The following is a 57671-nucleotide window of genomic DNA, read 5'->3' as shown; positions in this document are numbered from 1 at the left end:
GTTGCCGAGATCAGGAGCCTCACTTGCTTAAGGCTAACATCCGTGGGCTTTGCCAGTTGGCTAAAACCGTAGATTTACCCAGCGTTGTGACGGCCAGTATGCCGCAAGGTCCCAACGGTCCAATCATGCCGGATATTCTCGACATCCTGGGCAATGAGGTCATTGAACGTCCGGGAGAAATCAATGCCTGGGATAATCCAGACTTCAAAGCTGCCATTGAAGCCACCGGTAGAAAGAAAATCATCATGGCCGGCATTGTCACCGATGTGTGTTTGATGTTCCCGGCAATCTCTGCTGTGGCAGAAGGATACGACGTTTACGCAGTAGTCGATGCATCCGGCACCTGGAATAAAACCGTTCAGGAAGCCAGCCTTCACCGTATGTCTCAAGCCGGTGTCAAGGTATCCACATGGGCTTCAGTACTGGCGGAAATCATGCACGACTGGAGAAGTGAAAAAGGCTTCGAACTCGGTGGCGTATTAGGGGAGCACACGTCATATAGCTGGGTTTACAACAGCTTCTTAACCGCCTCAGACCAAAGCTAATTCATTGAGCCCGGATGAAAATCCGGGCCTGTTTCAAAGAGATTCATTCCGATGAAAACTGCATCCAGACATATAAACGCCTTCTTAACTTTCTTAGGGTTACTCCCTCTGGTGTATTTTATTCCGCCCGTGTTCGAAAGGTTAATTCCGGACAACCATTTTTTTGTCGTCATGTTGTCCGTTGCTGCCATCGTGATTCTCATGACCTATCTCATAATGCCTCTGTTTCTACGCTCACTTAAGCTTTTTACCTCCAACAGAAAGCAAACTTGAGCAACGGCAAGATCCTTCAACTAGTGCCAATCAACTGATACCAATCAACGATAATAGCCAGGAGCCCAAAGATGAAACGATTTAGCCAAGAACATCGCCATTACATGGCCTTAAAATGTTTCCTTGCCTTATTAGTCACCTTCAGCTCACTGATCACCACATCTGAAGTTCAGGCACAGAAGCTTGTCGCCTCAATAGCAGAACTCCCTGGCCTGGCCGAAAGAAACCAGTCTGGCATCCTGACTGAGTTCGTAAAGCAGCTGAATGAACAGGATGAAGAGTGTGATATCACCTTTATCATTGCCCCTTTCAAACGCTCAATCATGGACGTTAGTTCGGGCTGGGCAGACTTTCAGTTACCCATGTTAAATACCGATGACATTGGATTTGATAATGTCCGTCTTAGTCGATTTAAAATCGATGAAGTCCGCTTTGCTTTATACACACGAGAAGATTCCACGCTAACCGTCAATGACCTGCAAAAGAATCAGTTACCAGGCTCCATAAAGATCGCCACGGACTCAGCTCACACCAAGGTATTTCCGTTTCCGGTTGAAGAATCCTCCTGCCTGACATGTATCGTTAAAAGACTTCATGCAGGATGGATTGATGGTGTTCTGTTTGCTGAAAAGGAGATTGATTCTATCATTCGAGAACTGAAAATCACTGGAATCAAGAAACAACACTTCAGAACCTATGACGGGCATATTGTGCTGCCGAAAGGCAAGAAGGGAGACAAGATTGAAGCCCGACTTGAGAAGCTGATCAGGAAGCTGAGCGACAGAGGGCTGTTAAACAATTTCTTCCATTTCAGGCCCTCCAATGAGAGCGAACTCGCAGAGGGAGAAATGAGTAGTAAATTCAACGATTATTGATGGCAGCTATCAGACCTGAAAATTACGACGAATTATCCACCATCACTATCCCAGTTCCTGATAGCACGGGAAAGCATTGGCTCATAGTCCAACACCAAACTATCCCTGCACCATCTGAGAAAAGTTCTGACGACTTCGATCTGATTGTGGTCACATAGAAATCTGAAGTTCTGATCATTCGCAGTATGATTCTTTACCCTGGCGTATTTATTCAATGCACTAATGGTGTTGTCGAACACGAGACTTCCCTCCTCCTTCATGTGATCTACGCACCATAGCATATAAAGGGGTACGGCCCGGTCGAGCGAAATTTCTGGAATATCCCACATAATATCGGGATGGTTTTCAATATAGACTTCTGACAGTCCCCTTTCAGCAAGCGACGGGAAAGCTTTAATGAGTTCTTCGCGCATTGTTATGGAATCTATAGCGACATCCTCCACCCTGACTGGCATTTCATCAATATGTCCCTCAGATCTCACCAACACTACTCATTTGGTACTGGCTTAACCATCAGTTCCCATATACCACCATGTATGAAACTGAGATGGGACGCCACAGGTAACGAAGACACTATCCTGTATTCCATATTGAGATACAGGCTTCTTGCCAGGCGATTCTCTGATGAAACAATCAGGCTCATTGTGTTAGCCCCATGCTCCCTGGCCTGCATTTCAGCATCCGCCATCAATTTAGTGGCAATCCCCCGGCCACGGTAGTTTTCATGGGTCGCAATGGCATTGATATACCAACTTCCCGGAACTTTTGCTTCCAGTTGAATCAAAGATCTTACTGGCTCAGGGTAATCGGCAAGATCGCCAATATCATAAGGATCATCCAATTTGTAGGAGATCACCATCCCGGCAATATCTTCCTCTATCCTGATGACTTTGGCATTTGTGTAGCTGAATCCGCCTTCCTCCCGTGCGGCACGTTTGGCGCCAACTTGCAGAGGCGTTTCTGATCCCTCAACCATTCCCGACCACAGGAGTTCAGGGAACCCTTCTCCCGCCAGATTAATCAGGTAAGCCAATTCTCCGGCGTCTTCTTTATTGGCTGCTTCTATTTTCATATTCCCCTCCATGCCATTCATTGCTGATTGTGGCCAATCGCCAGGACAGCTCGATCCGGATAGCCTATTCAAATAGATAGATTCATATGTTCCAGATTGTCAATCTTCTCTTCCAATAGAAGGTTTTTATCAACTCATTTCCCCTTCAACTACCCATAAAGGAATACCCCTTCTGCCTCCCGCTGTACTGACGGGATTTGATAAAGATCAAGCCGACTGTTGCCATCGTTTCTCTACAATGATTCCAGTTCATACCAGTTGCTATTAGCGGAGATTGTTATGCCGAATTACCCGAGTGCGGTGGTGCAATCGGGCACTGCAGAGGCCGGCCAGGCGTATCCGACATTGGAGGATACCTATGGCAGGCGCTTTCAGTACCTGCGCCTGTCGGTGACCGAGATCTGCAATTTCCGTTGCAACTACTGCCTGCCGAACGGCTACCAGAACGTCAGTAAACCACTGCCTCTGAATCAGGTGGAAATAGATACCCTGTTGCAGGCTTTCAGTGCTCTGGGAACCCGGAAAGTCAGACTCACCGGGGGAGAGCCGGCAACGAGACGGGATCTGGATACGCTGATAGCCATGGCTAAGTCCCCCCCTGGAATTCAGAAAGTCGCACTCACCACTAACGGCTACAACCTGAAGCAAAAGATCGCATCCTGGAAACAGGCTGGTTTAGACGCCATCAACGTTAGTGTCGATAGCCTGGATGCGGCCCAGTTTTCACGAATTACAGGCCACGACATCCTGCCAAAGGTTCTGGCAGGGATCGATAGGGCCATCGAACTCGGATACTCAAACATCAAGATCAATGCTGTATTGCTACAGCAGTTCAATGTGGACCAGCTGGAACGGTTTGTGGATTGGGTGAAACACATGCCGGTCACTGTTCGTTTTATCGAGCTTATGGAAACCAGTGATAACCGGGTGTTCTTCAGGGAAAACCGTATTACCGGCGAGTCCATTAAAAGTCGACTGATGGAGCAAGGCTGGACGGAGAAACAACGTGACCGGTTTGCCGGGCCTGCCAAAGAGTTCAGCCATCCGGATTACAAAGGGAATATCGGACTGATCATGCCCTACAGCAAAGACTTCTGCGCCACCTGCAACCGCCTGCGGGTTTCGTCTGAGGGGAAGTTACATTTATGCCTGTTCGGTGACAGCCAGGTAGATCTGCGCCCTTACCTGTTACAAGGCGATGTGGTCGGAACAATCAGGGCGATACGGCAAAGCCTGCCGATTAAAAAATCAGGGCACGCACTGCATGATGGCTATACAGGATCGACACGTCATCTTGCATCTATCGGTGGATAGTGACTGAATATGCCCCCAACCATTATGAAACCAGAATTGGATAAACAGCCATGAAAGCCAGTCAAGAATTCCAGCCCCTGAAAATTGCGGTCCTGACAGTATCCGACACCCGCAACCGGGATACTGACACCTCAGGAAAGTACCTTTGTGAAGCCTTGCAGGATGCCGGTCATCTTTTTGCCGACCGGTTGCTGGTGAAAGACGATATCTACCAGATCCGGGCCATGGTATCCGCGTGGATCGCCGATCCGGAAGTTCAGGTGATCCTGGTAACCGGAGGCACCGGTTTTACTGCCAGGGACAGTACACCTGAAGCACTGATTCCACTATTCGATAAAACCATGGATGGCTTTGGCGAACTGTTTCGTCAACTATCCTATGACGATATCGGCACTTCCACGATTCAATCCCGCGCCGTAGGAGGACTAGCCAACAACACGGCCATATTCTGCCTGCCCGGCTCCACAGGTGCCTGCAAACTGGCCTGGGATGAAATACTGCAAAAGCAGCTTGATAGCCGACAGGGCCCCTGCAATCTGGCAGGTCTACTGTTTATGAAATAAAGCTCAGGGCAGCTTTCAAATAGCGGCCAAACCAAATTTGAAATAGCGATTTTCCAACGGGTGACGAAAGTTGTGCCGGGAACGGGCGGTGGTCCAACACGAGCGTTGCAGGAAACCTTAACACGCTCTAGAGTTATCACCTCTATCCATCCCTCATCAAGGAGAGTTCTGCATGGCAACCATCACCCTCAAAGGTAACCCTGTCCAGACTATCGGAGAACTGCCGGAAGTCGGCAGCAAGGCTCCGGACTTCAGCCTCGTCAAAAGTGATCTGTCCGAGGTTCATCTATCTCAATACGCTGGTTCCAGGTTGGTATTGAACATCTTTCCCAGTGTCGACACCCCGACATGTGCCACCTCGGTAAGAAAGTTCAATGAGAAAGCTTCTGCCATGAACAACACCAAAGTGCTGTGCGTATCAGCAGATCTTCCATTCGCTTTCGGACGTTTCTGTGGAGCGGAAGGCATAAGCAATGTTGAAACCGCCTCGGTATTCCGATCCCCGGATTTTGGCAGGGACTATGGCGTACTGATCACCAGCGGTCCCCTCACCGGCGTGCTTTCACGAGCTGTTGTAGTCATTGATGAATCCGGCAATGTACTTCATACCGAACAGGTGGCCGAAATTGCGGATGAGCCGGATTATGAAGCGGCTCTGGCGAAGCTTTAAGTAGCTTGATTCTGAAAAGATAAAGCCGGCACATGTGCCGGCTTTTTTGTGGCAGATTTATTGAATCCGGTGAATTACAGACCCAGGTATTTCAGGCTGCGATTCAACAGTTCAACACGGTTGTCGAAACCGTTGACACCTTCCAAACCAAAACCGAGGTATACGGTGTCGTCACTGCGGAGGACAGGTCCATCCACAAAGCCTTCACCGAGCTTGCGCTCCCAGTTATTGATATTGAAGGTTCCTTCAGGTCCAGTTGCCTGCCAGCTACCGAGATCCGTCTCAAAGTCTTCTGCCGGCTCATTACCCAGTTGCACATCATCCACGAAGATGCCCAGACCCTGAGTACCCCAGTCAGAAGCGTAGGAGATGTATAGCTCCACAGACTGACCTGCGTAGGCAGAAAGGTCAAAGCTCAACTTCTTGAAGCCTGCGCTGCTGCCTTCCAGGGAATGCCACTCACCTGTAGCACCGGTTGGGTTACAATCAGCATCCATGTAGTTCGCCAGGAACGGATGAAGCTGGCTCACCCAATCGGAAGTACAGCTTGATCCGGTGTTCCGGGTCGTTGCACCACCCACTTCAGGAAGCGTGGTCCATTTGCCGGAACCTGCAACGGAGATTTCCACAAACGCAAAGTCCCAGTCAGCCTCGGTCTCATACGCCATGTTGAAGGTCAGAGTTGGATTGTCCGCCGGTACAACGAAGGTTCCACCCAGACGCTTGTAGCTTTGGTCTGCCTGGCCGCTGTACACATAGTATTCACCGGAGGTTGGACCAAATCCGCCGCCGGGACGTACATAGGTCGCACCAATCTGCTGGTCATAGCTTGACAGGAATCCACTGCTGGCCAGGAAGGAATCGTTGTTTGTCTGGTTGCCTGCACTTTCAGCTCCATTGAGCTCCAGCAGCAGACCATCCATCAACGGATCACCGGCAACGCCTTCGATTGAATATGGATTGCCATCGCCATCTACGCCGCTGGATTCAAGATGAATAAACGATCCCAGATAGTACTGGAAGAAATCATCTGAATAATTTCCAAATACGGTCGACAGCTGGGAAAGTCCCTGGCCGGTAGCCAACAGCTTGCCATCGTAATAGTTCAGGTAATCCCTGATCGCCAGTTTCATATCTTCATGAATATCGAAGCTCGGTTGAGTCGAGGCATAGTCATCACCCGTATACCAGATAACAGCGTCATAATGGCTGAGAATCTCGCGGTAATCAGGTGCTGCCAGACGCTCGTCCACATTCCACACGTCATAGCTGTAACCCGCTCCATCCAGAGCATCGGTGTAGTATGACAGGTAGTTGGGAGCGGTGTTGTTGTCGTAGACAGGGTATTCACCGGTATAGTCTTCAGCCGCAATGATCAGCACATCCGCGCTGGTTGCCTGCTCCACTGTGTAGGTATAAGGCCCCAGTTTTTTCCAGGGAGACCAAATGTAGTAGGTCACCTCACTGCCGGTATTCTGACCACGAATCGTGGCTTCATAACGGGAGTAATAAGTGCCCTTCTCAGTGTTATAGGTTTTCCCTTTGCGAGGCTTGAAGTTACCCAGCTGCCAACGGCCTCCGTCAACCTGATAAACCAGACGGGTCCATGGGGCAACATATTTCTGGGCCAGAATGTCTACTTTCTGTTTGGAACCCCAGGAGTTGGTCAGCGCATCATGATAGATGTCATCCGCACTGATACCCACGGGAGATACAGGCTTGTTAGGTGTCTTCGCACTTTCCGCCAGGGACAGGGCAAACTCCAGGTTGTCTTCAAATACGGTCTGGACCATGCCTTCGTCATCAGGAAATTCGAAGCCGTAGAAGTTCCCTTCTTTGTCCTCTCCTGGAGTCAGCTCAACGGTGTAAGAAGGAATACCGAGCACACCGTAGGTGTAGTCAGTAAACTCACCGTTGGTGGTATAGAGATCAGCGCTGACGCCGGGATCATATCCCTTCTCCATAATGCTGTCATAGATCGCCGGATTTTCGTCAGTACCCGCCTGAGCCAGGAATATCGGATCATCAAACGATGGCGTCTGTACCTGCCAGCCCCAAGGGTAAAGAATCAGGTTGCTGTAGGTATGATAGGAAATGATGAATTTGAAGTCATGGCGCTTGATGAATTTCACCAGGGCTCTGGACTCCGGCTCACTCTCCGGCTCTGGGCCACGGTAGGTCGCATCAGAAATAATCGGGCTTGAACCTTCGTCATCCAATCCCCAGTTCTGGGAGAAGTTACGGTTCAGGTCGACACCATCCAACTGGGTAATAACACCGTCATCATCATTGTCTGCCAGGTTTTTCCGCCACAGACGTTCATCGGTAAAGGTGTATTCGTAACCGTCTGGGTTTCCAACCGGCATGACCCACTGATCTACGGTATCAAGAAGCTTTGTGACCCGTTCATCTTTTCCGTAGTTTTCCAGCAGGTATTTCAGGTAACGCATCGCCATCTGAGTAGCAACCCACTCACGAGCATGGTGCGTGGCGACATAAAGAACTTCCGGTTTGAATCCGAAGCTGTGGCTGCGGTCACCGTGTTCCTTAAGTACCGGACCGCGGTCAAACCAGCGGTCCCACCAGCCTTTCTTGCCGACTTTGACCATGATCATTGGACGGCCCTGCACGGTCTCGCCGATGCTGTACAGGGATACCAGATCCGGATAGTCCTCCGCCATTTTATACAGTGAGTCTTTGATACCCAATTCAGGCTCATCAAAACTGTGATAAACCGTATCGCTGACGCTGGCAATGGAAAAGCTGCGAGCTTGGGCTTGCGCTTGGGCAACAACGGCATTCCATTTGATTCCAGCCTTGGCGAGTTTGGCCTTGTCTTTGGCAGACAGCACAACTTCGTATCGGAGTTTGCGCCCCTTGTCAGTGCTTAAATCCCTGACGTTCGCAATATCCAGATTCATTTGGCTGAGCTTTTGGGAGGCTTCAAAGGAATCGACTTCGATGAATGCCATGTCCAATTGATTTTTTGCCATGGCAAGTGCGGGTAGAAACAGGCTCAGGAAGCCTAACCATTTTATTTGATTCATTGCTGAGTTCCTTCTTAATGAGGTTTCCTCGGACCACAGCTTAACAACAGGAAAGAGTACTGCTTTTCCTTAAGCTCTCGAGACTAGCCACCCTTATCGATCGTTATTACCGGACAACTTGTTTTGTTGTATTTATTAACGCCGTTAAAAGGTGAATGATCATTCTTTACCCGCATTAATTTTTTGTAAAGTCATGATAGGTACAATTACTTAAGGGCAAACGACTAGGATTTATTGCTGAATAGGCAACCATTCCAATTGCCTATAATGGGCTTTAAAGTAGGGTCAGAGAATGACCCCGTGTCCAGAACAATAACGATCAGACATTCGAGGTGACCCAATGAACACCATGCAAGCCCTGGTCAAGCGCGAAGCCAAAGAAGGCCTTTGGCTTGAGGAAGTCCCTCGCCCTGCCGTCGGCATTAATGATGTGCTGATTAAAGTGAAGAAGACCGCTATATGCGGTACTGACCTCCATATCTATAACTGGGATAACTGGGCCCAGAAGACGATTCCGGTTCCCATGATCGTCGGTCACGAATTTGTCGGTGAAATTGTCGAAGTGGGATCCAACGTTAACGATTTCCATCCGGGCCAGATTGTCTCGGGAGAAGGCCATGTCGTCTGTGGCCGCTGCCGAAACTGTATGGCCGGCCGCAGACATCTGTGTGCGCATACCAGTGGTATCGGCGTTAACCGTCCCGGAGCATTCGCTGAATATGTCGTGTTACCCATGTCCAACGTGTGGGAACACCACGAAGGCATTGATCTCGACATTGCTTCCCTGTTTGACCCCTTAGGAAACGCGGTACATACCGCCCTTCAGTTTGATCTCTTGGGTGAAGATGTCCTCATCACCGGCGCAGGTCCTATAGGTGCCATGGCCGCGGCGGTGTGCCGACATGCCGGTGCACGTCATGTGGTGATCACGGATATCAACCCCAAGCGACTGGAAACGGCAAGCAAGTTAGGCGCGACCAGAACCGTTGATGTCCGTACAGAGAAACTGGCAGACGTTCAGAAAGAACTTGGTATGCGGGAAGGATTCGATATTGGCCTGGAAATGTCAGGCAATCCGACAGCCTTCCAGGAAATGCTCACGTCCATGTGCCATGGTGGCAAAATCGCCATGCTCGGCATTCCTGACAAGGAAATGGCCATCGATTGGAATACGGTGATATTCAACATGCTGACCATTAAAGGAATATATGGCCGGGAAATGTACGAAACCTGGTACAAAATGTCTGTCATGGTGGATTGTGGTCTGAATATCGATCCCGTGATCTCCCACCGTCTGCATTTTACGGAATTCCAGCAAGGCTTCGACGCCATGAAGGCCGGTGAGGCCAGCAAGGTGATATTGACCTGGTCAGAATAACGTCAGCCCGATTCGGCTTGGTGAATCATGGAGCAATTGCGAAATTGCTCTCATTTGAACAAGCATGGGGCACCTGCTATTGGTGCTCCCGATAGAATAAACATGTCGCTAGTAGCATAGCGCTTAGGATTGAGGGACAGATATGTACGGTAGTTTTAAACAGCATCTCCAGACGGAACTGGAAGGCATCAAAAACGCAGGCTTATACAAACAGGAGCGTGAAATCACCTCCCCCCAGGGATCACATGTCGGTGTCTCCAGCGGACAGGAAGTGATCAACATGTGCGCCAACAACTACCTTGGTCTGGCACAGCATCCAGAAGTCAATCAGGCAGCAATGGATGGACTGAAGGAATGGGGATACGGGATGGCATCCGTGCGCTTCATTTGCGGCACCCAATCCATCCATAAAGCCCTTGAGCACAAACTGACAGATTTTCTGGGGACAGAGGATACTATCCTCTACCCGTCTTGCTTTGATGCCAATGGCGGCCTGTTTGAAACTCTTCTGGGACCAGAGGATGCAGTTATTTCAGACGCCCTCAATCACGCCAGCATTATTGACGGTATCAGACTTTGCAAAGCCAAACGTTTTCGCTATGAAAACAACAACATGGCAGATCTGGAACAGAAGTTGATCGAAGCCACCGAGGCCGGTGCCCGTTTCAAGCTGATCACCACTGACGGTGTATTTTCCATGGACGGCTATATCGCCCAATTGGATAAAGTCTGTGATCTGGCAGAGAAATACCAGGCACTGGTTCACTTCGACGACTGTCATGCCACCGGTTTTGTCGGCGCTACCGGGCGCGGAACCCATGAGTTTCGGAACTGCATGGACCGTATAGACATCACCACCGGCACCCTGGGTAAAGCACTGGGAGGCGCCAGCGGCGGTTATACGAGCGGGCGTAAGGAAATCGTTGAATTACTGAGACAACGGTCACGCCCCTACCTGTTCTCCAATACTGTTGCGCCCCCTGTCGTTGCCGGAGCGATCAAAGCAATTGATCTGTTAACGGCAAGTACTGAACTACGCGACAAACTTGCCGAAAATACCCAGTATTTCAGGGATGAAATGGGCAAAATCGGCTTCGATATACTTCCTGGAGAACATTCCATTGTTCCCATCATGCTGTATGATGCCAAACTCGCAGGTGAGTTTGCTGACAAAATGCTGCAAAAGGGGATATACGTCGTAGCCTTCTCATATCCGGTGGTCCCTCAGGGAAAAGCCCGTATACGTACCCAGATTTCGGCAGCTCATAGTCGTGAGGACCTGGAATATGTCGTTGAACAGTTCAAGGCTGTGAAAGAGGAACTGGGAATAGGCTAAAACTAAGCTGAGTTGTGATGATAATCAGGACTGAAAACAAAAAATAACAAAATCCTACGACCATAACGGGCGACAATTCATCACAATTCACAATTGAAAAACTAGGAAATTCCGCTTCGTTGGCCATAAGCAAATCGGGTTCTCCACCCATATGGCTGGCAAACAGAAGGGTCGTTAACTTACGGCCCTGCTCCACCACTGAGACATGACGAACTCAGTCTTCGAAGCACCATCAGATGGATCTGAATAAGCAGGATACTGATGGCAGCATCACTCAAATTGATCAAATAATGTACCAATGGATCTGGCAAATCGAGCGAGGGGGGCTAGTATTCTTAGTAATACTGGGTACAGAAAAACTATATAAACACTTTTTCCCGAGGAGTTATTATGGCGTCGAGATCCATTAGTTTGCTATCAGCGCTGATCTTACTGCTGGCAACCTGGACCACGCAGGCTGAAACACCCACCTTTAACCTTGTGACAGAGAACTTTCCGCCGTACAACATGAGTGTCAGTGATGCGGAATACGAGCATAAGGAAGAAGGTATTACCGGCCTGATTACTGAAGTGGTCAAGCTGATTTTTAAAAATGCCAAAATTCCCTACACCATGAAGCTGCGCCAGTGGAACTATGCCTATAACTACACGCAGCGTAAAGAATACCGGGGAGTATTCGGCACAACTCTTACCGAAGAACGCAAACCGCTGTTCAAATGGGTCGGCCCTATTGCCTCCGATGGTTGGGTTCTATATGCGAAGCCAGGGTCAGATATTGTCATTAACAGCGTTGATGAAGCGAAAAAATATTTGATCGGGGCTTACAAAGGGGATGTGCGTGAGCAATGGCTGATTGAGAACGGCTTCAAGACCTCCAGCCTGGACAAAGACAATCTGAACCCTAAACGACTGGAAAACGGCCAGATTGACTTGTGGATCTCAGGTCCTGTATCCGGCCCCTACTATGCTCTGCAGAACGGCGTCCGTGGCCTGAAGCCGGTATTCACAGTGAAGGAAACCCAGCTTTACCTGGCCGTCAACAAGGACACTCCTGACGCTGTCGTCAATAAACTGAACTCAGAGTTAGAAAAAATCCGGGCTTCCGGAGAGCTTAAATCGATAGAAGACCGTTACCGGTAAACCGATTATGCCTGGTTTTCCGGCCAGGCATCTCCTCCCGGCATGGCCCGGACATGAGACCGGATCCACTGTTCCATATCATGATGAACTTCATCACGCGAACGCCCTTCTGTGGGGATTGGCTCACCTATGACCACTTTAATCACCCCCGGCGACTTCAACATGCTTTCTACGGGCCAACAGGTCCCTGCATTATGAGCAATGGGTAACAAGGGCACTCCGGCAGCACAAGCCAGATAGGTTCCGCCCTTATTGTACCGGCCGAATTTCCCCTTCCGGATACGCGTCCCTTCAGGATATATCACAACCCAAAGCCCATCTGCAAGGCGCTCTTTGCCCTGCTTCAACAACTGCTTCAGTGCCAATGCCGGTTTACTTCGGTCCAGCGCAATCGGCATAACCTTTTTCAACGCCCAGCCGAAGAATGGAATTTTGATCAATTCCTGCTTCAGAACCGTCGCCTGGGGGCGAAATATGATACCTAACAAATAGGTTTCCCAAGCGCTCTGGTGGTTACTGACCACAACACAGGCCTGATTGGGGATATTCTCCCTTCCCTCTATCTCATATTTCAGCCCACAAGTGATCTTTGCCCACCAGATAGTAAATACATTGAACCTGGAGACTATGTAGTAGCGTTTCTCGAAATCGACAAAGGCACCCAGGCCAAAACTAACAATACCAACCAGCATGACGCCAAAGGCATAGCCGATGTAAAAGAGAGCAGATCGAAAAACAGTAATTATCAGCACTTCGGAGCAATATCCTGTATGGGAGAACAATGAACAAATATCGTGCAACAAAGCCTTACAGCTTTGAGGGACTTTCATCGGGGATGCCAAGAATAGCAAGGCTTGGCTTACCCCCGCAATAAATCACGTCACATCAGTGAATTGACGTCCGTCAAATTGCACAGACTCCCAATTTGACGGACGTCAATAGGTTCTCCACTTGTCAGCGTACACTTGAGCCCAATACAACGGAAAAAGCAGGCGATCAGGAATCAATGTATTCAGGAGACCAACGCACATTATATCTGGACGAAGCGATCCACCGGAGAACCTTCAGGGACTTTCGGGCAGTTTCCCATATGGAGTTGGATGTTCACGCTCAATGGCCTTTTCTGCTAAATACTCCCCCCAGAGCGTTTCTCCAGAGCCGTGAGCTGCCACTTTCACATCTGGAGTCAGCCAGTTCTCAATGGCTGCTCAGAGAATGTGAGCGCTCGGGCTCCCCAACCAACCTGGCATTGAGTTTCCAATTGCCGGGCTGGCATCAGGATCCCCGTCAACAATACACCGAGATCCAGATACAAAAGCTCAGGAGCGTCTACCAGAGCCCTATCGCACTGCAACGTTACATTGACTATATGGTCAAGGAAATTCAGATATTACGCGGCATATTATCGGAAGAGATTCGCCTCTCCTATATGCACTGGGACGGTGATCTGGTGCATTTCCTGTCAGACAGCGAGCTGACACAGCTGATGTTTTTCATTAACCGGGCCTTTAGCGGCGTCAACAGCCCGTCCACACAACTGGTGGCTGAACTTGACACGCCCCCCAAATCTGATGACCTGCTGGCATTATTGGTGGGCCTGGGGATCAATACCGTCTGCATTAATGATCCGGGAATTACCAATTTTGGCTTCCCTCTCTCAGAATTGAAGGACTGGATCAAACTCATCAGAAACTATGGCATCAGCAAGGTGCTTTTAAGGCTCTACCTTGCTGAAGAAATCTCAGATGACTTGTCTTCAAATCTGGCAGACATCATATCTGCTGCACCGGATGCCGTGCTATTACTGCGTCCGAGTTCTGTAGCAAATGGAGAAGTTGCCGGCGTGCCTGACGATCAGATATTCAGTATAAAGCAGGATCTTCTGGAGGCGTTGTACAGCCCCATGACAGACTCATTCTATGTATCCCAGAATTGGAACAGCACGACCTCCCACCTGGTAAAAGGCATTGGCCTTGGAGCCAAGTCCTACACCTCAAACCTGGAGTTCTATAACACTCATGGACTCACAGAGTATTACCAGATTTTGGACTCCGGGAAGCTACCGATAAAAAGGGTTCAAAAACTCATTACGGAGCTGTATTAAACCACGAACAGCGATTCTCTTTTTAGCCCCATTCCGCTATCCTAGACTTTCCACAGTGGGAGATGGTTTATGGATACGAAACGGATACGAACATCTTCGTCCTTTTCGATAAATCACGGCTGTCATGAGTGCAGCCTGAGCAAACTTTGTATACCGATTGCGGTTGAAGCAGACGACATTGATCGCCTTGAGGAGATCATCCGACAAGGTCGCATTTTGTCTCGCGGTGACTACATTTTTGAGCAACAGACGCCGTTTAAATCCTGCTTCGCGGTTAGGAGCGGAGCGATAAAGACGTTCACAGTCTCTGAAGATGGAGAAGAACAGGTTACAGGGTTTTACCTACCCGGCGAAATGATCGGCCTGGACAGCGTCAGCATGGATGAATACTCCTGCTCAGCCGTGGCCCTTGAACGCACAACCGTCTGCGAAATCCCACTGGCCAAGTTTGAAGAGCTATCCGCCCAAATCCCAAAGTTGCAGCATCATTTCTTCTCTCTAATGAGCAAGGAAATCCAGGAAAGCCGGCAGCTCACCATGCTCTTGAGCAAGAACACTGCGGAAGAACGTATAGCCTCATTGCTGCTGTCCCTTTCCAGCCGCTTCCGTCGGCGCAAGTTGTCCGATACGGACTTTAAGCTTCCTATGCCAAGAAGCGACATTGCCAACTATCTGGGACTGGCCGTCGAAACGGTGAGCCGGGTTCTGACACGCTTCCAACAGCAGGAACTCATACAGGTACAGGGAAGAGATGTTCACATCACTGACCTGGAAGGCCTGCAAGCGATGCTGAAAGACGTGAAATGCTCTGAACACAAGCGATCAGGCAGCCTCGCCTGACAAGAATTACCATCCCTGGACTTTTAAGTCCAGGGCAGTGTATCAACGATTTACGGTGGTTTCGGCCTCGTCTGACATAGCCGCTGAACCGGACTTCACCATTCCCCTGTCCACCAGCTCCTCCACCATTGCAGGAAGATAACGCCGCCAGGGCAACTGTTTGATTCCAAACGTATTGCGAAGCTTAATACACCCCAAAACCCCGTTTTTTGGCAACACATAATTCAGCGCCGCATTGTCCATATGCCTGGACAATAAAAGATTCTGGGGCGCATCCTGCCCGTACGCCTGATAATAGATGGCCCGGGTCAGCTCCTCATGAGAAACAGCTTCAGCACTGGCATAGTGATAGATACCCCAGACACTGATACCACAGTTCAATTGCTTGATGATGGCGTCTACAACTCTCGCCACATCCTCAACCGCGGTAGGCGCCAGCTCCACATCAGATAGGCAGGATACCGGCGTATCAGCCAGCCATTGGCGCATACACTCCACCATCCATCCTTCTTCGCCTGTATGCAGCAGCCATCCCAAACGCAGAATCAGATGCTTCTCCAGCCCGGTCTGCAGCAATTCTTCACTCTGCAACTTGGTTCGCCCGTAGGCATTTATGGGCCTTCCCTTGTTTGCCGATATGTAGGGATTTTTCTTTTGCCCGTCAAACACCTGAAAACTTGATAGATGGAGGACTGCCGCCCCCCAGTCTTTCGCCACTTCAATGACAGCTTCACAGCTTCGAACATTGTATTGATAGGCAAGATCCGGGTGTTTTTCAGCCTTTTCGAGATCGGTTAATTCCGCCGCATTAATGATGTAATGTGACTTCTCGAGCTTCCTGAACTCTCTGACCAGGGCATCTGTGGCCAGATTAAGGTGCTCCGACTGAACCCCCTGCACCAGGCAGTTACTGGCCTCCAGGCGCTTCTTGATTGCCTGACCGATGGGCAAATCAATCCCCGTAACACAAATCACCACTTGACTCGACACGGCAGGACTCAACTTTCTCTTCTATTCATGACAAACTCGTTTACGAAACACCAGCAATAACACTGGCATTATTCATCGTCAAATCGCGACCGGTCATAGTCCGGCGCCAGATCTTCAAATTTAGTGTAACGACCAAGAAATGCCAGGCGCACAGTACCAATCGGACCATTCCGCTGCTTACCGATAATGATTTCAGCGATCCCTTTATCCGGACTGTCTTCGTTATACACCTCATCCCGATAAATGAACATGATAACGTCAGCATCCTGCTCGATCGCACCAGATTCCCGCAAGTCCGAGTTGACCGGGCGCTTGTTCGGGCGCTGCTCAAGACTACGGTTAAGCTGAGACAGTGCCACTACCGGGCAATTCAACTCTTTTGCCAGGGCTTTCAGTCCCCGCGAGATTTCAGAGATCTCCGCGGTTCGACCTTCGGTCATCCCGGGGACCCTCATCAACTGAAGATAGTCCACCATGATAAGACCAATCTTACCGTCGTGATCCCTAGCCACACGTCGCGCCCGAGATCTCATTTCAGTAGGGCTGAGGGCAGCGGTATCATCAATGTATAAAGGCTTGTCGCGAAGCATGTTTACCGCCGAGGTCAGTCTCGGCCAATCATCCTCTTCAAGCTTCCCGCTCCTGACCTTAGTCTGATCTATCCGGCCAAGAGAGGAAAGCATCCGCATTACGATAGAGTCAGAAGGCATCTCCATACTGAACACCAGCACTGGAAGCCCCGACCCCAGCAAAGCGTTTTCCACCAGGTTCATGGAAAAGGTGGTTTTCCCCATCGAAGGTCGGCCGGCAACGATAATCAAATCCGACGGCTGCATGCCCGAAGTACTTTTATCGAGATCCGCAAAGCCCGTGGTGACCCCGGTGATTCCACCGTCCGAATGGAACAGCTCATCAATCCGTTTTAGGGTTTTCGTAATGATCGGGTTGACCGACTCCGGCCCCCCCTGATTTGGCCGTGCTTCCGCAATCTGGAATACCTTGCGCTCAGCCTCATCAAGAATCTCAGTACTGGTACGCCCCTCCGTGTCGTAGGAGATATCCGTAATTTCATTCGCCACCGAGATCAACTGACGCAGCACAGAACGTTCACGGATAATTTCCGCGTAGGCCCTGATATTGGAGGCACTGGGCGTGTTTTTCACCAGATCCCCCAGATAGGCCAGTCCGCCGACCTTATCGAGCTCCTTGCGGGTTTCCAGCTGCTCGGATACTGTCACCGCATCCGGTAACTTATCGAACTTGATCAGGTTCTCAATGGCACCAAATATCAGCCGATGATCCTGACGGTAAAAATCTTTGACATTGACAACTTCCGATACCTTATCCCAGGCATCACCATCCAGCATCAAACCTCCCAGAAGCGACTGCTCTGCCTCAATTGAATGAGGAGGTAATCTCAAAGAGGCGGCTGCGCTCTTAGTTTCACCTGAAGCATTTTTTATTTGTTCAAAGCTGGCATTATTGCTGCCCTGCTCGACCTGGATGTCTTTCATGAACACCTGTAAACAATAGAAAATTGGTTTAACACGGAACCACTATATATCGAAGACCGAGCATCGATAATGAATGGTATGGGAATCAAATAATACACAAATAAAAAAAGGCAGTCCGCATGGCGAGACTGCCTTTTTCCATGACTGTCTCAAGTCAGTATATAGACTTGAGGGACTATCGCCAGCACTTACTCAGCTACGATAATCACTTTAACAGTTGCAAACACGTCGCTGTGCAGCTGCAGGTCGATTTCAAACTCGCCAGTGGTACGCAGAGCACCTTCAGGCAGTTTGACTTCGGCTTTAGCAACTTCAGTACCGAGGGTAGTGATTGCATCAGCAATGTCACGAGTACCAACAGAACCGAACAGCTTACCTTCATCACCAGCTTTGGAAACGATGGTAACTTCTTTGCCGTTCAAGGCATCAGCACGAGATTGAGCTGCAGACAGTTTTTCTGCCTGAGACTTTTCCAACTCCGCACGACGCTGTTCGAACATTTCAACGTTTGCTTTAGTCGCTGGTACCGCTTTACCGTATGGTACCAGGTAGTTGCGGCCATAACCGGAACGAACCTTTACTTGGTCACCAAGGCTTCCGAGGTTAGCCACTTTTTCCAGAAGAATAACTTCCATCTTGATTACCTCAATTCGGCGTAGTGCGGAATCAAATCCACACCACTTAATCTCTTAGTTATCGTGACGATCGGTGTAAGGCAGCAGAGACAGGTAACGAGCACGCTTGATAGCGGTCGCCAGCTGACGCTGATAACGCGCCTTGGTACCAGTGATACGGCTAGGAACGATCTTGCCGGTTTCAGTGATGTAGCCTTTCAACAGTTCTACATCTTTATAATCGATCTGTTTTACGCCTTCTGCAGTGAAACGGCAGAATTTTCTACGGCGGAAGAAACGAGCCATACTATGTCTCCTCTTAATTACTCTTCGTTTTCATCGTTGTCGGAATCGTCGTCTTCCACATCATCATTGTCGACTTCGACGTTTTCCTGACGGGATGGACGGTCTTCAGAGCGAGGAGCACGCTGTTCACGAGACTCTGCTGCTTTAATCGGTGACACATCAGTAACCGGACCTTTCTCACGCAGAACCAGGTCACGCAGGATCGCGTCATTGAAACGGAAGTTGTGAGACAACTCGTCGATGACTTCCTGAGTACACTCGATGTTCAACAGCACATAGTGGGCTTTGTGAATTTTGTTGATTGGATAGGCCAGGTGACGACGTCCCCAGTCTTCCAGACGGTGAACCTTACCACCACCGGCATTGACGCTGGAGGTGTAACGCTCAATCATTGCAGGAACCTGCTCGCTTTGATCAGGATGAACCATGATCACGATTTCATAGTGACGCATTGTATCTCCCTTCGGATTAGCAGCCTCATGTTGCGTTCAGCATAAGGCAAGGAGTTGAAGTTAATTTTGAGAGCGCAGCATTTTAGGCCTAAGGTGGCCAACATGCAAGCAATTGTTAGCAGCTATTCCTCATGCTAGAGGTTACATGGGGCACTGTGTTACGGCTTAATTCAGAATTCCGCTATACATGTCATTTGGGACGATGGCGCTGGCGAACCGCCTCAAACAGGCAAACGCCTGTGGCCACAGAGACATTCAGGCTGCTGACCTCACCATACATTGGGATTTTCACCAAAGCATCACACCCCTCTCTGGTCAGGCGTCGCATCCCTTTTTCCTCTGCCCCCATCACAATCGCCAGGGGGCCGGTCAAACTGGTTTCATGCAATGTGTGCTCTGCCTCCCCGGCCGTCCCCACAAACCACACCCCATAAGACTGCATATGTTTGATCGTGCGCGCCAGGTTGGTTACCCGGATCAGCGGCGTGATATCAGCAGCACCACAGGCTACTTTTCGGGCCGCCGGATTCAACGGAGCGGATTTGTCCTTAGGCACAATGACGGCCTTCACTCCAGCAGCGTTGGCAGAGCGAAGACACGCACCGAGATTGTGGGGATCGGTCACCCCGTCCAGGATCAGAAAGAGATCCTGGGGCGACAGCGACTCAAGCATATCATCAAGATCAGCTTCATTGCTGATCCGGTCAGCCTTGATCCTGACCAGAACCCCTTGATGGGCCGCGTCACCCTGGCCTTTTAACAGGCGATCAAACTCCTCTTTGGGTACAGAGCGGCAATGCACGCCCTTGTCCCGAGCCATCCCCAACAACTCCCGCACGCGACCATCTTGACGCTGATCTAAATACAAGAGTTCTTCAATTTTTCCAGGATGCCTGACCAGCAGGCCTTTGACAGCATGGATTCCAAATACCAGGGATAATTCCGACACACTCGCCTCGACTATTTTCTTGATGTTGTATAAGTATATATTCTAGCGGCGTTTTCGGGATTTTGCCGAGGGTTTCTTACGCGCCCCTCCTGCCGATTTTGGCTTGGCGGATTTTGCGGACTTAGCTCCGGCACCTGCCTTTTTTCCTTTTCCACCTTTCGCATTTTTGCCGCTGCCAGAGGATGCAAAATCCGGTTTACCGGATGTACTTTTCTTCTGTTTCTCAAAATCAGCATTCCACTCGGCCAATATCTGCTGGCGCTTCGAGCTTCCCTTAAATCGCCCTTTATCGCCCGGACGGGGACGACGCTTAGGATCTCCGATCAATTCCAGGTCCACCTTGCGGTCATCCAGATCCACCCGTACGACCTGCACCTTCACTTCATCTCCAAGACGGAAAGTCGTACCCGAACGCTCCCCAACCAAACGATGACGACTCGCATCAAAGTGGTAGTAGTCACTCTTCAGCGACGAAACGTGAACCAAACCTTCCACATAGAGTTCTTTCAACTCTACAAAGAGTCCAAATGCCGTAACAGCCGACACAATACCATCAAACTTGTCGCCGACATGCTGCGTCAGGTACTCACACTTGAGCCAACTCATGACGTCACGGGTAGCATCATCTGCCCGCCGCTCTGTCATGGAACAGTGCTCTCCCAGCATCACCAGAGCAGCCATGTCATAGTCGTGACGGGCATTCTTTGACAACGGTTTGGCCCCGTCCACACGCTCGACATTTTTACAAGGCCGCTCACTACGAACCAGATCACGAATGGCACGATGTACCAACAGATCAGGATAGCGTCGGATCGGTGAGGTAAAGTGGGTATAAGCCTGATAACCCAAGCCAAAATGCCCCTGATTATCAGGCTGATATTTGGCCTGACTCAGTGAACGCAACATCACCGTCTGTAGTGTCGCGGCATCCGGGCGCTCCTTGATCTGCTCCAAAAGCTGCTGATAGTCGGTGGGCTTAGGATTCATCCCTCCAGGCAAAGACAGGCTCAACTCACCCAGAAATGCCCTCAGGTTCTCCAGTCTTTCTGACGTCGGACCTTCATGGACCCGATAAAGAGCAGGAATTTCGTACTTCTCAAACAACCTGGCTGTTGCCACGTTAGCGCAGAGCATGCACTCTTCGATCAACTTATGCGCATCATTACGGGTGATCGGCACGATCTTGTCGATCTTACGCTCCGCATCGAACAGGATTCGGGTTTCCACAGTTTCGAAATCAATGGCTCCCCGCTCATCCCTGGCCTGACGTAAGGCCAGATAGAGGTTATGCAGCTCACGGATATGAGGCACCAGATCGCCATAGCGCTCCTGGAAGGCCAGACCTTCAGGACTATCCGCCCCTTCGATGAAGGCACCGACTTTACTGTAGGTCAGTCGCGCCTTCGACAACATCACCGCTTCATAGAATTTATATCCGCTCAATCGTCCGGCAGCGCTGATGGTCATCTCACAGACCATACACAAACGCTCTACATGAGGGTTTAGTGAACACAGGCCATTCGATAAAACCTCCGGCAGCATGGGCACCACCCGGTTCGGGAAATACACCGAATTGCCGCGCTCAAATGCTTCCTTGTCCAGCGCCGTACCGGGCAATACGTAGTTGGATACGTCGGCAATAGCCACAAACAGTCGCCAGCCACCGCCACGCTTACGTTCGCAATACACTGCGTCATCAAAGTCGCGGGCGTCCTCACCATCGATGGTGACCAATGGCAGATCCCGCAGATCTACCCGATGCGCTTTATCTTTTTCAGGAATGTCCGTGGAAAATTTTTCCGCCTCACGATCAACCTCATCGGGCCAGCGGAAAGGAATCCCATAAGTGCGCAGCGCCACATCGATTTCCATGCCCGGCGCCATATGGTCACCAAGCACCTCGGTTACGTGCCCCATGGGGCCTGAACGGGACTCAGGCTGACGCACGACCCTCACTGTCACATATTGACCGTTCTGTGCACCATTGATCGCATGCTCAGGCACCATCACATCCTGAATCAGTTTGGGGTTATCCGGCACAACAAAGGCCACACCACCTTCCTGATAAAAGCGCCCTACGATTTCATCCGTGCGACGCTCAACCACCTCAACAATGACGGCTTCTTTCTTGCCCTTGAAAGAACGATTGTCTTCCCGGACCAAAACAATATCGCCATCAAATACCCGACGCATCTGACGGCTCGATAAATACAAATCTTCCCCACCCTCTTCAGGGATCAGGAATCCATAACCATCGCGATGTCCCTGCACCCTTCCACGGATCAGGTTCATACGCTTGGCAATGCCATACGCCCCCTTTCGGTTGCATACCAACTGCCCATCACGACACATAGCAATTAACCTGCGTCGCAGGCCTTCAAAGACTTCAGCTTGCTCGATATTAAAATGGTGGGCTAACTCTTCGATGGTCGCAGGTGTTCCGCGTTCTTCTAGTGCGGCAAGAATCGCTTCGCGACTGGCAGTGGGGTTGTCATAACGCTCAGCTTCACGCCGGGCATGGGGGTCTTTAAATGATTGGCTTTTTTTCGCCATTAATCCTCTCTAGAAACTTTTATAGTTTTATTATCCTGCAGAGGTAATCACCTCTGACTATGGGCTCGGCATACTGTCCTGTCATTGTTTCATTTTTGTGAAAAACGTTTCTCTTACCAAGACAGATCATTGGAGCATTATCGCCCAACACACCGCTAAACAGCCCAATAAAGTGTTGATAAAACGCACATTACCACTAGACATAAAAAATATCCAAACAAAAGCGTTGACAAACAAAATCCAGACCAGTAAAGTGCGCGCCATCCTGAAGTGCCGAGGTGGTGAAATTGGTAGACACGCTAGCTTCAGGTGCTAGTGGGGGCAACCCCGTGGAGGTTCAAGTCCTCTCCTCGGCACCATTTTATTTTCAGGCTTTTTCTTATATCGATGATTAGTTCCGGGGAACAATACTTCTAGGAACTAATTTTTCGTTTCAAATTTCAGAAAACCTCACTCCTCCCATAGCTACAGCGTTTTTGCAACCCTATCCACTACCGATTTTTCACGACAAAACAGATTGTTCGTATACTAAGCCAATTTACTCAATAACACCTCTGGCATATAGTCCAAAACAAATCAGAATTTACCGGCTCTAGCAGCTCCTTTTTTAGATTTTCGAATAAAAGAGACAGGCAGCAATGAACGATATCGATCACGGCATATACATAATCGCAATTGTGCTACTCGAACTCTCTTTTCTGCCCCTATTCTCCAGCATGAAATGCAGCCATTGCAGAAATAGAATGATTTACAGGCGTAGTGAATGTTCTGCGTGTGGAGCGAGATATATCACAGCCCAAAACCATGTTGGCAACTTGCTTAATTTGCTCAGCATCACGTTTCTAGCGATCAGTCTTTGGCTACAATTTTCAAACACCATCAACATTAGGCCAGGCCTCCTTTTAGCTTATCTGATCACCGGCCTCTTCATAATTGAGGTATTAAGAGCAATCATCCCCAACACCTCCTCTATGAAGCTTGACTATAATGACGCTCAAACTAAATTAGTACTCAAAACCACAGACATCAAAAGCAAGCGTGCAGAACCCTAAAGCAGACATCCTCACTTCAGTTAATGCCACAAGAAAAAATGCAATTAGAAGCCTGCTACTAATTTCCTTCTTCTTGGTTAGCTGCACACCTTCCGATGAATTTCCTGACTTAAAAAGTTCAAGTGGAGACTATTCCATTTCAGGATATGCAGACTCCGATGGACTCCTGGTCATAACCGTAAAGCAAAAAAATGGTGACGACTCTGTAGAGATTAACACTAGAGCTTCCGTGTACCAGAGATTTGCTTACGGCTGGCTAGACACGGACTCCGTGATAATGGTCAATTCATCAGATATTGGCATATTAGCCTGGGACATAACGACTCATTACCAACCCACGGAAATAACCGGGGATATCCAGGCTTACGCCAAAACCTTGTACGCCGAGAAATACTAGACCGGTTTATCCAGTATGATTACCGGAATCAGCCAACGAAGATTTAACACTTCAATATCTGCAACAACGCCTGTGCGTGCTCTGCGGCATCGTGACCAAGGCTAGTGAGGTAACCTCCGTCCACTTGGGTGATCAGGCCTTTGTCGAATAGTCTTTGGGCGGCAGAGACTGCTGACGAGCTGGCGGTTTTGTGGACTTTGATACCTTCCTGGGTGGAGGCTAGGTTGAATAGGCTGAGGAGTTCGAGTTCTTCGATCATTTCGGGGGTGTAGGACATGGCTGTTCTCTTATTGATTCTTGGATTAAACATCTACATCTACGCGCGATCATGGACGCCGTTACCTAGAGTATAAACAGCAATCCGGCTCTCATCGAAATTTCTTCTGAAATTTAGACGTTATCTTATTGAATGAATACTGTTTTAGGCTTCAGGCGTATGTTTTATGACCACAGTGAGCAAACTGATCTAAACTGATAGTGATTCTTTGTCACCAGGTGCGTGCTATGAAAAGCTTGGTACTCACGCTGCTCTTACTGGTTTGTGTTATTTCATCTGCCATCTCGTTTGCGGACTCATCGGGCACCACCAAGCGGATACTGTATCCCAGCCTGGATGGCAACGAGCGCTTTGAGGATCTGCGTGAAATCCTAGGATTGGCATTACAAAAAACCGAAGACGATTTCGGCCCCTTTGAACTGCTTCCTTCCTACCCCAAAATGACTGAGTCACGACTTCTGCAGGAACTTGAGGCAGGACGAAGGATCGACGTAATGTGGAGCTCCACGTCTCCGGAGAAAGAGAAAAAATTGCTCCCCATCAGAATTCCTCTGCGCAAAGGCATTCTGGGCTACCGAATCTGCTTCATTTATAAACACAGACAAAACTTTCTCCATGGAGTTAAAACTTTGCAGGATCTGCAGGAACTCAGAATTGGCCAGGGGATCGGTTGGGGGGATGTGGAAATATACCGGGCTGCCGGGATAATTGTGGAGCAATCCACCTATGACAACCTGTTTAAAATGGTGAACTCGAACCGCTTTGATCTATTTCCCCGTGGCATCAGCGAAATTTACCAGGAATATGAGCTGTACGCCTCCGATAACCCCAACCTCCACATTGATGATCATCTGCTGATTTACTACCCCTGGCCTTACTACTTCTTCACTTCAAAAAACGACATAGCGCTCGCAAATCGCCTGGAGACAGGACTTTGGCGAATGATCAATGACGGCACTTTTGACGAGTTATTTTTCAAGTACAACAGAAAGTCCATTTTGAGAGGAAAGCTCAGCGACCGCCACCTGATCAGCATCGACAATCCGAATCTAACCAAGGAAACCCCTCTGGGTGACAGTCGACTGTGGTTCGACCCATTTGCGGACCCGTTAAACTAGGGTCCGCCGAGTCGACGGTTATCTATCGACGCCGAGCCCCCAGGCGCACTAGCGCAATCCCCAGCAACAGCCACCACGCAGCACCACCGCCGGAGCTATCGGAACTATTATCCGAGCTTGGGCTCGTGTTGCTGCCAGTATCACCAGAATCACCGCTGTCCACGGTAGGTTTTTCATCATCATTCTCAATCAACCCCTCGACTGACGCCTGCGCAACAATACCGGAGCTCGGATTGCTGATCGTCACCCGAAATGATTCGGAATTTTCATACCCGGTATCGCCGGAGACATCGATCGTAAATGATTTAGTGAACTCACCCGCCGACAGACGCACCGTTCCGGAGGGAAGCGTACCTCCAAAGTCTGCGGCATTCGCCGGATTGGCACCGACGCCGTCCACATCGTAGTCGATCGTCATATCCACCACGGCAAACTGCCGGGATACCCGGAAAGTAAACGCCTTCCTGCCACTATTACCTTCCGCCAGAGAAGCATCTACAGCGGTCACCGATAAATTTCCTGAGGTATTCACGGTAGTCAGACTGAAGTCTTCTGGAGAAATATTGAAGAATACGTTGTCACTGCATTTGACACGGACGCGCCCTTTCCCGGTATCCGTATTAGGCATCGTCACCCTTTCGAAACCGTCATTGGAGACGCCTTTTGTGATGACCGTGGTGAAGCTGTCTCCTCCATCTTTGGACAACTCAATGTCAACCTGAGTACAGCTTACCGGTGCCAGGTCTGTATTAGCCACATTCCAGGTCACATCCAATTGCTGCCCACCGGAATAGGCTCCGGCTCCAGGTGCAGTGACGACAAATGGACCGGAATCCTTATCTACCGTAAGAATGAGATCATCCTGGGCAACTCCGAAATCGCCTGAACGCGCTGTCACCCGAAAGTTCAATTCACGATCAGTTGTCGGCAGAGTCTCACCGAGAGAAGAGCCCAGATCACCGGAGACGATGGCACTCAGCTCTGGAAAATAACGTGTCGGAGAGGTGGTTCCCTGCACTGATCGAAATAATGGCCGGGATCCGTCATCCGTGCTCATTTGTCCGGTTGTGCTGGTCGCACTTCCCAAATCCATCTGATCCCAGGTATAGGTAAGCCCCGCCATGTCACCGACATCCACATCATTGGCGACGGCCGTCAGCATGAAAGGAGTATTGGCCGGTATTGCATAGTCGGCACCGGCATCGACGGTAGGAGGCGTATTTCCAGCATTGACAGCCGTACCACAGCTGGCTCCTGTGCTACTGGTCAGATAATCATTAATCTGCTCCAGACTGCCGCCATGAAAGTAATCATCAGCGTTGTACTGAATATTCTGGGGATCACAAAGCCCGGAATAGGACATGATGGTCGATCCGGAACCAACCTCCCATGCGCTTCGTGAGGAGCGATTTCCATTACATCCTCCACTATTCGCATTGAACGTATGCCCTGCCCCGAATTGGTGACCAAGCTCGTGAGCCAGCAAGTCTGTCACAAAGTATTCAAAACGCCCATCGGGATCGGAAAGTCCGGTGCGTCCCATCGCCTTGTAGGAATCCCAGCAAACCACTCCGACGAACGCCAGTCCGCCGCCATATTGATTTAGCAGATGCCCGATATCGTATTTATCGCTACCGATGACCTTATCAACATTGCTCTGATGTTCATCCAGCAGACTATCTTCATTGGAATATGGATCTGTACCTGAATTGGTGTAGATCAGCTTGTCGTTATCTGCGACCAACTGAAACCGGGCTGCCACTTCTTTTTCATATATCTGGTTCACCCGGTTGATGACCGTCACGATATACGCCTGGGTTTCAGCCACAGAAGGATTCCGGCTATCGCTGCTTACCGAGGCCGAAAACTCTCCCGTAGCTCCCATGGCTATTTTGTAGACCTTATAGGTATCACCAGTGGTCATTCTGGCAGCCAGTTCAGGCATCGCCAGCGACCTGAGGTAACTGAATTCACTGTCCTGATCCTGATGATGCTCTTCTGTATCACACTTCAATGGCTCGCCTTCCGGCGCATCCTCTTTGAAGAACCCGCGATACTGAGAAATATTTCCGGCGCTGCCGAAGCTGGCTTCCGGCTCCAGCACCATCACCGTCTCAGGCGTATTGACGTAGCCATGGAAGCCTCGTGGAGTGGTATCAATACGTCCGCTGATTCCCTCATCATCAACACCGACGACCTTATAGGTTCGAATCTCCGGATACTTGGCTTCCAGCTCAGGAGCCATGATCGGAGAATAAAAAGCTTGCAAGTGGAGATAACCGCCATCCGGGCGGGGATAGTAAAACGACAGACCTTCAGCCGCCCCTTCTAATGGCGCACCTTCCAGATAGGTTTTCAGACTTTCGATATCGGTAGCGATGCCACGGTAATGAAACGCCGACTCCGCCAGACTTTTTCCTCTGACATCCACCCACATACCGTCGGGAGACTGTGCCTGAACCATGCCGGCGAATGCCAGCGACAATTGTGCTGCAGCTAAAAGAACAACCTTATTCATCTCTGTTAACCAGATTTTCCAATGTGATTTTGTGGGTAAATATGGGAGCCTCGAAGAATCCGGGCTCCACTTTTCAAGGTGTTAAAACCAGCGTTTTACTGAACGCCAAAGTCTGGAAAAGAACCCCTGTTGTCCCTCTTCCGCATTATCTGCGTTGTCTTGGGACGGCTCAGGCCTCAGTTCCCCCGGAGGTTCGACAGGCTTGGGTATGTTCGGCAAATCCTGTTTGTAGAAGACCCGGTATCGCCCTTTGCCAGCTCCCTCGCTTTGCATCTTGTTGGAACCACCAAACACCGCTTCCGGCTCGATCAGAACACTTTTTCCCTGTGTGGTGAGGAAAGCCTTGAAGCCGGCATCGGTAAGATCGATGCGACCGGACATGGTAGGAATGTCCACACCTTTGACTTTGTAGGTTCTGATCAGGGGGTATTTTGCCGCCAGCTCCGGTGCCATGACCGGTGAATCATAGGCCTCCAAAACAACGAAGCTTTGATCCGGCATCGGTAATTTCAAAGACAACCCTTGGGGAGCACCCTCCGCAGGAGCCTGCTTGAGATATTCGCGTAATGACGGCAAATCGAGTTCGACAGAAAAATAGGGGAATGTGTGCTCCAGCCGATCGCTTTTCGCAGGATTCCAGAATCCGTCATCGGCATACAACACCGGCGACATCAACATCGCTCCGCTTATCAGCAGGCTACGAAAAAGTAACTGATTGACCTTAATTATCTGCACAACACTCCCAATATGGCTTTCTCAGGAAACCGCCGTGAGTGTAATAAAGAAAATCCGGGGACGCGCCGTCCATTTGGCCTATTTTAGATTAACTGCGATCCAGTTATCGGGGATACAAAATTGCTAAGGTTTTCATCTTGAACATAACAGCACTTTCGCCCGACCATCGAATTATTCGTTGGAGTCGACCACGCATTCAATCTGACTTGGGCTTTTGCACAAATAGGGATATCAATGCCAGGGTTGCAGACCCCACCATCAACAGTACTGACACAGCATTCAATACAGGTGTAGACCCCTCCCTCAGCCGATCAAACATCGCTATTGTTAAAGGCGCATCTGACCCCACCAACATGAGGGTTGTATTGAAATTCTCAAAGGACATCAGAAAACTGACGATGCCGGCTCCGATCAGCGCGGGACGCAGGTAAGGTAAAGTCACTGTCCAGATAACAGCAAAATTTGAGGCTCCCAGATTCAGGGCCGCCTCCTCCAGAGACCTGTCAAAACGTCTCAATCTCGCTGAGATGACCAGTGTGGCGATGGTGGTAATAAAGGCAAACTGCCCCAGAATCACCAGCGGCAAACCGGGACGCAGAAGCTCCAGCTCCAGGTCATAGTTATCCTCCAGTCCGTTGGCGATACTGCTACTGAAAATAAGAATGGAGACCCCCAGAATCACTCCCGGGATCACCAATGGCGTCAGCATCATCATGTACAGAAAGCCTTTACCGATGAAATCGTGACGCTCAAACAGAAAAGCATTACAGGTAGCCAGACTGATACTCAGGATCGTGACTGCCACCGCGACCCAAAAGGACACCAGAATACTCTCCAGCAATTCCCCGTCATAGAAGATCCCCAGTGCAGGCTCTTTTTGACCGACAAACCAATCCAGGGTACCGCCGTTCCAGGGAAGTGAGGGAAACAGGGAGTCGTTAAATGCGAAGGTCGCCACGACCGCCAGAGGCAATATCAGATAAACAAAAAAGAGAGCCACATAAGCGGCATAGGTACGGCGGAAAAACCGGCTGCTGGGAATGGAGGGAATCATGTCATCACCCGGGTAAAGGACTGTCGGCTCAACTTGAGCCCACACCAGACAATGACTGACGACAGTACCAGTAATAGCATGCCGAAAGCTGAACCCTGCTCCCAGTTAAAACGGGTGATAAACTGGGTATAGATCTGCTCGGTAAACCAGAGGCTGTCCTTGCCTCCCAATAGCGTGGGAGTCAGATAGTTGCCCAACGTGAGCATGAATACCACGATACAGCCACTGACAATGCCGGGCATGGCATGGGGAATCACCACGTCTCTGATCACTTCCAGATGGTTCCCACCGAGGTCGTATGCTGCCTCAATCAGGCTGTCGTCCAGGCTTTCCAGGGTGGTAACCAACGGCACCACCATGAACAACATGGAGGTATAGACAAGCCCCACCATGATGGCAACGTCGTTATAAAGCATTTCCACCGGTTGATCGACCAGCCCCATCCATTGCAGCAGCGAACTGAACAGACCGGTCTCCCGCAACAGGATCATCCATCCGTAGGTTCTCACCAGCTCACTGACCCAAAAGGGGATCAGACAGAGAATGAACAGAGCCGCCTTAAGCCTGCCCCGCAACATTTTAGCGATATAGAAGGAGACCGGGAACGCAATCAGGAGTGTCAGCCCGGTAGCCAGAATGGACATGACCGCCGTACGCAGAAAGGTCCGCCAATATAAAGGCTCGGTAAAAAATTCGGTGTAATTCCCCCAACTGAAAGCATATTGCCGTGCAGCAACTCGCTCACGCAGGGAGATCAGCACCATGTCGATATGGGGAAGCACAATGAACAACGCCAGCCAGAGGGCCAGCGGACTCACCAGCAGAATCAGACCGAGTTTGCCACTGTCCTTCCATTGACTCATCGCCGGCTCCCGCCGGGCCTTCCGGCTTTAGACCTCATAGCACCGCACCTGACCGGACATCCACCCAACGCTGACCACATCCCCCTTTTTGACCCGACGAAACTCCGCCGTCTGAGGCAGGGCGACGTTAAGCAGCTCAATCGCGTCGGGAAGCCGTACCAGCATCTGGCTACGGGCACCGTCGAACAGAACCGACTCCACTTTACCTTTGTAACGGTTGGTTGTGGCCGGCGCAGTGTCACCCAGAGTGACCGTAATGGACTCCGGACGCAGATAGAATTCCAGTTTCTTACCGACTCCCCAGGGATGGGAAACCTGAAGATCATTTCCAGGGCGGTCAATCCGCATTTTCAGCCCGGTCTCACATTGGACATTGAAACCTTTTTCATCCCGTTCCTGAATGACGCCATACCAACGGTTGCTCTCCCCGACAAATCCTGCAACAAACCGCGAGGCGGGTTCATAGTAGAGCTCCTGGGGCGCTCCCACCTGCTCAAAGCGACCCGCATTCATCACTGCAACCTGATCAGACATGACCAATGCCTCTGACTGATCATGGGTGATATATATGAACGTGGCGCCGAACTTTTCTTGTAAATGCTTCAGTTCAACCTTCATTTGCTCCCGCAGTTTCAGGTCCAGAGCGCCCAGGGGTTCATCCAAAAGCAGAACATCAGGATTCAGGACCAGACACCGGGCAATCGCAATACGCTGTTTCTGGCCACCGGAAAGCTGGCTGATCTGCTTATCCCCCGAGTCCGGTAACCCAACGCGGGACAGCATATCCTCCACCCGGCTCTTGATGTCTGTTTTGGCGACACCCCGGCGCTTGAGCCCATATGCGACATTTTCTGCAACCGTCATATTGGGGAAGAGAGCCAGGTGCTGGAACACCATATTCACCGGTCGTCGGTTGGGCGGTGTATTCAGAACGGATTTACCTTTGATCAGGATATCTCCGTGATCAGGACTCTGAAATCCGGCCACCATACGCAGCAACGTCGTTTTCCCACACCCGGACGGACCAAGAATGGAAAAGAAGCTGCCACTGGGGATAGAGAAAGAGACTTCCTGAACGGCCGCGAAATGACCAAAGGACTTGGTCACCTCACGACATTCAAGGTCTACATCAGTATTGTTGGCTTGAAGCTGCATGTTCCCTGCCGCTGTCAGATTTATGCGATCAGCTCTGGGCAGCTTTCACACGGTCCAGTACCTTACCTTCCATTTCCTCAAGACCGGGAGGAACCGGTGGATACCATTTGATATTGTCTACGTCAGCCGGTGGAAAGCTCTCGTTGAACTGGGCTTTTAGCTTGGGATTGACGAACTTATCGCCGCCTTTGGAGGCAGTGAAATTTCCTGCAGCTTCCGTAATCTTGGCGGCGACTTCCGGCTGCATGACAAAGTTGATCCATTTATAGGCCGCCTCTTCTGCCTTGGTTTTGCGTGGCAGGGCAAAGGTATCAATCCAGCCCAATGCACCGGACTTAGGCGCTACAAAGGTGATATCAGGATTCTCAGAATTCAGTTTCCAACCACCGGCATCCCAGGCCATTGCGGCTTTAACCTCTCCTGAACGCATCAAGTTGAGTAGCTCGTCCCCACCGCTCCAATAGGCTTTCACATTGCTTTTGCAGTCGATGAGCTTCTTTTCCACTTTGGCCAGAATTTCGCCGTATTTTTTCGTGTCGCTATATGCTGCGAAAGGATCTTCTCCCAAGGCATAAGCAAACCCGATCAAAGTGGGACGTTTCAATCGATAGGAAACCTGCCCACTCAGCGCAGACTGGCATAGATCTGTGTAGTCCATGACGCCCTTGGCCTGTTTGCGATTGACCACCAGACCACTGGTTCCCCACACATGCGGAACACCATACACTTCGCCGTTAAAGGCAGTATTCTTTTTGGTCGCTTCCAGCATGGAGGAGATAAATCTATTGGCATCGATCTTACTGAGGTCAATCGGCTTATAGATATCAAAGTCTGCCTGGGCACTGGTGATCCGGTCCTGACTGGGTTGCGCCAGGTCAAAGCCCGCACCACGGGTCGCCCGCAGTTTGGAAATCATATCTTCATTGTTGGACTTGGTGACATCAACCTTGATGCCGGTTTCCTTTTCGAACTGATCGACCACTTCCTGGGGTGCATACCCTCCCCATGTCAGCAGACGCAGCGTCTCGGCATGCAGTTGAGAAGACATTGCCAGCGCCGAAGCGAGTATTAAGGTGGATTTCTTTAACAGCCTTTTCATAACGATTCCTCTATATGGAGTCATACCCTGATTGACAGTCAAACCTGCGGTATACACCTGCAGTCATCCATGCGGCATCGTTTGGGGGGATCACTGATCGCCCCTCAACAATGTGCTACTACTTGCCTTTCCATTGAGCCGGTAATTAACGCTTTTGATCCAGAGAATCTATTGTTGATCCAAAGCATCTGTTGTTAATCAAGGTACCAGTTATTAATCAAAGCACTTGTTGTTAATTTAAAAGTACCTGTGGTTAATCAAAGTACTTGTTGTTAATTAAAGTACCTGTGGTTAATGAAAATACCTGACATCAATCGAAAGCCACTCAGGGAAAATGTTCAATTGCTGAAAACAGTCACCCTTCCAGACCCGTAGCCCTCTACAGTAGCTCTAACACTGGATAACCAGTAACAACAGAACTCACCGGTAGAACAGCTTGAGGCACAAGATTCAAAAGAGATCGTAGCCAAGCGCATGCACTGCTGACGGACGCTAGCATCCCTATATGACTAAAATGTGACAGCACTGTCAACGACGAAGACGGCAGATGGTGAACAAATTTCGATCGGATAATTCGTTCCATTTATTTATTTATTTAACGATCCATTTATCCACCCATTTAACGATCCATTTATCTGTCCATTTGACAAAGGTTCACAATGTCAGAGACCGGGGTCGCAGTCTTGCTGATAACGCGTATCTATGATGAGCGCATAATAACAATCAGGCAGGACAATAATATGAACAAACTGGTATTCAGAGTGGCAGTTTCGGTAAGACGCGATAGCGACTACATCGCTTGTATACCCGGCATGCTGGTCTGTGGGATGGGGACCTGTATTGAATCCACATTGGAAAATACCCGATCCATCATCGCTGAGTATATTTCTGACAGCGCCCAGGCCAATTCAAGCCTCGGCCCCGCTGAACCGTTGCACATTCAGGACACGACCTGGCATCAGGTGGAGGTGGTCAGATCACGATGACAGATTCATGCAGGATGGCAGGTTCAAGTACCGTCATAGATAAAACACCCCAATCAGCAGATTGCAGAGTGACGCAAGGAGACACCGGCAGATCTTAGCGATCGACAATGACTAGCTATCGACAAGGATTAGCTATCAACACGGATCAGTGATCGATAATAGAATCCAGGGCAGCCGCAGCCTTCACCGGCTGGGTTGCCACAATCTTCCAAATCTCCGTCGCCACTCTCCTCTCGATCAGGGTGCGATCTTTCAATTTACACAGGCAGGATATCTGTAAAATGTTCGCCCCCTGCCTTATCCTGACCAGCGATTAAACTTTGCTTCCAATCAACCCTTTCACGGTATTGAGGATATCCGCCGGCATAACCACTGTCTTACTATTGTCTGAAACGGAGATGTCTTTCAGGGCACTCACATACTTTTCACCCAGCAGGTAGGTGACCGGGAGAGAGTCTCCTTTGATGGATTCCGTGACCAGGGTAATGGCTTCACGGCTGGCATTTGCCAATACCACCTGAGCCTCTGCATCTTTGCGTGAGGCTTCCAGGCGCCCTTCAGCTTCCAGAATGGTGGCCTGTTTTTCACCTTCGGCTTTAGTAACAGCAGCACGGCGTTGGCGTTCTGCGGCAGCTTGTTCCTCCATAGCGGCCTGCATGGTGGTGGAGGGATTAATATCCTGAATTTCCACCGTCTTGAGCACGATCCCCCAATCCGAAATATCGTCAGAAATCGCCATTTTCAGTTTGGCCTTGATCTGGTCCCGGGAAGACAACGCAGAGTCCAGGGTCATTTCACCGATGATGGAACGCAGTGCCGTCTGGATCAGGTTGCGAATGGCGAGAATATAATCCTCCACCCCGTACACGGCTTTCTCCGGCGTCACGATATTGATATAGGCCACGGCATTGGCCACAATCACCGCATTATCCTCTGTGATCACTTCCTGAGAGGGAATATCCAACACAATATCTTTGGTGGTGACTTTGTAGGGGACGGTATCCACATAAGGAATAATAACGTTCAGCCCGGGAGTCAGTGTTTTATGGTAACGACCGAGACGCTGGACAATATACTTGTATCCCTGGGGTACGATTCGCACGCCCATCATCAGGGTCACAATGACCACCACGACCAGGGCGATAACGATAATCAACGCTTCCATTTCAATAACCTCATTTATCTATGTTTTTAGCTGCCGGATGATTTATAGAGCTTAATTTTTGGGAACCACAATCAAGGCATTACCGGACACTTCGGTCACCATGACCCTGTCCCCTGATCTGAGCTCGCCGTCAAAGATAAATTCCCACTCATCATTCCCCAATATGGGAGCAGGAAAACGAAGATTGCCACGGGATCTGGCAGAGGAATATTCCAGCACTGTCCCCACCTGCCCAATGATCGCCTCCCGGGAGAGCCCCGCCAGAGTGCGGTTTTCCATACGTGGTGACACCAGTTTATGCCACAGCACCAAAAGCAGAACTGACAGGCCGCCCCAAATAAACAATTGGGCAGTGACTCCTATTGGAAACAGCACCATCAACAGACCTACCGCGATGCCTGCAACACCAAACCAGAGTATGACAAAGCTGGGAACAAATATTTCCAGGCCGGCCAGTAATATGCCCAATACAATCCAATGCCAGTAGGCAATGTTTGCGTTTAACCATTCCACCATAAAATTTGCTTTTCCTTCGAGACAGACCAGTACAGGAGAGGAGTATAGCCTTAACGGCTTCAGGGAGCGCTATCCAATGGGAAAATATCGAAAAGTCAGGACGATGATTTGCTTCGCTCGCCCGGAACAGAGGGTTGCCGGTGGATATAGATCACCACCAGGGTCAGACAGATAAGAGTAATGGCCAGCAGATAGGGTTTGGCGTTCAACATGAACATGGCGAAAATGCCGCTCAATGTAATCATGCTGTAGGCCATGCACTTGGCCCTTAGTGGAATCACCCGATGATCCCGCCAATTGCGCAGAGCAGGGCCGAACCTGGCATGGTTGAGCAGCCACTGCTCACGCTCCGGGGAAGATTTGGCAAAGGCCCAGGCGGCAATAATGATAAATATGGTCGTCGGCATTACCGGCAAAAAGGCACCAATAATTCCCAACCCGACACAACACCATGCAAGAACAAAATATCCGGTTCTGCTCATTATTCGCTTCTTTCTTTCCAGTGTTTCAATGCAGACAGATTATCTCCCTATAGGCATTAGTATGGCAGCGAAATAAAAAAATGAAAGTTACATAACCACCGCTTTTTCGTCCATTTCAGCGTTCAGGACAGAGGATCTGACCGAAAAGAAATCAGCCAATAGTGCAGCCACCTGAACCGGGTCGTCCTCCTGGAGAAAGTGTCCGCAGTGTGGCAGCGATGTTACAGTCGTTTGCGGCAGAATATCTTTTATCCGTTTTGCCGTTGAAGGCATATCCGGCAGTATACGGTCTTTCGTTCCATTGATGATCCGAACCGGCATCGTCAGCCGGGACAGCTTATTTTCCATATCCTTGAACCCTTCAGGGACCAGCCCGGCACCCGCCTGCAGAAGCGCTTTTCGGGCAAGCTTGTCTACAAAGGGCTGCTGAATATTCTGAATCATCTCATTCGTAATACGGTCATGATTCAGCATTCCAATATACATGCTGTACTTCAGTCCCCATGGGCTGGAAAGCAGATGGCGCACTCCCGGAAGCTTGCAACAGAACAAGAAGGCCATGACCGCCCAGGAGAAGTCTGAAAACACCAGGGTGTTCAGGAGCACCAGGCTTCTGACTCTTTCCGCCTGGTGTACTGCCCAATAAACCCCGATAGGGCCGCCAATATCGTGAACCACCAAATTGATGTCGGTAATACCGAGGTTGTCCAGAAATCCATCAATCACTCGCTGATAGAAACGAAAACTGTAGGAAACATTCAGAGGTTTATCTGAAGCACCATAGCCGGGTAGATCAATGGCGATCACTCTGCGACGTGCAGCAAGGGCGGGCATAATATTGCGCCATAGATAAGAAGACGTCGGAAAACCATGAATCAGTAATATGGGTGGCAGTTCGTCATCCTCGACCGGCACCGCTTCCAGGTAGTGTATTCGCAGCTGGTCGACGTTAGTATATTGGCTCAGGATCTCTGCTTGTTTGCTATGGTCGGCTGACATGGGCTCGCTCTCTTGTCATTCAGGATTTGATTACCTGTCTTTTTTACGCGAGCCCGGTAGCGATAGCGATTACCTTGGAGGTAATGAACTCAGAGCTATTTGTTTATTAGTGCATGTTTTCTAGGGCTATATCAGTTTCTGATCGTAGGCATACTTCGTCAGTTCTGCCGTGGTACTCAGATTCAGCTTGGTTTTAATATTCTGCCGGTGTGTTTCCACCGTTCGCACGCTGATATTCAATTCGTTGGAAATGGCCTTGCTGCTGAGCCCTTTTGCCACCCGGGCCAGAATGGCTTCTTCCCGCCGAGTGAGTTTACTGGCCACTGGATCTGAGGTTTCCCCATGCCGAAACAGCGTTTCTGTCGCCGCCCGGCAAATGTAGGTTGCGCCATCAGCGACGGTACGGATTGCCCGCACCATTTCCTCGACCGAAACATCTTTCAGGATATAGCCCTTGGCTCCGTGAAACATCAATTGGGATATGTATTCACGGTTATCATGCATGCTGAGAATCAACACCTTCAAATCCGGATACCGTTCCTGAAACACCTTGGTGGTTTCTATCCCGTTCATATTGGGCATGCTGACGTCCATCATCACCACATCCGGTTGCAGTTTCTGCACCAGTTCAAGTGCTTCAATGCCGTCGGTTGCCTGGCCAACCACCTGTATGCCCTTTTCCTGTTCCAGCCGCGCCCGGATTCCTTCCAGTACCAGAATGTGGTCATCGACCAGCATGACTTTAACAATAGATTCTGATGTGCTCATATCACTGCCACTCACTTACGCCTTTGCATGTTTCTTATTTTATCAACGCCAGCTTTGCCAACGTCACTGTTTATCTATATGTCCACAATAGCCATGTGGCCACGGGATAGTCTGTGAAAGCCAGAGCATGACTATGCCTGATACTGCTTGAACGATGCCATAATCCGGGTGCCGTTACCGGCCCTGGAAGAAAGTTCAAACTCACCTCCCAGGAACTCCACCCGCTCCCGCATATTACGTAATCCGATGCCGCGCCGGGCAAAATCGTCTTTTTTGACAATCCCTACCCCGTTATCCGAGATACACAGAAACAGCCCTTCTGCATCCTCTTCCAGGCTTAACGTCAGTCTGGTGGCCTGGGCATGTTTCTCGATGTTGGAAAGTGCTTCCTGGACAATCCGGTACAAGGTTGTGGCGACTTCTTCAGAAATCTCACTCTGTTGTGGCTGAATATCCACATCCATGGATATGCCGGTACGCTCGCGAAAGTCGTCCAACAGTTGGTTCAATGCAGCCAGCAGTCCCAGGTCATCCAGTACGCTTGGACGCAAATCATGGGATATGCGCCTGACCTCCTGTATGGCCCGGTTCAGAACTTCTTCACCCTTCACCAGCGAATCCCGGGCAACCCCACCCGAATCTGGAATATTTGCCATGGCAGCCTCCAACCGGTATTTCACTGACACCAGTAACTGGTTGATGCCGTCGTGAAGTTCCCGGGAAACCCGTCGCCGTTCCTCTTCCTGGTGCTGCACGGTCTTATGACTGAGCTCCTTCAGGTTCTGATCCGCCAGGCGATGTTCATGGACGTTAAACAGAATGGCAGCACTGACCACGATACCGATAGACACCACCAGAGCCACCAGAATAGCCAACAGCGTCTGCTTCACGTTAGCGTCCACGCCCGCCTCTATCAGGCGCATTTCAGTGGCAATATCATCAATATACAAGCCGGTGCCGAACATCCACTGCCAGTCTTCTATCTGTTCGACATAACCCACCTTATCCACTTCATTGCCGGTGGAGGGCTGCTGCCACAGATACTGATAATACCCGCCCCCCTTGTTTGCAATCCTGAGCAACTGACGGATCAGGTAGTCTCCGTTACTGTCCTGAAAATCCATCAGATTCCGCCCCACCAATTCCGGCTGGGCCGCATGTACCAGATTCAGGCCGTCTTTGGTGTAGGCATAGAAATAACCGTCATCACTGAACAACTCTTCCTGCATGAGAGCCACCACTTTGGCGCGGGCTTCATCCTCATTGGCAGAGTTTTCGCGAATGAAATTGATCGCAATTCGCATGATGGACACATAGTCCTTCAATGCGGTTTCCTTGGATCGGCGTAGATTCTGCTCGAAGGTGTGTAACTCACGCTTGGTGAGCATATTCCCCTGATGCAGGGTCACCACAGAAAAAATGGCAGTGACGACCAGCAAAGGCAGCAGGGCAAGCAGTATCAGTTTGGTTCTTAACGACATGACAATTACCATTAACTCGCTATCGATTACCGTTAAATCGCTATCGGCAGCAGTATGTCATAAGCGCCAGTCACAGGCCTATACGGAACAAGGCGGAATGCCGGCCCGATAGATTAAAAAGAGCGGACGCGGAGAGGGGACTCTTGAGACGAAACCAACATTCCGGCTAATGGCTCCCCGCGCCCGCTAACAGTCGTCCTGACCAACACTCATCCATGACTATGCAAAGCCAACTAAGGCCTTACGGTCGTTAACGTTTAACAGGCCGCCTGACAGAAAAAACTACAGGCGGCCATTTCATCTACTTCTGGAGACCTGTCTTTACTCCTAAAGATCTGTCTGTCTTCCAGCTACATTCCGAACACGCCGGGGAACACCATCAGGGTGATCACCACCAATACCTGGAGGATAATGAATGGCACGACTCCACGGTAAATATCAATGGTACGGACACCGGGCGGCGCTACCCCTTTCAGGTAAAACAGACTGAATCCGAAGGGCGGTGTCAGGAAACTGGTTTGCAGGTTCATGGCAATCAGGATGGCAAACCACAGCATATCAATACCCAGGGTCTCTGCCACCGGAGCCAGGATCGGCACAATAATGAAAGAGATTTCCACGAAATCGATAAAGAAGCCCAGCACCAGAATGAAGAGCATGGAAAGTATGAGGAAGCCCCATTTTTCACCGGGAAGTGACAGCATCCATTCTTCCACCAGGGCATCGCCGCCGGAATAGCTGAACGTCATGGAGAACGCGGTCGCTCCCAACAGAATGGCAAAGACCATCGCCGTCACCACCACGGTTTCCTGCGCGCTATCCCAGATCATTTTCCAGGAAAACTGACGATAGATTACTGCCAATGCAATCGCGCCCACACCACCCAGAGCAGATGATTCCGTGGGTGTGGCGATACCGGTAAAAATGGAACCCAGTACCACTAGAATCAATGCCAAAGGAGGAATCACCGCCATCAGTGCATCGCGGATTTCCTTAGCACGGTCATGGTCTCCCGCAGGCATAGGGGGCGCCAGCTTGGGCTTCCATAGAGTGAGAATCAGAATGAATGCGATGTAGAGACCGATCAGAATAACACCGGGGACAACCGCGGCTCTGAACAGATCTCCTACCGGTAATCCGATAACATCTCCGAGAATAATCAGAATAATCGAGGGGGGAATGATCTGACCCAGGGTTCCGGAGGCACAAATAGTTCCACAGCTCAGTTTCTTGTCATAGCCGTATTTCATCATTACCGGCAGAGAAATCAGCCCCATGGCGACCACACTGGCACCCACGACTCCGGTGGAAGCAGCCAATAGCGCGCCTACCAGGATCGTGGAGATTGCCAACCCTCCGGGCAAGCCGCCAAACAGTCTTCCCATCGACTCCAGCAGTTGCTGGGCCAGTCGGGTTTTCTGCAATACCACCCCCATAAAAATAAACAGAGGGATGGCCATCATCACGGTATTTTCCATGATGCTCATAATCCGGAACGGCATGAAAGCAAACAGATCCATGCCCTCGGCAATCAACCCGAAAACCAGTGCCACACCGCCAAAGGTAAAGGCCACCGGAAAGCCCCACATCAACATCAGCAGGGCAACAACGAACATTATGATACCAATCATGCCAGGCTCTCCTTGTGTTCAGTGGAGTATGTCTCGCCCAGCAGCAACACCCGCAAAGCCTGGGTAAACATAGCCAGCCCACTGATACAGGTCAGCGCAGCGGCCAGGGGAATAACAGACTTGATGATCCAGCGGTAGGGTAAGCCACCGGGATCCCCACTTCCCTCTCCAAGCTCATAGGCTTCCATTGCAAAGCCGTATCCGTAATAGGCAATCAGCACGCAAAATGGAATCACAAACAAAACAACACCTGCCAGATTGATCAGAGCCTTGGTCCGATCACTGCGGGTTTCATAGATAATATCAACGCGTACATGACCGTCCCGCCGCATGGCAAAGGGAACACCCAGAAGAAACGTTACGGAATAGAGGTGCCATTCCAGCTCCTGCATTCCGATGGAAACATCATTGAAGGCATATCTCATCATTACATCGAATGCCACGTTTGCCAGCATCAGCAGCATGGCAACCGTTGCAATGTGGCCACAAATGTTGGAAAGGCCCCCAAGAAATTCATCAGTTTTAACCAACCCACGCATGTGTGGTTACTCCCGTCTTACACCAGTTAACATCACTCGACCTGAGAAAAGCGCCGCCCACTGGCGGCGCTGTATGGAGATCACGCTTGGTGTGGGTTACTCAACCACAGAGATGCTGTTGAGATAAGCCTCGTCGGAGATTTCAGTCCACTTACGGGCTTTCTTGAGATAGGACAATTGTGATTCGATGATTTCTTTGGCCAGCGGATCTTCAGCAGATTTTTCCGCAACCAGCTCATCGTTGGCTTTACGCATTGCCTCGATCACTTCCTTGGGGAAAGTGCGGACTTTCACGTTGGGGTAATCTTTCTTGATGGTATCCCAGTTTTTGGCGCTTTCGTGGGTAGACTGGGTGTACATGTCATAAGCTGAGGCTTTCATCGCCACTGTCAGGATTTCCTGAAGGTCTGCGGGCAGCTTATCAAAGGTTTTCTTGTTAACCAGGAACTGAAGTTCTGTGGCAGGCTCATGCCAACCGGTATAGTAGTAATCCGCCACTTGCGGGAAGCCCATCCGCAGATCAAGAGAAGGTCCTACCCACTCCAGAGCGTCAATGGTGCCACGTTCGATAGCTGTGTAGAGTTCACCGGGTGGAATGTTGGTGGGCTTCACACCGAGTTTGGCGAAGACTTCACCGGCGAATCCTGGAATACGCATTTTCAGACCTTGAAGGTCGTCCAGCGAGTTGATTTCCTTGCGGAACCACCCCCCCATCTGGTTACCCGTGTTGCCACCAGGGAATGACATCAGATTGAATGGTTCATAGACCTTCTGCATCAGGTCCATACCACCACCATAGTAGAACCATGCATACTGCTCCGAAGCAATCATACCGAACGGCATAGTGGTGAAATACAGAGTGTTGGCCACTTTGCCTTTCCAGTAATAAGAGGCGGAGTGACCCATGTCATACTGGCCCGAACGAACCAGATCAAATATTCCAAACGGCGCTTTGTGCTTGTTGGCAGAGTCGATGGTAATTTTCAGACGACCATTGGACATTTTTTCAGCCATTGCCGCCATATTGCGCGGAGCATCACCAAAAATCGGAAAGTTGGGTCCCCAGGTTTCAGCCAGCTTCAGCTTATAAACTTTCTCGGCAGCGTGAGAAAAGGAAGAGAGAATTGCAGAGGATACTACTGCAGCAATCGCAGCAGCTTTAACGACTTTTTTCATTGCTGTATTCCTGTTGTGGTTGTTTTAGGAATGATGGTCTTGCAAACCATGCTCAATCGCCTGCTAAAGCTACAGGCGTATCGCCCGTTAAGAGCATGACCAACAGAATGACAGCCCGAGAGGTGATTTTTTATCCGCTTAATTAACCAATTTCGGAGCGAGACTACGTAGGAGCCTAACGGCTAATACTTACGTATTTTCTACGTAGTCAGTCACCGTGTTTTAGCCTTGAAACAGCTTTCAATTTTGGTTGATCTGGATTGTCTTCCGGCGAAAGAAACCCTATAAATCTTTGATAAATAGATTGAGTTCTTCTCCGCTGCCGGGATAGGTCACTGTGCCGGACATTTTCATTCCAAGCTTGATCAGCAGAGTCATCGAATCAACATTTTCCTTGCTGGTGATTGCCATCACCTGGGGAATATGAAGTTCATCCCTGGCCAGCCGCAAGGTGCCCATGGCCGCTTCTTTCGCATATCCCTGCCCGCGAAAATCCGGCAGAAAAGCAAATCCGATATCAGGGGCTGCGAGAAAGTCCCGCTTGATCAAGCCACACAAACCAATAGGTTTATCGGCGACTTTATTATCGGTTTCTATCTGTCCCTGTTTTATCTTCTGTCCAGGTTTCAACTCAACGGCAAACAATCCGTATCCATGGTCTCTGTAGCTTTTTAGCGGTCCCTCCAGCAGATAGTTTTCAGCGTCTTCCTTGGTTCTGACACCCCGGTCAACCACATTTCGGATGAAGTCAGGATCATTGAGAATGTCGATCACAAAGTCCGTATCCCCCATTGTCAGTTCCCTTACCACCAACCGCTCCGTATCAAATACCATGCACTAAATCTTCCTATTCCACGTACAACAAAGATGTAATAGCCCGTTACTTAACGCAACGTAAACCTTATGGACAGAGCCATGTTTAACAGCTTAACTGTAAATTATATGGTGTTCTTAACGCCTGATTTTAGAAGGCTATTCACCATAATATGTTCCAATTACGCCCTGGACACAGTATTGGTCGCAACAGAATAATTCCAAATTAGATGACTTATCAGGGATTTAAAGTTTTTTTAACAATTGCACTCTTTCTTCTGGCCGGCCGGTCAGGAGCTAGCCCAACTGTAGCTATCGATCATATCTGGAATCCCGTATCCGTTGGACCCAATCTTGAGTATCTTGAAGACTCATCCAATCTGGTCAACATTTTTGACCTGATAGACGATCAGACCCTGGAGTGGCAACAAAACACTGCAGACACCCCGAACATGGGCTACACCACTTCCACTTTCTGGTTCCGTTTCGACATCAGCAATACCAGCAACCAGGCCGTAGACAGATTACTGGAAATCGGTTACCCGCTCCTGGATTACGTCGAACTGTTTCAGGTCAGCGGCGATACCATTGTCCAGCACTACAGCACGGGAGACAGACATCCTTTCAGTAGTCGGGCCATAGAGCATCGGAACTTTGTGTTCCCCATCAAACTCAACAGCTATGGCACCAGCACGATTTACCTGCGAATTAAAAGCGAAAGCTCATTACAAGTGCCCGTTCACATGGCTGCCGAGGTCGACTTCTACACCCATGACCAGACGGATCTGATGCGAAATGCCATCTACTACGGGATGATGCTGGTCATGATACTGTTCAACCTGTTCCTGTTTTTATCACTCAGGGAACGGGTATACCTGTACTACATCTCCTTTGTGTTCAGCTTTGCAGCAGTGCAGCTCTGTATCCATGGAATCCCTTCACAGTATCTGTGGCCCAATCACCCTTACCTTCAGGACCTGGGGATTCTCATTTTTGTCCCCTGCATCGTGCTGTTTACCGCTTTCTTTACCCGGAATTTTCTGAATCTGGCCGAACACGCCCCGAAGATGAATATATTCTTCACTATTGCCGGCTGGGTCAGTGCTGCCAATCTGGTATGTGCGCTGTTCCTGAACTATGAGACCTCAATCAAATTATCCCTGGCAACGGTGGTCCCTGTGTCCACAGCCTGTCTCCTGGTCGGCCCTTATCTATGGGCCAAAGGACACACCATCGCCCGCTTCTACAGTCTGGCCTGGTTCAGCATTACCCTGGCCGCCCTGGTTCTGGCCTTCAACAAAATGGGCTGGGTTCCGAGAACCTTCCTGACCGAAAACGGCCTGCAATTCGGCTCAGCCATGGAAGCCGTATTACTGTCGATGGCACTGGCAGACAGACTCAACAGTGAGCGGGAACAGCGGTTCAAAGCTCAGGAAAAGGTTCTGATTGAGACCCGTCAGCGGCAACTGGCAGAAGAAAAACTGATCTACTCTGCTCTGCACAATCCCATTACCGGCACCCCGAACCGGATATATTTTGAAAATTGGTTTGATAAGACCTGCCGCCATAAAAAACTCAGCAAACCTCTGCTGTTGGGAATGGTGCATCTGCAGCGATTTCACGAGGTCAACAAGACCCTGGGACACTTTCAGGCAGATGAGCTTTTAAAGCTGCTGACCCATGAACTGAACGAATGGGTGCAGGCAATTCCCGGCTCGGTGATGATGGATAACACCGAATCCCACAAGTACCATATTGTGGCCGTCGACGGCGTCACCTTTGTGACGTTGATCGACCCCGAACAGAACCCCGATCCACATGCCGCGTTCGCCCAACTGACCGCACGCATCGCCGAGCCGATAGAGTTCAAAGGCCTGATGATCGACATAGGCGGCATCGCCAGCACCGTGAGTTTTCCAAAAGACGCTGTCGATGGTTCGACATTGATTCGTAATGCCCAAATTGCCATCGAGATGGGCTCACGTTCCGGCAACCTTGTCACCCACTACTCAGACAACCTGAATCCTTACAATGAACGTCGCCTGAGCCTGGCTGGAGAACTCCGCAAAGCGATTCTGACCGACGGGTTGAGCCTGCACTACCAGCCGAAAGTCTCCACGCGGGATAACACCATCAACGGCATGGAGGCCCTGCTTCGGTGGGAGCATCCTGAACATGGCTTCATCGGACCAGACGAATTTATTCCTATTGCTGAGCAAACCGGGGTCATTCACCCCTTAACCCATTGGGTCATCAACCATGCGGTAGAAAAAATCGCGCTACTGATTCAGAAGGGCTACGACCTCGCCGTGGCAGTGAATATCTCGGCCATTAACCTGAAAGAGAAAGACTTTGCCGAAACCGTCCGCCGGATTCTTGAAAAACATCAGGTCGCACCGTCCCGTCTGTCTCTTGAGGTCACGGAAACCGCCATGATGGACGATCCACGCCGGGCACTCGCGGTGCTTAAACGCCTGAATCTTCTCGGCATACGCCTGTCTATTGATGACTTCGGCACCGGTTACTCGTCGCTCTCCTATATCAAACAGCTCCCTGTACAAGAGATTAAAATCGACCGCTCCTTTGTCATGGACATGGAGTCCAGCAACGGTGATGCCATTATCGTTCAAACCATGGTCAATATGTGTCATGACCTGGGGTTTGATGTGGTCGCCGAAGGTGTGGAAACGGAAAGATCCTGCCATAACCTGCAGGAAATGGGATGCGATTATCTGCAAGGCTATTATGTCAGCAGACCCTTGCCCTACGACAAGTTCGTCGTCTGGCTGGCCTCCTACTCTGACTCCCCTTCATCGATTCCAAAAGCGAACTGACCCAAAAAGTAAACTGACCAAGGTGGCGTTTTGACGTCCCCCTGGCTCCCGCCTCACACAGTGTGTAAAGTGTTGCTCAGCAGAACGCATTTTTTGACTCGATCTATAACGTATTTATAGACACCATTTTTGAATTGAAGGAAAGAGCCAGCCCTATGGAGCACTTGCCGCAACAACTGGAATTTCTAAGAGAAATCGACCAGCTTAAAGGCATTATCAGGCAAACCCTGCTGATCGATAAATCCCGCAAGGAAAACTCCGCCGAGCATTCATGGCACTTGGCCATGTATGCCATGATCCTGTCAGAGTACGCTAATGAACCGGTGAATGTGGGCAGAGTCATACAAATGCTGCTGATCCACGACATTGTCGAGGTGGATGCGGGAGATGTGCCTCTCCACGGCAACGGCGATAAATCCGAACAGGAACAGAGAGAAAAGGCAGCCGCTGACCGCTTGTTTGGCTTGCTTCCCGACCAGCAGGGAAAAAACCTGCGTACTCTTTGGGACGAATTCGAAGAGGCCACGACCCCCGATGCGCGTTTCGCCAAGGCTCTCGACCGATTGCAGCCAGTGTTGCATAACCTGGCCACTGACGGCGGCACCTGGGAGACATTCAATGTGGATGAAGCCAAAGTACTCAATCGCTGCGGCCCTCAGATAGAGAAGGGATCATCTTCCCTGTGGGAATGGGCCAGCCAGGAAATTCGACAATATTTTAAATAGCCTGTTTTTTGTGAGGATTGAAGCCTCATCAAGCCGATTGGATCAATAACCGAAAAAGCAAACAGGAACCTGATTACGGCCTATGTCCTCATTTATCCGACGTCTGACTATCCTGGAATTTCTTCGCTCAACACGGACGGAGAAATCTACGGAGGAAATTCTTAATCACCTTGTGGGTTCAGGCTATCTGGATGAATCCCAAAGCCCGGCCGCGTTAAAACGACTGGTTCAAAGGGACATGAATTTTCTTTACGGGAAAGATGACGGCTTTGACGAGGAAGACAGCGAACCCACCAACGAGTTCGGATTGCTGGCTGTCAGAGGCGTGGGTAAAAGCTGGCTGTGGAAACTGGATCCCTACGCCAGCCTGCAGTTCGATTATGAGAAGATGCCCCAATATATGGCCATCGCCTTTGCCATGGCCAAGAAACATCTGTCGAACCTCCTGCCACGCAACACGCTTTCGGAACTCGAACGCTTTTTTGCCCAGGCAGAGCACCGGCTGGAGCAAAGTGAACAAAGCCTTTCCCCCCAACTTTATAGCCGGTTAAAAGAATCGGTAGAGTTCTACCAGCGGGGACAAAGACTGCAGCCGGCAGAGTTTGATGTCGAACATCTGGATACGATCTATCGCGGAATTCTGCACAACCGGCAGCTTCATTTTCGCTATCGCGGCAAAGACTATCAGGTACATCCATTTGGTGTGGCGATTCTATTGCCCAAGCTCTATCTGGTCGGCAAGAAACATGAAGACGTCGACCAGCCGGACGAATACCGCCACTTTCTGATTCATAAAATTGAATCGATCTATATCGGTAACCAGACTGCCAGGATTCCTCCAGACTTCAGTCTGCGGGCCTATCTGGAGGCCGGTCATATGGATGTTTATATCGAACCCGAGGACACCCGGGAATATTCATTGAAGTTATGTATCAAGCCTTTCCAGCGCAAGAGTAACCTGATCGACGACCTGATCGAGAACCCCATCAGCGGCAGCCAGGAAATTATTCGGGCAGACGATGATACCTACTATCTAACGGCAAATGTCAGACGAACGATACAGCTGCGCAACTGGCTGATCAGCCTGGGGCCGGAATCTGTCGTGGAACAACCGGAAATGATACGAAAAGACTTGAGGGATTATCTACGGGTTACTTTAAAGGCCTACGAATGACACTATCAGGGCGGAAACTAACTCCGCCCATAAATATCAACCTACTTACAATCTCTTATCGTTCCGCTTACAGACCCTTATCACTCCAGACGGCAAACTCGTTCCCACTGGGCTCAATAAAGTGAAAGCGACGGCCACCAGGAAAAGAGAATATGGCCTTATTAATCGATCCTCCCGCTGACTCGACCTTCGACAGTGTGCTCTCGAGATCTTCACTATAGAATACGACCAGAGCTCCACCGGATTCCGTACTTGAACATCGATCCGCCTGGTAGAAACCGCCATCCAATCCCTGATTGGAGAACGCAGAATATTCAGGCCCGTAATCTACAAAGTCCCAGCCAAAGGCATTTTCAAAGAATGCTTTGGTAGCGCCCAGGTCCCTGGCTGCGTATTCCACATAATTTAATTTTTCATGTTCGTTCATAGTCATCCCTCCAAGGTATTCCGTATCGATGGACATATCCGTTTCGCCAGACTGATGGCGATTTAAATCCTTATGAGCTCTACTATCTTATGAGCCATGTATCTTATGAGTACTGGTATCTTATGAGCTCTACTATTTTACGAGCCATACGATCTTACGAGCTAAGCTATCTCACAAACTCTGTCGGCTTCTCGATTTCGTAAATGGCTTCGGCAATGCTGTCCAACCTTTTTTCCAGCACAGCCTGGGCATCATATAACCCCCGATTGTAAAAATAGGGACCAATCTTTTCACTGAAGAAATCCAACAGGAACTGGGCATCAAAATTACCAATGTCCTGCTCCAGCTCCTCTCTGAAATAAGCCTGTATATTCTTCACCAAGATATCTTTTTCTTCTTTTGAAAATTCGATTATGGACATACTCCACTCCCTCGCACGATTGTCCTGAGCTTACCCAAATATCCACTGGTTAAGCATACGGCCCGGCATCAATGCAAATATGCCGGCAAGTATCAGCCCACCAAAATACAAGCCCGTCATACTAGCCCGATGCTTTTTAATGTTGCCCTGTTTAATCGCAATAAACGCGGTCGGGACGGAATAAAGCACCAGCAAACTTAACAGGTGTATCAAGCCGAAATGCTTAAACAACGTCGGCCCCACTCTGGCAGGCATAAACAGTGTCACAACAGCAGAGGTTATCATAAGCAGCATGTAAGCAGGCCCCAGTTTCCTGTGGGCAAAGGTTCCTTTTCGCGAGAGTATCAGAAAGGTACCAATCAGGAATGCAGGAACGATGGTGATCAGATGCAGGTACGCAAGCTGCAGGTAGGTCATGAATTGAAGATTCCTTCCCTTAGTTACACGATCAATAGAAAGTTATACGATCAATAGAAAGTCACGCGATCAATAGAAAGTTACACGATCAATAAAACCGTACAAGTGTGGCCGGTTAGCATCAACAAGTCACCTTGTTTTTAGCTGGCGAAAAAAAACCCGGCCAATGACCGGGTTAAACTAAGGGGTTTGTTTAATTTAGTGTTTTTGCCCTAGCTCGTTGCCTTATTGTTTTTCTTGGCTCTCGCACTCGAAGGGTTTGCCACCCTTATGATTTGCTTCCAATATGCACAACAGGTTTCGTACATATATATAAAATCAAGCTCCGTACTTAGCCTTTGCCTTGCGACGGTACGCATGTAAAAGAGGCTCGGTGTAACCGTTTGGCTGCTCGGTTCCTTTCAGGACCAGATCACAGGCAGCCTGAAATGCTACGCTGTCATCAAATCCTGGAGCCATCGGACGATACAGTGGATCGTTCGCATTCTGACGATCAACCACCGCCGCCATGCGCTTCATGGTTTCCATCACCTGCTCTTCGGTACAGACACCGTGCAGTAACCAGTTGGCGATATGCTGACTGGAAATACGCAGAGTGGCCCGGTCTTCCATCAGGCCTACATCGTTGATATCAGGAACCTTGGAACAGCCAACACCCTGATCAATCCAGCGTACTACGTAGCCAAGAATTCCCTGGGCATTGTTGTCCAGCTCTTTCTGGATATCGTCCGCACTCAGCGGGGTATCACCCAACAAAGGAATGGTCAGAATGGCGTCCAGTGAAGCATGTTCGCGCCTCGCCAGCTCTTCCTGACGATCAGCCACATTCACTTTGTGATAGTGCAACGCGTGAAGAGTCGCTGCCGTTGGAGATGGAACCCAGGCACAGTTGGCACCCGCCATCGGATGACCGATTTTGGCATCCAGCATCTGCTTCATTTCATCCGGAATCGGCCACATGCCTTTGCCAATCTGGGCACGGCCTTTCAGACCTGTTTCCAGACCGGTGTCCACGTTCCAGTCTTCATAAGCGTTGATCCATGGCTGCTGCTTCATCACCGCTTTACGAACAACAGGACCCGCCACCATGCTGGTATGAATTTCATCACCAGTACGATCCAGAAAGCCGGTGTTGATAAAGACAACACGTTCTTTGGCAGCACGGATACATTCTTTGAGGTTGACCGTGGTGCGGCGTTCCTCATCCATGATGCCTACTTTCAGCGTGAAGCGCTCAAGTCCCAGAGCATCTTCCACACGACCAAACAGTTCATTGGTAAATGCCACTTCTTCCGGACCGTGCATTTTCGGCTTAACGATATAGACACTGCCGGTCTTGGAGTTACGCAGGTTACCTGTGCCCTTCAGGTCATGCATGGCAATCAAAGAGGTGATCATGCCGTCCAGAATACCTTCAGGAACTTCATTGCCGTCCTTATCCAGGATGGCATCAATTGTCATCAGATGTCCGACATTACGCACAAACAGCAAGCTGCGGCCAGGCAGAGTGAAACTGCCACCGTCAGGTGCACTGTAGGTACGATCTGCATTCAGGGTCCGGGTCATCTTCTGGCCACCTTTCTCGAAGGTTTCCGCCAGATCTCCTTTCATCAGGCCAAGCCAGTTGCCATAAACAACGACTTTATCGTCAGCATCCACCGCCGCGACCGAGTCTTCGCAATCCTGGATTGTTGTCAGAGCCGCTTCCATCAGAACATCTTTGACGCTTGCCGCATCGGTCTTACCGATAGGGCTGTCCGCATCAACCTGAATTTCGAAGCGCAGGCCGTTGTTTTGCAGAAGAATACCTGTCGGCGCACCAGCATCACCGGTATAACCGGCCAGCTTGGATTCGTCCTGCAGACCTGTGGTGGAACCATCTTTCAGGGATACGACGAGCTTGCCGTCTGCAATCGCATAACCGGCAGAATCTTTATGGCTACCGGCAGCCAAAGGCGCAGCTTCGTCAAGGAAGTTACGGGCAAATTCAATAACCTTGGCACCGCGAACAGGATTGTAGCCCTTGCCTTTTTCGGCTCCGCCTTCCTCAGAAATAACGTCGGTACCGTAAAGGGCATCATACAGGCTGCCCCAGCGGGCATTGGCGGCATTCAACGCAAAACGTGCGTTCATCACAGGCACTACCAGCTGTGGACCAGCCATGGTAGCGATTTCAGGATCGACATTTTGTGTAACTGCCTGGAATTCTTCCCCTTCAGGAAGCAGGTATCCGATTTCCTGCAGGAAGGTTTTATAAGCGGCAGCATCGATGGTTTTATTGGTCTTGTGATACTCATCGATTTTTGCCTGGATATCATCCCGCTTTTGCAGCAGCGCTTTATTCTTAGGGGCCAGGTCTGTGAGTACGGCTTCCATTTCGGACCAGAACCTGTCAGCAGACAAGCCTGTTCCGGGGATCGCTTTTTCATTCACAAAATCGTACAGAACCTTGGCAACCTGCAGGCTGCCAACTTGGACTCTCTCAGTCATATATAAGCCTCAACACACTCTAGACGTTGTACGGGCATTCCTTGCTGGAAGTGCACTCGCATTGCTTTAACACCACCACGAAAACGGGTCCCCATCCATCTTCGCGGCTCTGCCTGACTTATGTATGGATACGCCAGCACAGCAGGCAGACGAATCAGTATATACACAGGGGCAGTGAAAGTGCGGTATTGTACGTGAAAACACCTAGGGAATCATGCCCAAACGGGGGGTGATGAATGAATCTTGGGTATTCACAGAATTTATATACCCTCGAAAGTCCAGTAAATTGAGTGATAGAGAGGAATGGGGTTGAAGAGGAAAATAGACAAATCGGTGATGAAAACGCACAGAGATCATCATTGAGACAAATAAGGAGAAATCGACCTGTACGGCACCCCTATCCGTACAGGCTGGCAGGACAGCCAAACAGGATTAACGCACCTCGCAATTGAGGCTGATACCGAACGAAGAATCAAAGGCCAACTGATCCCCACTCTGCAACTGCCCCACTCCTGAAGGCGTTCCGGTCAGCACAACATCGCCTGCCTCCAGGGTAAAGATACTCGACGCATAGGCCAGCAATCGGGCGACGGAATTCAGCATCTGTGAAGTCACCCCATGTTGGCGAAGCTCACCATTGATCAGCAATCGGTATTCCAGATTTTCCAGTTCAGGGTTTGATACCGACTGGAACGAGGACAAAGGACAGGCCCCGTCAAAGGACTTGGCAACCTCCCATGGCAGCCCCTTTTCCTTTAACTTTGCCTGAACTTCACGCAAGGTCAGATCCAAAGCAATCCCTAAACCAACGATCGCAGCGCGGGCCTCCGCTTGGTCAGCATTTTTCATGCGACGACCCAGCAATACCGCAAGTTCAGCCTCATAGTGGACGTTCTCTCCAGGCAACAGAGAGACACCCTCTTCCAGCCTTGTCAGGCTGGAGTTTGGCTTAATAAACAGGATAGGCGTGGTGGGTATGGGGTTATTCAGTTCCCTGGCGTGCTCAGCATAGTTACGACCGACGCACACCACCTTGCTCACCGGAGAGGAGAACTCCTCCCCTGAAGCCATCCTCGCATGCATCATAGGTCAATCACCTTGCCGGGATTCATGACGTTATTGGGATCAAACACCTGCTTGATGGCTTTAAGGTAAGCCAACTCCTCCTGACTGCGGGTGTACTGAAGATAATCCTTCTTCAGCAGACCTACGCCGTGTTCAGCAGAAACACTGCCGCGAAACGCTTCTACCGTTTCAAATACCATCGTATTCACCTGCTCACACCGCTTGAAGAATTCTTCCTTCGGCAGGTCTTTCGGTTTGAGGATATTCAGGTGCAGATTCCCGTCCCCAATATGGCCAAACCAGATGATCTCGAAATCCGGATATTCTTTGCTGACGATCTCATCAATTCGAACCAGGAATTCAGGCACCTTGCTCGGCACGACAGAGATATCATTTTTATAGGGAGTGTGGGGAGCAATGCTCTCAGAGATTCCTTCCCGCAGACGCCACAGATTAATGGCCTGTGTTTCGCTCTGGCTGATAACACCATCGACCACCCATTCGTTTTCAACACAGGTCTCGAACAGCCCCATCGCATCATCCAGCATATCTTCTGTCAGACATTCAAATTCCAGCAATGCGTAGTATGGGGCTTCGCTATCAAATGGGCGTGGAATATCGGCATGCTCAAGCACATGCTCCATCGCCTGATGAGAGAAGAACTCAAAGGCGGTCAGGTCCAGTTTGTTGGAGAAGGTTTGCATGACGTCCATGACATGATTGAAATGGCTGAGCCCCAGTACCAGTACCGTCAGGTTGTTCGGCTGACGGGTCAGCTTCATGGTGGCTTCAGTAATAAAGCCCAGAGTACCCTCGGCTCCGATAAACAGATGGCGCAAATCGTACCCGGTGTTGTTTTTCACCAGATCCTTGTTCAGTTCAAGAATATCACCTTTACCGGTGACCACCCTGAGACCGGCAACCCAGTCCCGACTCATCCCCCAGCGAATCACCTTGATCCCGCCGGCATTCGTGGAAAGGTTGCCACCCAGCTGACTGGAACCTGCCGAAGCAAAATCCACCGGATAGTAAAGCTGATTATCCTTCGCAAAATTCTGCAGCTGCTCAGTTACGACACCCGCCTGACACAGAACAGTACGGTCAGCACTGTTGAAGTCGAGGATCTGATTCATATTGTCAAACGCCACCACTACTTCACCATTCGCAGCTACCGCCCCAGCGCTGAGACCGGTACGGCCACCGGACGGCACCAGTCCGAAGCCAAGCTCATTGGCTGCAAGTACGACTGCCTGCACTTCTTCAGTGGTTTTAGGGAGCACAATAGCTAAAGGATTGGGGGAGAATTTTTTGGTCCAGTCTGAACCGTAGGCCTGTAACGCATCAGCATCTGTTAACACCTTTCCGGTGGTGACTACACTTTGAAGACGCTCAACTATCTGTTCAGCCGGAACCTTGGTCATAACTTCTCTCTATTCACTCTTAACAGTATTTAAAACGAACTTAAGTTTTTAAAACGAGCCTGGTACTTCAGTGACTTAAGGTGGCCAAATGCCACCAAGTCCTTAATACGAACTCAGCGCCTAAGACAATCAAAGTACCAAATACGGATCTTCTGATATTCCATTTGGGTGGAATTTACTCTGCTCCCGGTTATACAGAAGTCTTCAAAAAATGAAATATCAGAAGATTCGGTTTCCAGCGCCCTCGCGATAATAGTCAACATAATCTGTATGAATACTGCTTACGGCTTAAACCACCGCATGCCTGAAACTCAATGAAGACAAGGCCTCCAGGCCCGGCACCAGAAAAACCAGGGCTTTCACAATATATTTAAATCTGCAAGTCAAAAAGCGACACATATGGTATCATACGCGCCCTTCGCTGTTGATCCCCCCTTAGGTTTAAAGGGATGGGAAACGATCTGATGGAATTTTATCGCCAAACAGGGCCGGATAAACAGCGCAGCGACCAAGCAGATTAGAAGGTTCAACCCGATATGACCCAGACGTCTTTAGACAAAAGCAAGATCAAATTCCTTCTTCTTGAGGGAGTTCACCAGTCTGCGGTGGATACATTGAACGCCGCTGGCTACACCAATATTGAATATCACACCGGTTCTCTTCCAGAAGCCGAGTTGAAGGAAAAAATCGCTGATGCCCACTTTATCGGCATCCGTTCCCGGACTCAGCTGACAGGAGACGTGCTGTCACACGCGCAGAAGTTGATTGCTATTGGGTGCTTCTGTATTGGAACCAATCAGGTTGACCTGAGTGCCGCCCTGGAGAAAGGGGTTGCGGTATTCAACGCGCCTTATTCGAACACCCGTTCGGTCGCGGAGCTTGTACTTGCCGAAGCCATTCTGCTACTGCGTGGAATTCCTGAAAAAAATGCGGCGGCACATCGCGGCGAGTGGATGAAGTCTGCCAAGAACAGCTACGAAATCCGCGGCAAGGTCCTGGGTATTGTCGGCTACGGCAGCATCGGCACACAACTGAGCATCCTGGCGGAAGGTCTGGGAATGCGGGTGGTATTCTACGATGTGGTCACCAAGCTGCCGTTGGGCAATGCTTCTCAGGTAGACAGCCTGCATGAGCTTCTGGCGATGAGCGACATCGTGAGTCTGCACGTTCCTGAAACTCCGGCGACCAAGAACATGTTCGGCGCCAAAGAACTTGCTGCCATGAAGGACAAGAGCATTCTGATCAACGCATCACGCGGTACCGTGATCGATATCGAAGCTCTGGTGGCGACCCTGCATGAAGAGAAACTACTGGGCGCGGCGATCGATGTGTTCCCGGTTGAACCGCGCACCAATAAAGATGAGTTTATTTCTCCGTTGCGTGAATTCGACAATGTCATCCTGACTCCCCACATCGGCGGAAGCACCATGGAAGCCCAGGAAAATATCGGTCGGGAAGTCGGCGAAAAACTCGCGAAATACAGTGATACAGGGATGACCGTCACCTCGGTCAACTTCCCGGAGGTATCATTGCCTTCGCATCCGGAGAACCACCGCCTGCTGCACATTCACGAAAACGTGCCGGGGGTTATGTCGGAAATCAACAACGTGTTTTCCGAGAACGGTATCAACGTATGTGGCCAGTACCTGCAGACCAACGAGAAAGTTGGCTACGTGGTCGTCGATATCAATAAGGAATACAGCGATCTGGCTCTCAGCAAACTGCGCTCTGTGAAGGGCACAATCCGCTGTCGGGTGCTTTTCTAGCGATTAAGCAAAGCATTTAATGGATTGGGCAATAAGCTCTATCCGTTAACCCATTTGTAGCCATCCCGGAGGGGGCAATCACGATTGCCCCCTCTTTTTTATTTGTCTGATACGTCTTCTTAAACCTCGACCCTATCACCAAAGGATCGATAAAATCTTGCCCACATGGGGCACGGATGCTGTAATTAATAACCAGTCGCCAGCAGTTGAGCACGGATGTAAATGAAATTTTTAAGCAATGCCGCCCTGATCCTGTTAGTTGGATCCCCTCTCATCGCCCACGCAGAATCCTTTACCTCCAATGGTTACAGGTTCGATATCGAAGCAGAACCATCGTGGGTTAAATCTGTCTCACCCGGCACCCCCGTCACTCCCGCACAAGGGGCCACCAACTATCTTCTGGTGGACCGACAGTTTAATGCCGGTAAGGTGAAGCAGGACTTTTACCGCTACGTTGAGCAACCGGTTAACCTGGAAGGCCTCGAGGCGACGTCCAAGATTGAAGTCAAGTTCAATCCTGAGTATGAGGAATTGGTTTGGCACCGCCTTGATGTGATCCGTGACGGCAAGGTGGTCAGAAGTCTGGCTCCGGAAGATATTCAAATGGTCCGCAAGGAAGAGGATCTCGACCAGGACATGATCAACGGCTACGTCACCAGTCTGATTTACCTGAAAGGCACCCGTATTGGTGACACCGTCGACTACAGCTTTTCCACCCGCGGCCAGAATCCTATTTTTGGCGACCACTTCTTTACCGCCTTTTCACTAAACTGGACGGTCCCGGTTTCTAAAGTCAGCACACGCATCGTTTATCCGGAAACCCTCAATCTGCAGGTCAAGCACCACCGGGATGAATCCACACCTCACACCTATACCGCAAACAACATGAAGGTACTGGAGTGGGAAAACAGCAACATTGCTGCCTACTATTGGGAAGAAGACTACCCCGTATGGTATGAACCCGGCAGTTTTATCAGCGTTACCGACTTCAATAGCTGGAAAGACGTTGTGGACTGGGCTCTGCCGCTGTATCAGACAGAGCTTCCCGATTCTGCTGAGTTCAGGGAATTAGTCCAGCGCCTGAAGAAACTCCCTTCTGAAGAGGCTGTCACCCAAGCCCTGGCCTTCGCCCAGGACGAAATCAGATATGTGGGCATAGAAATGGGCCAGAACTCCCACCTTCCCCATTCTGCCCGGGAAACGCTGGAAAACCGTTATGGCGACTGCAAGGATAAAACACTGCTGTTGATTACCATCCTTCACGCGCTGGATATCGAAGCCCACCCTGCTCTGGTGTCATGGGATCTGGGCAAAGGTGTTGCCAACTATGCGCCTTCCCCCGGCCCATTTGATCACGTGATCACGATGGTGGACATCCACGGCAAACGCTACTGGCTCGACCCTACCCGTCGCTTTCAGGACGGTGGTCTGGAAGTACTTGGATACCACAACTTCGGCAAAGCGTTACCCATTATCGCGGGTACAAAAGACCTGGAAGACATGAGCCTGCCCGAGTCCAGCCTGCCGAGAATCGAAACCACCGAAAACTTCCACGTTATCGACTATCGGGCG

General features: G+C 50.1%; 52 protein-coding genes and 1 tRNA gene (2 of these 53 cut by a window edge). 19 read left to right on the top strand and 34 right to left on the bottom strand.

The window, feature by feature from the left end:
* Both BTA51_RS16380 and BTA51_RS16370 read left to right on the top strand, forming a co-directional pair.
* Window positions 1–545 carry the 3' portion of an isochorismatase family protein gene (locus BTA51_RS16380; RefSeq protein WP_094709137.1) on the top strand. Its footprint begins 85 nt before the window's first position, so the window shows 545 of its 630 coding nt (coding positions 86–630); its start codon lies beyond the left edge, outside the window; it ends in the stop codon at window positions 543–545.
* A gap of 344 nt (window positions 546–889) precedes the next feature.
* Complete coding sequence (locus BTA51_RS16370; protein WP_094709133.1) at window positions 890–1693, top strand: hypothetical protein; 804 nt, start codon at window positions 890–892, stop codon at window positions 1691–1693.
* A 32-nt stretch (window positions 1694–1725) separates the two neighbouring features.
* Here BTA51_RS16370 and BTA51_RS16365 read toward each other — a convergent pair whose 3' ends face one another.
* Together BTA51_RS16365 and BTA51_RS16360 are read right to left on the bottom strand one after the other, a co-directional pair.
* Window positions 1726–2175, bottom strand: a complete 450-nt coding sequence (locus BTA51_RS16365; protein ID WP_141215619.1) for a hypothetical protein — start codon at window positions 2173–2175, stop codon at window positions 1726–1728.
* A gap of 5 nt (window positions 2176–2180) precedes the next feature.
* Window positions 2181–2765 carry an N-acetyltransferase gene (locus BTA51_RS16360; RefSeq protein ID WP_094709129.1) on the bottom strand — a complete coding sequence of 195 codons (585 nt, stop codon included), beginning with the start codon at window positions 2763–2765 and terminating at the stop codon, window positions 2181–2183.
* A gap of 279 nt (window positions 2766–3044) precedes the next feature.
* Between BTA51_RS16360 and moaA the strand changes: the two genes are divergently transcribed.
* The 3 genes from moaA (at window position 3045) to tpx (ending at window position 5312) form a co-directional block, all read left to right on the top strand.
* Window positions 3045–4079 carry a GTP 3',8-cyclase MoaA gene (moaA, locus tag BTA51_RS16355; protein WP_094709128.1) on the top strand — a complete coding sequence of 345 codons (1035 nt, stop codon included), beginning with the start codon at window positions 3045–3047 and terminating at the stop codon, window positions 4077–4079.
* Between the two features lie 50 nt (window positions 4080–4129).
* Window positions 4130–4642: a molybdenum cofactor biosynthesis protein B gene (gene moaB / locus BTA51_RS16350; protein WP_094709126.1), complete on the top strand. Its 513-nt coding sequence runs from the start codon at window positions 4130–4132 to the stop codon at window positions 4640–4642.
* A 172-nt stretch (window positions 4643–4814) separates the two neighbouring features.
* Window positions 4815–5312, top strand: coding sequence for a thiol peroxidase (tpx, locus tag BTA51_RS16345; protein ID WP_094709124.1), 498 nt, complete (start codon window positions 4815–4817; stop codon window positions 5310–5312).
* A gap of 74 nt (window positions 5313–5386) precedes the next feature.
* Here the strand turns inward: tpx and BTA51_RS16340 are convergent, their stop codons facing one another.
* Window positions 5387–8359 carry a M14 family metallopeptidase gene (locus BTA51_RS16340; protein WP_094709122.1) on the bottom strand — a complete coding sequence of 991 codons (2973 nt, stop codon included), beginning with the start codon at window positions 8357–8359 and terminating at the stop codon, window positions 5387–5389.
* Window positions 8360–8708: 349 nt separating this feature from the next.
* On the opposite strand from BTA51_RS16340, the gene tdh reads away from it, so the two are divergent.
* The 3 genes from tdh (at window position 8709) to BTA51_RS16325 (ending at window position 12213) form a co-directional block, all read left to right on the top strand.
* Window positions 8709–9737 carry an L-threonine 3-dehydrogenase gene (gene tdh, locus BTA51_RS16335; RefSeq protein ID WP_094709295.1) on the top strand — a complete coding sequence of 343 codons (1029 nt, stop codon included), beginning with the start codon at window positions 8709–8711 and terminating at the stop codon, window positions 9735–9737.
* A gap of 142 nt (window positions 9738–9879) precedes the next feature.
* A complete protein-coding gene (gene kbl / locus BTA51_RS16330) occupies window positions 9880–11073 on the top strand; it encodes a glycine C-acetyltransferase (RefSeq protein ID WP_094709120.1) in 1194 nt (397 codons plus the stop codon).
* Window positions 11074–11463: 390 nt separating this feature from the next.
* Window positions 11464–12213: an ABC transporter substrate-binding protein gene (locus tag BTA51_RS16325; protein WP_094709118.1), complete on the top strand. Its 750-nt coding sequence runs from the start codon at window positions 11464–11466 to the stop codon at window positions 12211–12213.
* Window positions 12214–12218: 5 nt separating this feature from the next.
* Here BTA51_RS16325 and BTA51_RS16320 read toward each other — a convergent pair whose 3' ends face one another.
* Window positions 12219–12965, bottom strand: a complete 747-nt coding sequence (locus BTA51_RS16320; protein ID WP_246841066.1) for a 1-acyl-sn-glycerol-3-phosphate acyltransferase — start codon at window positions 12963–12965, stop codon at window positions 12219–12221.
* Window positions 12966–13219: 254 nt separating this feature from the next.
* On the opposite strand from BTA51_RS16320, the gene BTA51_RS16315 reads away from it, so the two are divergent.
* Both BTA51_RS16315 and fnr read left to right on the top strand, forming a co-directional pair.
* Entirely contained in the window at window positions 13220–14317 is a 1098-nt protein-coding gene (locus BTA51_RS16315) for a hypothetical protein (RefSeq protein ID WP_094709107.1), read from the top strand.
* Between the two features lie 69 nt (window positions 14318–14386).
* Window positions 14387–15157 carry a fumarate/nitrate reduction transcriptional regulator Fnr gene (gene fnr, locus BTA51_RS16310; protein ID WP_094709105.1) on the top strand — a complete coding sequence of 257 codons (771 nt, stop codon included), beginning with the start codon at window positions 14387–14389 and terminating at the stop codon, window positions 15155–15157.
* 42 nt (window positions 15158–15199) lie between these two features.
* Here the strand turns inward: fnr and BTA51_RS16305 are convergent, their stop codons facing one another.
* The 7 genes from BTA51_RS16305 to rnr all read right to left on the bottom strand — a co-directional run bounded on the left by BTA51_RS16305 (window position 15200) and on the right by rnr (window position 22535).
* A complete protein-coding gene (locus BTA51_RS16305) occupies window positions 15200–16147 on the bottom strand; it encodes a sugar nucleotide-binding protein (RefSeq protein ID WP_094709291.1) in 948 nt (315 codons plus the stop codon).
* A 68-nt stretch (window positions 16148–16215) separates the two neighbouring features.
* On the bottom strand, window positions 16216–17661 hold the full coding sequence (gene dnaB / locus BTA51_RS16300) for a replicative DNA helicase (RefSeq protein ID WP_094709103.1): 1446 nt from the start codon (window positions 17659–17661) through the stop codon (window positions 16216–16218).
* 188 nt (window positions 17662–17849) lie between these two features.
* The gene (gene rplI / locus BTA51_RS16295) at window positions 17850–18296 is read right to left on the bottom strand and encodes a 50S ribosomal protein L9 (protein ID WP_094709101.1); all 447 of its coding nucleotides are present in this window, start codon (window positions 18294–18296) and stop codon (window positions 17850–17852) included.
* 54 nt (window positions 18297–18350) lie between these two features.
* Window positions 18351–18581, bottom strand: a complete 231-nt coding sequence (rpsR, locus tag BTA51_RS16290) for a 30S ribosomal protein S18 (protein WP_094709099.1) — start codon at window positions 18579–18581, stop codon at window positions 18351–18353.
* Between the two features lie 17 nt (window positions 18582–18598).
* Window positions 18599–19033: a 30S ribosomal protein S6 gene (rpsF, locus tag BTA51_RS16285; RefSeq protein ID WP_094709098.1), complete on the bottom strand. Its 435-nt coding sequence runs from the start codon at window positions 19031–19033 to the stop codon at window positions 18599–18601.
* A gap of 190 nt (window positions 19034–19223) precedes the next feature.
* Window positions 19224–19982 carry a 23S rRNA (guanosine(2251)-2'-O)-methyltransferase RlmB gene (gene rlmB, locus BTA51_RS16280; protein WP_094709097.1) on the bottom strand — a complete coding sequence of 253 codons (759 nt, stop codon included), beginning with the start codon at window positions 19980–19982 and terminating at the stop codon, window positions 19224–19226.
* Window positions 19983–20024: 42 nt separating this feature from the next.
* Complete coding sequence (rnr, locus tag BTA51_RS16275) at window positions 20025–22535, bottom strand: ribonuclease R (protein WP_094709095.1); 2511 nt, start codon at window positions 22533–22535, stop codon at window positions 20025–20027.
* 272 nt (window positions 22536–22807) lie between these two features.
* Here rnr and BTA51_RS16270 point away from each other — a divergent pair.
* Both BTA51_RS16270 and BTA51_RS16260 read left to right on the top strand, forming a co-directional pair.
* Window positions 22808–22894, top strand: a tRNA-Leu gene (locus BTA51_RS16270).
* 679 nt (window positions 22895–23573) lie between these two features.
* Entirely contained in the window at window positions 23574–23984 is a 411-nt protein-coding gene (locus BTA51_RS16260) for a hypothetical protein (protein WP_094709091.1), read from the top strand.
* A 43-nt stretch (window positions 23985–24027) separates the two neighbouring features.
* Here the strand turns inward: BTA51_RS16260 and BTA51_RS16255 are convergent, their stop codons facing one another.
* Window positions 24028–24261 (bottom strand): TIGR02647 family protein, encoded by a 234-nt coding sequence (locus tag BTA51_RS16255; protein WP_094709089.1) that lies wholly within the window; start codon window positions 24259–24261, stop codon window positions 24028–24030.
* Between the two features lie 227 nt (window positions 24262–24488).
* On the opposite strand from BTA51_RS16255, the gene BTA51_RS16250 reads away from it, so the two are divergent.
* Window positions 24489–25379, top strand: coding sequence for an ABC transporter substrate-binding protein (locus BTA51_RS16250; protein ID WP_094709087.1), 891 nt, complete (start codon window positions 24489–24491; stop codon window positions 25377–25379).
* Window positions 25380–25401: 22 nt separating this feature from the next.
* Here the strand turns inward: BTA51_RS16250 and BTA51_RS16245 are convergent, their stop codons facing one another.
* The 6 genes from BTA51_RS16245 to BTA51_RS16220 all read right to left on the bottom strand — a co-directional run bounded on the left by BTA51_RS16245 (window position 25402) and on the right by BTA51_RS16220 (window position 32803).
* A complete protein-coding gene (locus BTA51_RS16245) occupies window positions 25402–27897 on the bottom strand; it encodes a reprolysin-like metallopeptidase (RefSeq protein ID WP_094709085.1) in 2496 nt (831 codons plus the stop codon).
* Between the two features lie 81 nt (window positions 27898–27978).
* On the bottom strand, window positions 27979–28632 hold the full coding sequence (locus tag BTA51_RS16240) for a hypothetical protein (protein WP_246841065.1): 654 nt from the start codon (window positions 28630–28632) through the stop codon (window positions 27979–27981).
* 196 nt (window positions 28633–28828) lie between these two features.
* Window positions 28829–29686, bottom strand: coding sequence for an ABC transporter permease (locus BTA51_RS16235; protein WP_094709081.1), 858 nt, complete (start codon window positions 29684–29686; stop codon window positions 28829–28831).
* On the bottom strand, window positions 29683–30549 hold the full coding sequence (locus BTA51_RS16230; protein ID WP_094709079.1) for an ABC transporter permease: 867 nt from the start codon (window positions 30547–30549) through the stop codon (window positions 29683–29685). The genes BTA51_RS16235 and BTA51_RS16230 overlap by 4 nt, the downstream gene beginning before the upstream one ends.
* 27 nt (window positions 30550–30576) lie before the next feature.
* Window positions 30577–31704 carry an ABC transporter ATP-binding protein gene (locus BTA51_RS16225; RefSeq protein WP_094709077.1) on the bottom strand — a complete coding sequence of 376 codons (1128 nt, stop codon included), beginning with the start codon at window positions 31702–31704 and terminating at the stop codon, window positions 30577–30579.
* Between the two features lie 28 nt (window positions 31705–31732).
* Window positions 31733–32803, bottom strand: a complete 1071-nt coding sequence (locus tag BTA51_RS16220; RefSeq protein ID WP_094709075.1) for an extracellular solute-binding protein — start codon at window positions 32801–32803, stop codon at window positions 31733–31735.
* 740 nt (window positions 32804–33543) lie between these two features.
* On the opposite strand from BTA51_RS16220, the gene BTA51_RS16215 reads away from it, so the two are divergent.
* Entirely contained in the window at window positions 33544–33789 is a 246-nt protein-coding gene (locus tag BTA51_RS16215) for a hypothetical protein (RefSeq protein WP_141215618.1), read from the top strand.
* Window positions 33790–34102: 313 nt separating this feature from the next.
* Here the strand turns inward: BTA51_RS16215 and BTA51_RS16210 are convergent, their stop codons facing one another.
* From BTA51_RS16210 to BTA51_RS16165, 10 genes are all read right to left on the bottom strand, one after another.
* On the bottom strand, window positions 34103–34954 hold the full coding sequence (locus BTA51_RS16210) for an SPFH domain-containing protein (protein WP_094709071.1): 852 nt from the start codon (window positions 34952–34954) through the stop codon (window positions 34103–34105).
* 51 nt (window positions 34955–35005) lie between these two features.
* Window positions 35006–35470, bottom strand: a complete 465-nt coding sequence (locus BTA51_RS16205) for an NfeD family protein (RefSeq protein ID WP_094709069.1) — start codon at window positions 35468–35470, stop codon at window positions 35006–35008.
* A 95-nt stretch (window positions 35471–35565) separates the two neighbouring features.
* Complete coding sequence (locus BTA51_RS16200; RefSeq protein WP_094709067.1) at window positions 35566–35952, bottom strand: YbaN family protein; 387 nt, start codon at window positions 35950–35952, stop codon at window positions 35566–35568.
* An 87-nt stretch (window positions 35953–36039) separates the two neighbouring features.
* Window positions 36040–36951: an alpha/beta fold hydrolase gene (locus BTA51_RS16195; RefSeq protein WP_094709064.1), complete on the bottom strand. Its 912-nt coding sequence runs from the start codon at window positions 36949–36951 to the stop codon at window positions 36040–36042.
* 126 nt (window positions 36952–37077) lie between these two features.
* Complete coding sequence (locus BTA51_RS16190) at window positions 37078–37719, bottom strand: response regulator transcription factor (RefSeq protein WP_094709062.1); 642 nt, start codon at window positions 37717–37719, stop codon at window positions 37078–37080.
* 131 nt (window positions 37720–37850) lie between these two features.
* Complete coding sequence (locus BTA51_RS16185; RefSeq protein ID WP_094709060.1) at window positions 37851–39200, bottom strand: cache domain-containing protein; 1350 nt, start codon at window positions 39198–39200, stop codon at window positions 37851–37853.
* Window positions 39201–39550: 350 nt separating this feature from the next.
* Window positions 39551–40831 (bottom strand): TRAP transporter large permease subunit, encoded by a 1281-nt coding sequence (locus tag BTA51_RS16180; RefSeq protein ID WP_094709058.1) that lies wholly within the window; start codon window positions 40829–40831, stop codon window positions 39551–39553.
* Window positions 40828–41370, bottom strand: coding sequence for a TRAP transporter small permease subunit (locus BTA51_RS16175; protein WP_094709056.1), 543 nt, complete (start codon window positions 41368–41370; stop codon window positions 40828–40830). Before BTA51_RS16175 ends, BTA51_RS16180 begins: the two co-directional genes overlap by 4 nt.
* Window positions 41371–41466: 96 nt before the next feature.
* Entirely contained in the window at window positions 41467–42546 is a 1080-nt protein-coding gene (locus BTA51_RS16170) for a TRAP transporter substrate-binding protein (protein ID WP_094709054.1), read from the bottom strand.
* A gap of 282 nt (window positions 42547–42828) precedes the next feature.
* Complete coding sequence (locus BTA51_RS16165) at window positions 42829–43380, bottom strand: GNAT family N-acetyltransferase (protein WP_094709052.1); 552 nt, start codon at window positions 43378–43380, stop codon at window positions 42829–42831.
* A 209-nt stretch (window positions 43381–43589) separates the two neighbouring features.
* Between BTA51_RS16165 and BTA51_RS16160 the strand changes: the two genes are divergently transcribed.
* The 3 genes from BTA51_RS16160 (at window position 43590) to BTA51_RS16150 (ending at window position 48092) form a co-directional block, all read left to right on the top strand.
* On the top strand, window positions 43590–46193 hold the full coding sequence (locus tag BTA51_RS16160) for an EAL domain-containing protein (RefSeq protein ID WP_094709050.1): 2604 nt from the start codon (window positions 43590–43592) through the stop codon (window positions 46191–46193).
* A gap of 155 nt (window positions 46194–46348) precedes the next feature.
* On the top strand, window positions 46349–46918 hold the full coding sequence (locus tag BTA51_RS16155; RefSeq protein ID WP_094709048.1) for an HD family hydrolase: 570 nt from the start codon (window positions 46349–46351) through the stop codon (window positions 46916–46918).
* 82 nt (window positions 46919–47000) lie between these two features.
* A complete protein-coding gene (locus BTA51_RS16150) occupies window positions 47001–48092 on the top strand; it encodes a YafY family protein (RefSeq protein WP_094709046.1) in 1092 nt (363 codons plus the stop codon).
* A 67-nt stretch (window positions 48093–48159) separates the two neighbouring features.
* Here BTA51_RS16150 and BTA51_RS16145 read toward each other — a convergent pair whose 3' ends face one another.
* From BTA51_RS16145 to BTA51_RS16120, 6 genes are all read right to left on the bottom strand, one after another.
* Entirely contained in the window at window positions 48160–48519 is a 360-nt protein-coding gene (locus BTA51_RS16145) for a VOC family protein (protein WP_094709289.1), read from the bottom strand.
* 166 nt (window positions 48520–48685) lie between these two features.
* Entirely contained in the window at window positions 48686–48940 is a 255-nt protein-coding gene (locus BTA51_RS16140; RefSeq protein WP_094709044.1) for a DUF2164 domain-containing protein, read from the bottom strand.
* Window positions 48941–48970: 30 nt separating this feature from the next.
* Entirely contained in the window at window positions 48971–49357 is a 387-nt protein-coding gene (locus BTA51_RS16135; RefSeq protein ID WP_094709042.1) for a DUF2306 domain-containing protein, read from the bottom strand.
* A 318-nt stretch (window positions 49358–49675) separates the two neighbouring features.
* Complete coding sequence (locus BTA51_RS16130) at window positions 49676–51847, bottom strand: malate synthase G (RefSeq protein WP_094709040.1); 2172 nt, start codon at window positions 51845–51847, stop codon at window positions 49676–49678.
* A 432-nt stretch (window positions 51848–52279) separates the two neighbouring features.
* Window positions 52280–52933, bottom strand: coding sequence for a fumarylacetoacetate hydrolase family protein (locus tag BTA51_RS16125; RefSeq protein ID WP_094709038.1), 654 nt, complete (start codon window positions 52931–52933; stop codon window positions 52280–52282).
* The gene (locus tag BTA51_RS16120; protein WP_094709036.1) at window positions 52930–54333 is read right to left on the bottom strand and encodes an FAD-binding oxidoreductase; all 1404 of its coding nucleotides are present in this window, start codon (window positions 54331–54333) and stop codon (window positions 52930–52932) included. The genes BTA51_RS16125 and BTA51_RS16120 overlap by 4 nt, the downstream gene beginning before the upstream one ends.
* Window positions 54334–54869: 536 nt before the next feature.
* Here BTA51_RS16120 and serA point away from each other — a divergent pair.
* Window positions 54870–56099 carry a phosphoglycerate dehydrogenase gene (gene serA / locus BTA51_RS16115; protein ID WP_094709034.1) on the top strand — a complete coding sequence of 410 codons (1230 nt, stop codon included), beginning with the start codon at window positions 54870–54872 and terminating at the stop codon, window positions 56097–56099.
* Window positions 56100–56321: 222 nt separating this feature from the next.
* On the top strand, window positions 56322–57671 hold the 5' portion of the coding sequence (locus BTA51_RS16110) for a DUF3857 domain-containing protein (RefSeq protein ID WP_094709032.1). It continues 675 nt past the right edge of the window; the window shows 1350 of its 2025 coding nt (coding positions 1–1350); it begins with the start codon at window positions 56322–56324; the stop codon falls past the right edge of the window.

Source organism: Hahella sp. CCB-MM4, from assembly GCF_002260525.1.
Taxonomy (GTDB): Bacteria; Pseudomonadota; Gammaproteobacteria; order Pseudomonadales; family Oleiphilaceae; genus Hahella.
This window is presented reverse-complemented; position numbering and strand designations above follow the sequence as displayed.

Excerpts from the sequence above, each read along its gene's own strand:
- BTA51_RS16370 (WP_094709133.1), top strand. The coding sequence starts at position 890 with ATGAAACGATTTAGCCAAGAACATCGCCATTACATGGCCTTAAAATGT.
- BTA51_RS16360 (WP_094709129.1), bottom strand. The coding sequence starts at position 2,765 with ATGAAAATAGAAGCAGCCAATAAAGAAGACGCCGGAGAATTGGCTTAC.
- moaA (WP_094709128.1), top strand. The coding sequence starts at position 3,045 with ATGCCGAATTACCCGAGTGCGGTGGTGCAATCGGGCACTGCAGAGGCC.
- moaB (WP_094709126.1), top strand. The coding sequence starts at position 4,130 with ATGAAAGCCAGTCAAGAATTCCAGCCCCTGAAAATTGCGGTCCTGACA.
- tpx (WP_094709124.1), top strand. The coding sequence starts at position 4,815 with ATGGCAACCATCACCCTCAAAGGTAACCCTGTCCAGACTATCGGAGAA.
- BTA51_RS16340 (WP_094709122.1), bottom strand. The coding sequence starts at position 8,359 with ATGAATCAAATAAAATGGTTAGGCTTCCTGAGCCTGTTTCTACCCGCA.
- tdh (WP_094709295.1), top strand. The coding sequence starts at position 8,709 with ATGCAAGCCCTGGTCAAGCGCGAAGCCAAAGAAGGCCTTTGGCTTGAG.
- kbl (WP_094709120.1), top strand. The coding sequence starts at position 9,880 with ATGTACGGTAGTTTTAAACAGCATCTCCAGACGGAACTGGAAGGCATC.
- BTA51_RS16325 (WP_094709118.1), top strand. The coding sequence starts at position 11,464 with ATGGCGTCGAGATCCATTAGTTTGCTATCAGCGCTGATCTTACTGCTG.
- BTA51_RS16315 (WP_094709107.1), top strand. The coding sequence starts at position 13,220 with ATGTATTCAGGAGACCAACGCACATTATATCTGGACGAAGCGATCCAC.
- fnr (WP_094709105.1), top strand. The coding sequence starts at position 14,387 with ATGGATACGAAACGGATACGAACATCTTCGTCCTTTTCGATAAATCAC.
- dnaB (WP_094709103.1), bottom strand. The coding sequence starts at position 17,661 with ATGAAAGACATCCAGGTCGAGCAGGGCAGCAATAATGCCAGCTTTGAA.
- rplI (WP_094709101.1), bottom strand. The coding sequence starts at position 18,296 with ATGGAAGTTATTCTTCTGGAAAAAGTGGCTAACCTCGGAAGCCTTGGT.
- rpsR (WP_094709099.1), bottom strand. The coding sequence starts at position 18,581 with ATGGCTCGTTTCTTCCGCCGTAGAAAATTCTGCCGTTTCACTGCAGAA.
- rpsF (WP_094709098.1), bottom strand. The coding sequence starts at position 19,033 with ATGCGTCACTATGAAATCGTGATCATGGTTCATCCTGATCAAAGCGAG.
- rnr (WP_094709095.1), bottom strand. The coding sequence starts at position 22,535 with ATGGCGAAAAAAAGCCAATCATTTAAAGACCCCCATGCCCGGCGTGAA.
- BTA51_RS16255 (WP_094709089.1), bottom strand. The coding sequence starts at position 24,261 with ATGTCCTACACCCCCGAAATGATCGAAGAACTCGAACTCCTCAGCCTA.
- BTA51_RS16250 (WP_094709087.1), top strand. The coding sequence starts at position 24,489 with ATGAAAAGCTTGGTACTCACGCTGCTCTTACTGGTTTGTGTTATTTCA.
- BTA51_RS16245 (WP_094709085.1), bottom strand. The coding sequence starts at position 27,897 with ATGAATAAGGTTGTTCTTTTAGCTGCAGCACAATTGTCGCTGGCATTC.
- BTA51_RS16235 (WP_094709081.1), bottom strand. The coding sequence starts at position 29,686 with ATGATTCCCTCCATTCCCAGCAGCCGGTTTTTCCGCCGTACCTATGCC.
- BTA51_RS16230 (WP_094709079.1), bottom strand. The coding sequence starts at position 30,549 with ATGAGTCAATGGAAGGACAGTGGCAAACTCGGTCTGATTCTGCTGGTG.
- BTA51_RS16225 (WP_094709077.1), bottom strand. The coding sequence starts at position 31,704 with ATGCAGCTTCAAGCCAACAATACTGATGTAGACCTTGAATGTCGTGAG.
- BTA51_RS16220 (WP_094709075.1), bottom strand. The coding sequence starts at position 32,803 with ATGAAAAGGCTGTTAAAGAAATCCACCTTAATACTCGCTTCGGCGCTG.
- BTA51_RS16215 (WP_141215618.1), top strand. The coding sequence starts at position 33,544 with ATGAACAAACTGGTATTCAGAGTGGCAGTTTCGGTAAGACGCGATAGC.
- BTA51_RS16210 (WP_094709071.1), bottom strand. The coding sequence starts at position 34,954 with ATGGAAGCGTTGATTATCGTTATCGCCCTGGTCGTGGTGGTCATTGTG.
- BTA51_RS16205 (WP_094709069.1), bottom strand. The coding sequence starts at position 35,470 with ATGGTGGAATGGTTAAACGCAAACATTGCCTACTGGCATTGGATTGTA.
- BTA51_RS16200 (WP_094709067.1), bottom strand. The coding sequence starts at position 35,952 with ATGAGCAGAACCGGATATTTTGTTCTTGCATGGTGTTGTGTCGGGTTG.
- BTA51_RS16195 (WP_094709064.1), bottom strand. The coding sequence starts at position 36,951 with ATGTCAGCCGACCATAGCAAACAAGCAGAGATCCTGAGCCAATATACT.
- BTA51_RS16190 (WP_094709062.1), bottom strand. The coding sequence starts at position 37,719 with ATGAGCACATCAGAATCTATTGTTAAAGTCATGCTGGTCGATGACCAC.
- BTA51_RS16185 (WP_094709060.1), bottom strand. The coding sequence starts at position 39,200 with ATGTCGTTAAGAACCAAACTGATACTGCTTGCCCTGCTGCCTTTGCTG.
- BTA51_RS16180 (WP_094709058.1), bottom strand. The coding sequence starts at position 40,831 with ATGATTGGTATCATAATGTTCGTTGTTGCCCTGCTGATGTTGATGTGG.
- BTA51_RS16175 (WP_094709056.1), bottom strand. The coding sequence starts at position 41,370 with ATGCGTGGGTTGGTTAAAACTGATGAATTTCTTGGGGGCCTTTCCAAC.
- BTA51_RS16170 (WP_094709054.1), bottom strand. The coding sequence starts at position 42,546 with ATGAAAAAAGTCGTTAAAGCTGCTGCGATTGCTGCAGTAGTATCCTCT.
- BTA51_RS16165 (WP_094709052.1), bottom strand. The coding sequence starts at position 43,380 with ATGGTATTTGATACGGAGCGGTTGGTGGTAAGGGAACTGACAATGGGG.
- BTA51_RS16160 (WP_094709050.1), top strand. The coding sequence starts at position 43,590 with ATGACTTATCAGGGATTTAAAGTTTTTTTAACAATTGCACTCTTTCTT.
- BTA51_RS16155 (WP_094709048.1), top strand. The coding sequence starts at position 46,349 with ATGGAGCACTTGCCGCAACAACTGGAATTTCTAAGAGAAATCGACCAG.
- BTA51_RS16150 (WP_094709046.1), top strand. The coding sequence starts at position 47,001 with ATGTCCTCATTTATCCGACGTCTGACTATCCTGGAATTTCTTCGCTCA.
- BTA51_RS16145 (WP_094709289.1), bottom strand. The coding sequence starts at position 48,519 with ATGAACGAACATGAAAAATTAAATTATGTGGAATACGCAGCCAGGGAC.
- BTA51_RS16140 (WP_094709044.1), bottom strand. The coding sequence starts at position 48,940 with ATGTCCATAATCGAATTTTCAAAAGAAGAAAAAGATATCTTGGTGAAG.
- BTA51_RS16135 (WP_094709042.1), bottom strand. The coding sequence starts at position 49,357 with ATGACCTACCTGCAGCTTGCGTACCTGCATCTGATCACCATCGTTCCT.
- BTA51_RS16130 (WP_094709040.1), bottom strand. The coding sequence starts at position 51,847 with ATGACTGAGAGAGTCCAAGTTGGCAGCCTGCAGGTTGCCAAGGTTCTG.
- BTA51_RS16125 (WP_094709038.1), bottom strand. The coding sequence starts at position 52,933 with ATGATGCATGCGAGGATGGCTTCAGGGGAGGAGTTCTCCTCTCCGGTG.
- BTA51_RS16120 (WP_094709036.1), bottom strand. The coding sequence starts at position 54,333 with ATGACCAAGGTTCCGGCTGAACAGATAGTTGAGCGTCTTCAAAGTGTA.
- serA (WP_094709034.1), top strand. The coding sequence starts at position 54,870 with ATGACCCAGACGTCTTTAGACAAAAGCAAGATCAAATTCCTTCTTCTT.